This window comes from Flavobacterium sp. LHD-80 (genome assembly GCF_030929605.1).
In the GTDB taxonomy this organism is placed as follows: Bacteria; Bacteroidota; Bacteroidia; order Flavobacteriales; family Flavobacteriaceae; genus Flavobacterium.
Genome location: NZ_JAVFVS010000004.1, coordinates 57,672 through 115,342, shown reverse-complemented (window position 1 = coordinate 115,342; position 57,671 = coordinate 57,672). Strand labels below are relative to the sequence as shown.

Here is a 57,671-nt window from a genome sequence, read left to right as displayed (position 1 = left end):
CGGGAATCAAATTAGAAGATACGCAATCTGGTTTTAGATTATATCCGCTGCAACTACTTCCAAAACAATTTTACACCAATAAATTTGAGTTCGAAATTGAAGTGATTGTGCGTGCGGCATGGAAAGGAATTGTAGTTAAAAACATTCCGATTCAGGTTTTGTACAATCCTGCAGAACGTGTTTCTCACTTTCGTCCGTTTCGTGATTTTACCCGAATCAGTATTTTAAATACGGTTTTGGTGACTAATGCTTTGCTTTACATAAAGCCGAGAGATTTTTTTAGAAGAGCAAAAAAAAAAGGTTTTAAAAAGTTCTTTCTCGAAGACATTTTAGAAAGCAAGGATTCTAATTTTAAAAAAGCTGCAGCAATTGCTTTGGGGATTTTTATTGGATTTTCGCCTTTTTGGGGTTTTCAAACCATTTTGCTTTTTACTTTTGCCGCTATTTTCAGGCTCAACAAAGTCATTGCTTATTTGACTTCAAATGTTAGTTTTCCGCCATTTATTCCGTTTATTATTTATGCGTCGCTTCAAGTTGGAAGCATTTTTGTATCGAGCGATGCACCTCTAGTTTTAGATAGTTCAATCACGCTCGACGATATTCAAAAAAATGCTACGCAATATATTGTAGGAAGTCTTATTTTAGCAACCGTTTCGGCGCTATCAGTTGGCCTTATAAGTTATTTGCTTTTAACGACTTTTAGCAAGAAACAAATTGAATAAGTTTTTGCCACAGATTAAAAGGATTAAAATGATTTTAACATCCAGTTTGTCAGGCTGAGCGAAGTCGAAGCCAACGTCCAATTGGAACGCCCTTCGACTTCGCTCAGGGTAACAAACTAAAGCTAATCTTTTAATCTGTGGCAAAAAAAATTTAAATCATAACCATGCATCACTATTTTTACGCCATTCATTTATTTGTTAACCGAAGAAAATCGTTATCGGTTTTTTTGGCGTTTTTAGTGCTTTTCGTTTTTGGATTTTTTGCTTCTCAAATTAAATTTGAAGAAGATATAACCAAATTAATTCCCGCCAATGACAAAGCCGATGTCACGGCAAAAGTCTTAAAACAATTAAATTTTGCCGATAAAATAACCGTGATATTCAAACTCGAAAAAAACGGTTCTACGGAAGATTTAAAAGAAATGGCGACTGCATTTTCAGACAGCGTTTCTAAATCTTGTAAACCATATGTAACGGGAATTCAAGGAAAAATTGACGAAGAAAATATTCAGGAAACAATTGATTTTGTTTACAATAATCTGCCTCTTTTTCTCGAGAATAAAGATTATGAAGCCATTCAAAATAAACTTCAAAAAGACAGCATTACAGCGACGGTTCAAGGAAATTACAAATCGATTATTTCGCCTTCGGGATTTATCACTAGAGATTTTATTCAACGAGATCCGTTTGGGATTTCGTTTATTGCTTTAAAAAAATTACAGCAATTAAATGTTGGCGACGATTTTACGCTTGAAAATGGTTTTGTAATGACCAAAGACAAAACGAAATTATTGCTTTTCATAACCTCAAATCTTCCGTCAAGCGAAACCGAAAAAAATACGTTTTTTGCCGAAAAACTAAAATCAATTCAGGAAAATTTAAATCAGAAGTTTAAAAGCAAAACTTCGATCAGTTATTTTGGATCGGCTTTAATTGCCGTTGCCAATGCGAATCAAATCAAAAGCGATATTGTTTTAACAACATCAATCGCGATGTTTACCTTGATGCTGATTTTGATTTTATTCTACCGAAAAATACTAATTCCGCTTATTATTTTTCTTCCAACGGTTTTTGGAGCCTTGTTTGCCGTTGCGTTTTTATATTTCGTGAAAGAACAGATTTCAGCAATTTCACTCGGAATCGGATCTATTTTACTCGGCATTACAATCGATTATTCCATTCATATTCTCACACATTACAAGCACAACAGCGATATAAAAACATTGTATAAGGATATTACAATGCCGGTAATTATGAGTAGTTCGACAACGGCGGTTGCTTTTTTATGTCTGCTTTTTGTAAAATCGGATGCGCTGAATGATCTTGGAATTTTCGCAGCCGTGATTGTGATGGCAACTGGAATTTTCTCGCTTTTAATTGTACCGCATTTATACAAACCAAAAGAAAATCCAGCTGAACACAAGAAAAATGTCATTGATAAAATGGCGCATTTTTCTTTTCACAACAATAAAATCTTAATTGGTTTTTGCGTTATTATCACCATTATTTGCTGTTTTACTTATAACGATGTTGGTTTCAATAACGATTTGTCACAATTGAATTTTGTTCCAAAGGAAATTAAAGCGGCCGAAAAACAACTGGAAGAAAGTACAAGTTTGACTTCAAAAACAATTTATGTTGCCTCATACGGAAAAAGTATGGACGAAGTTTTGCAAAACAACAGCCAGCTTTTCTCTGATTTATCAAAAGAAAAACAACAAAACAAAATATTAAATTTCAGTTCTGTTGGTGGTATAATGCTTTCGCAAAAAGAGCAACAACAGAAAATTGAAAAATGGAATTCGTTTTGGGATGCCAATAAAAAAGCACTTTTAAAATCGGCGTTAATTTCTGAAGGTTCGAAACTCGACTTTAAACCTACAACTTATGTGAACTTTTTTGATCATTTAGATTTTGGTTTCAAACCAATTTCTGCCAATGAATATTTAAAAATTCAGGCTTTACAATTAAAAGAATTTGTGACCGAAAAAAATGGTTTTTACACGATTTCTACCTTAGTAAAAGTTTCGCCAGAACAAAGAGATGCTTTTGTAAAATCGGCTTCAGCCAAAAATAATTTAATTGCAATCGATCGTCAACAAATGAATGAAACGTTTTTCAACACCTTGAAAACCGATTTCAATTCGCTTGTCAATTATTCTTTTGTAGCCGTAATTCTCATTTTATTTTTCTTCTTCCGAAGAATCGAATTGGTAATCGTAAGCTGTATTCCAATTGCTTTAACGGGAATTGTCACGGCAGGAATTATGGGCATTTTTGGTATTCAGATGAATATTTTCAGTATGATTGTCTGCACGCTAATTTTTGGTCACGGTGTCGATTTCAGTATTTTCATGACCAGCGCTTTGCAGAAAGAATATACCAACGGAAAAAATGAAATTGCCGTCTACAGAACCTCAATTATTTTGGCGGTAATCACGACGATTTTAGGAATTGGCGCCATGATTTTTGCCAAACATCCAGCGCTGACTTCTATTTCTTCAGTTTCATTAATTGGAGTTTTTGCGGCGCTGATTATCACGTTTATTTTCTACCCAATTCTTTTCAAATTATTTATTTCGAATCGATCAAAAAATGGAAATCCGCCATTTGTTTTACGCACTTTTGTTCATGGCGTTATTTCGTTTTTCTATTATGGAATGGGTGGAATTATCATGTCGATTTTCAGTTTTACTTTAATGCCGATTTTGCCTTTAAGTGCTAAAACAAAGATGAAAGGTTTTCGATATGTGGTTTCAAAATTCATGAAATCAGTATTGTATTCAAACCCATTTATACATAAAAAAGTCGTCAATAATTTTAATGAAACTTTCGAAAAACCAGCTGTAATTATTGCCAATCATTCTTCATTTCTAGACATTTTAGCAATGGGAATGTTGAGTCCAAAAATTATTTTTCTGGTAAGCGACTGGGTTTACAACTCCCCTATTTTTGGCGGTGTTGTAAGGAAGGCTGGTTTTTATCCAGTATCTGAAGGCTTGGAAGGTGGCGTTGAACATTTACGCAAAAAAGTAAATGAAGGTTATTCATTGATGGTTTTTCCAGAAGGAACACGATCAGAAAATAACGTTATAAAACGATTCCATAAAGGTGCTTTTTTCCTGGCCGAAGAATTTAATTTAGATATTATTCCGATTGTGATTCACGGCGCTTCAGAGTTAATTCCGAAAGGCGATTTTGTAATTCACAATGGAAACCTAACTGTTACTATTTTAGAAAGAATTTCGCCTGAAAATCATTCTTTCGGAAAAAATTATGCCGAAAGAACCAAACAAATCAGTACATTTTTTAAAGCAGAATATCGCAAAATTCGTCAGGAATTAGAAGCTCCAGATTATTTTAAAAAGATGTTACAGCATAGTTTCGATTACAAAGAAATTGAAATTGTAAACAGTGTAAAAAAAGATCTAAAAAAGCATCTTGGAACTTATTTTATTCTTGGAAAACAACTTTCGGCTAAAGCCAAAATAGTGCATTTAGCAAATGATTACGGACAATTGGATGTCTTATTGGCATTGCAAGAACCACAGCGAAAAATTCATTCGTATATTTCTGATGAAGAAAAACGCGATGTTGCCAAAAACAATTATATCGTTAATAAGAGAAAAATAGCTTATCTCGAAAATTTAGAAACACTTTCTGAAAATCATTACGATACGCTTTTAATTTCAGATGAAAATTCAGAAAATGAAATTCAGAAAGTAATACTTTTCACTTCGTGTGTAATTTTAATGGATTGTCCACGTTTAAAAAACACTATGATTAACTTTGGTTTTGAGACGGTTTTTGAGGAAAACGATTTGATTGTATTAAAGAAAAACTAAAATGAAAGAACATTACGACGTTGTAATTGTTGGCAGTGGTTTGGGCGGACTGGTTTCGTCTATTATTCTGGCTAAAGAAGGCTACAGCGTTTGTGTGCTCGAAAAAAACAATCAATACGGTGGGAATCTTCAAACTTTTGTTCGTGATAAAACCATTTTTGATACCGGAATTCATTATATCGGAGGTTTAGGCGACGGCCAAAATCTGCATCAATATTTTAAATATTTGGGAATTATCGACAAACTGAATCTGAAGAAATTAGACGAAAATGCTTTCGATATTATTTCTTTTGAAGGTGATAAAACCGAATATCCGCATGCGCAGGGTTATGAAAATTTTGTCCAGCAATTAAAAAAATATTTCCCCGAAGAAGAAAAAAACATCTCCAATTATTGCGAAAAACTTAAGGCGATTTGTGATTCTTTTCCGCTTTATAATTTAGAATCAGAAGGAAAATATGATTCTGAAATTCTGACTTTAAATGCAAAAGAAACGATTGATTCTTTTACAGAAAATGAAAAACTGAAAGCGGTTTTGGCAGGTTCTAATTTTTTGTACGCCGGCATTCCAGATAAATCGCCTTTTTATGTTCATGCCTTAATTGTAAATTCATACATTCAAAGTTCGTGGCGCTGTATTAATGGCGGAAGCCAAATTACAAAACAGCTTTTGAAACAGCTTAAAAAATACGGCGGGGAATTTTATAAACATAAAGAAGTTACACGTTTTGAAGTCGAAAATCACAAAGTGAATTCGGTTAAAATGAAAGACGGAACACAGGTTTCTGGAACGTTTTTTATTTCGAATATTGAACCCAAAACGACTTTGAAAATGGCGGGTGAAGCAAATTTCAGAAAACCGTTTTTCAACCGAATTCAAAGTCTTGAAGGCGTACTTTCCGCTTTCAGTTTACACTTGGTTTTCAAGCCAGAAACTTTCAAATACATCAACCATAATTATTATCATTTCAAAAATAGCAGTGAAGTTTGGTCAGCGCATGAATACGACGAAAATTCGTGGCCAAAAATGTATATGGCTTCCATGAACGCTTCACAAGAAGATGAAATTTGGGCCGATGGAATGACGTTTATTACGTACATGAAATTCGACGATGTTTTGCCTTGGACGAACACTTTTAATACAACCGTCGAAAAAAACGATCGAGGTGAAAGTTATGAAGAATTCAAAGCCAGAAAAACGGCTAAATTTTTAGATGAAATCGAAATAAAATTTCCTGGAATTAGAGATTGCATAAAATCGATTCATACTTCAAGTCCGCTTTCCTATCGTGATTATATTGGCGGTGACAACGGAAATATGTACGGTTATGTTAAAGATTCTAATAATCCGTTAAAAACTTTAATTCCTTCAAAAACCAAGTTAGAAAATTTATATCTTACAGGTCAAAGTATTAATATGCATGGCGTTCTCGGAGTAACAATTGGCGCGGTTGTCACTTGCTCAGAAATTGTTGGAAAAGAATATTTGATCAATAAAATTAATCAGACTGTTGACTAAAGCACGATTAATTTGAAGTACATAAGTTTGGTTGGCAGACTTTAATTCTGTGAAATTGAAATGCGTAATTTAACCACAAATTACACAAATTTTCGCAAATTAATTTGTGTGAATCTGCGTAATTTGCGGTTAAAAACTTTTTTAAAAACTGCAATAAAAATATAGTAAATAACCTGCTTTTAAGCTGTTTTTGAGACCTATTAATTGAATTATGAAAAACCGAATTACATATCTTTTCTTCCTCGGTTTTTTGGGAATTCTTATTTCTTGCGGTACATCAAAATCAAAAAATCATCAGCCAGATATTTCCACTTATAATTCAACAAAACCTGTTGTCACCAAAATTTCAGACAGCATTTTTATTTCAGGAAACAATTCGCTTTTAAAAAACAAACAGGGACTTTGGGAATTATATGTTGAAGGCGATCCTTTAGAAATTGGCCTCAACACCGGCGCCTTATCTGATTCGCTTTTACAAAGACAGCAAAACATTTTCTTCTCCAAAATAAAAGATTTAGTTCCGTCGAAATTTGAACAAAAAATATTGCGTCAATTTTTAAAATGGTACAACCGAAAATTATATGCCAATGTTCCTGACGAATATCAAACGGAAATTTTCGGCATTTCACAATACACTTCACATGACTTTGACAATATTGCACCGCAATATCAACGTGGTTTATATCTGCACGCAGCGCATGACATTGGGCACGCCTTGCAGGATTTGGCTTTGGTTGGCTGTTCGTCATTTGCGGCTTGGGGTGAAAAATCTGAAGACGGAAATTTAATTCTCGGGCGCAATTTTGATTTTTATGTTAATGATGCTTTCGCAGAAAATAAAATTATTGCGTTTATAAAACCAGAACAAGGAAACAATTTTATGATGGTTTCCTGGCCCGGAATGATTGGTGCTGTTTCCGGAATGAATCAGCAAGGTTTGACGGTTACCATTAATGCGGCAAAATCAGAAATCCCGATGAGTGCCAAAACACCAATTTCTATTTTGACCCGTGAAATTTTACAGCATGCTTCAACGATTGACGAAGCGATTGTCATTGCAAAAAAGCGATCCGTCTTTGTTTCTGAATCGATTATGGTAGGAAGTGCGCAAGATAATAAAGCCGTCCTAATTGAAGTTTCTCCAAAAAAAATAGACGTTTATGAAGTTCCAAACAGCAATCAATTAATTTGTTCGAATCATTTTCAGAGTGAAGCTTTCAAAAATGAAAAGCGAAATCAGGCACAAATTGCAGAAAGTCATTCTCAATATCGCTTTGAAAGAATGCAGGAGCTTTTGTCTGAAAACAAAAAAATAAATCCTGAAATTGCTTCAGAAATTCTTAGAGATAAAAATGGTTTAAATGATATTCCGCTTGGTTTGGGCAACGAAAAAGCACTGAATCAGTTATTGGCACATCACGGAATTATTTTTAAACCGAAAGAAAAACTAGTTTGGGTTTCGGCAAATCCATTTCAGTTGGGCGAATTTGTGTGTTATAATCTGGATTCTATTTTTAATGGAAGAAAAACGAATACCACAATTTCATTTGAACAAGAAAATTTAAATATTGCCAAAGATCCTTTTATAAAAACCGAAGCTTTCCAAAACTATAAAAAGTTTAAATCCGAAAATCATCAAATGGATTTATATCTAAAAAATAAAGAAACCATTTCGCCCGAATTTATTCAGCAGTATCAATTGCTAAACCCAGATTATTGGGTTGTATATTACAAAGCAGGGTTGTACTTTTATCAAAAAAAACAATTCCGCGCTGCTCAAATTAATTTTGAAAAAGCATTGACCAAAGAAATTACTACAGCTCCTGAAAAAGCAAAAATTGAAAAATATTTAAAAAAACTCAAAAGAAAATTACAATGATTCCAGCAATAGAAAAAAATTCTTTAGACGAAATTAAAGTTTTTCAAGAACAAAAATTAACCGAGCTTTTAGCGTATATCGCCGAGAATTCACCTTTTTATAAAAGACTTTTTGCAGGACAAAATATTGATATTTCGAAAGTAAAAACGCTGGAAGATTTACAATTTTTACCCGTTACAACCAAAGAAGATTTACAGCAATACAACGACGATTTTTTGTGTGTTCCGCAACATAAAATCATTGATTACGCCTCGACATCAGGAACTTTAGGCGATCCGGTAACTTTCGGTTTAACCGATTCTGATTTAGATCGATTGGCTTATAATGAAGCAATTTCTTTTGCTTGCGCCGGAATCACAGAAGGCGACGTTGTACAATTAATGACCACAATTGATAGAAAATTTATGGCCGGATTGGCTTATTTTCTTGGTTTAAGAAAACTGAAAGTCGGCGTAATCCGTGTTGGTGCCGGAATTCCGGAAATGCAATGGGATTCGATTTTAAAATACAATCCGAGTTATTTAATTACGGTTCCTTCTTTCCTTTTGAAATTAATTGAATATGCCGAAATTCACGGAATCGATTATAATAATTCAAGCATAAAAGGTGCAATTTGTATTGGAGAATCTTTGAGAGAACAGGATTTTTCAATGAATATTCTATCCAAAAAAATCACAGACAAGTGGAATATTAAGTTGTTTTCGACTTATGCTTCCACGGAAATGAGCACCGCTTTTACAGAATGTGAACATGGAAAAGGCGGACATCATCATCCGGAATTGATTATTGTTGAAGTTCTCGACGAAAATAATATTCCCGTAAAAAATGGTGAAACCGGCGAGCTGACTTTTACTACTTTAGGAATTGAAGCCATGCCTTTATTGCGTTTTAAAACCGGAGATATTGTCCAGCTTCACAATGAACCTTGTACCTGCGGGCGAAATACTTTGCGCGTTGGCCCGGTTGTCGGCCGTAAAAAACAAATGATAAAATACAAAGGAACAACGCTTTATCCGCCAGCGATGAATGATGTTTTGAGCAGTTTTGATAATATCGAAAATCATTTAATCGAAATTTCTACAAATGATTTAGGCACCGATGAAATCCTGATAAAAATTGCCGTAAAAAATCAAACTCCAGAATTTCTTCAAGAAATAAAAGACCATTTTAGAGCCAAATTGAGAGTAACTCCAAAAATAGAATTCGCCTCAAAAGAAACTTTAAACCCTTTAGTTTTTAATCCAATGAGCCGAAAACCAATTCGGTTTTTTGATTATAGGTCTTAATATTAGGCACAAAGTAACAAAGGGACAAAGGTTCAAAGTCTGTTAATCAGCACTATAAAAAAACCTTCGTCCCTTTGTTACTTTATGCCTTTGTCCCTCGAATTGTGTCAATTCGATTAAAATGTTGTAATTTTGCAAAAAATTATGAAGATGGTCAAGATTGGCAACATAGAATTACCCGAATTTCCTTTACTGCTTGCTCCAATGGAAGATGTGAGCGATCCGCCGTTTCGCAGATTATGCAAAACGCACGGCGCTGACATGATGTATTCTGAATTCATTTCATCAGAAGGATTAATTCGTGATGCAATCAAAAGCAGAATGAAGTTGGATATTTTTGATTATGAACGTCCGGTAGGAATCCAGATTTTTGGTGGAGATGAAGAAGCAATGGAAATGTCATCTAAAATTGTTTCAACTGTAAAACCAGATTTAGTGGATATCAATTTTGGATGTCCGGTAAAAAAAGTAGTTTGCCGTGGTGCAGGTGCAGGAGTTTTAAAAGATGTTGATTTGATGGTTCGCTTAACCAAAGCGGTTATCAAAGGAACTGATTTGCCTGTTACCGTAAAAACACGTTTAGGCTGGGACGACAACTCTATAAATATTGATGAAGTTGCTGAAAGGCTTCAGGATATTGGTGTTCAAGCTTTAACAATTCACGCGAGAACTCGTGCGCAAATGTACAAAGGCCATTCTGACTGGTCGCATATTGCGCGTGTAAAAAACAACCCAAGAATTACAATGCCAATTTTCGGAAATGGCGACATTGACAGTCCAGAAAAAGCATTAAAATATAAAAACGAATACGGAATTGACGGTATCATGATTGGCCGCGCCGCAATTGGTTATCCGTGGATTTTCAACGAAATCAAGCATTATTTCAAAACGGGTGAACACTTGCCTGCTCCAACGGTTATTGATCGTGTTGAAGCTGCTAGAAATCATTTGCAGTGGTCGATGGACTGGAAAGGCGAGCGTTTAGGAATTGTAGAAATGCGTCGTCATTATACGAACTATTTCAAAGGAATTCATTCGTTCAAAGAATTCAAACAAAAATTAGTTACAACCGATGCTCCTGAAGATTTATTCGCCATTATGAAAGAAATTGAACAGGTTTATGCAGGATATGAATTTGCTTAAAAAATATAAAAAAAGGCCTTCAAAATTTGAAGGCCTTTTTGTTTAATTTATTTTCGTCTAAAATTATTCTAAAACATTTCTTCTAGAGTTTTTTTTAGCTTGGTCAATGACTGATTTTAATTCCGAAAAAAACAATTCAGCTTCTTTTTTATTTCGAATTGATTTGGTCAAATTATCACTATAATTTGATTCGGTAACATGTCTGTCATCAACAATTCTTTTCTCAGAAGCAGAAGCTAAAGCAATTTCCTGAATTTTATTAATCTTATTTTGAATCGAATCTTTCATAAAGCAAATTTAAACATTATTGATTTAAATTAAACATATAGTATCTATAAAGATCATTAGTTTTTCTTTGAAAATCAAAAGATTCTGGTTTTGGTTTGAAAAATGCCGATCCATTATTATCTAATTCAATTGTGCCATTTCGAAGTAATCTCACGTACCAATCTACTCCGATAATTACTAAAAAATCTTTTAAATCTTTGTAATTATATCTAAACATACGATGATATAAATTAGCTCGTAAATCATCTGAGCCATCGATGCCAATTGAAGTATGTGGGTTATTTTTTAAAAAAGTTATCGAAAACAAAATAATTGTCGAGAAAACTTTATTACTGTCTTTATGTTTAAGATTAATTGAATCATCTATTTTTCCAGTTGCATCAAATGGCCCAAAAGCTAAATTATAGACATCGGATAATAAAGAATGTACTATGTTTGTGAACTTAACTTTAAGTTGAATTATTTTATTATTCTTTAGTTGGGATTCAAAAATATATTGATCGAAATTAGAGCTTACATGTATAGCCTCAAAAGTGTTTTCTAAATTAATCTTAATCATAAAAGCATTTAATTTTAGAAAACAAATTTAAGATAAATTTCCTACAAATAAAAAGACCTTCAAAATTTGAAGGCCCTTATTTTTGTAACAATATTTTTATTTTACAGATTCTAAAATTTTAGCAGCAATTTCATCTTGCCCTTTTTCAGTGGTAATATAGTTTCTATCTTTTTCATTTGATAAAAATCCCATTTCCAAAAGCATCGTTGGACAATCTGAATTTTTTAAAATAAAAAAAGGCGCTTCACTTACGGTTCTCTTTGTTAGATTTCCTGTCGTGGCAATATTGCTGATTACCGTTTCAGCAATTTCTTTCGACTGATCATAAAATGTTTTTTTTGACGAGATATAAGCTTCTACTCCATTTGCATTACTATTTGAATTAGCAGAAATATGCAATGAAATTACCAAATCTGGTTTCAAATTATTAATGGCCAAAACTCTTTCTTTTAAAGCCATATTAACATCACCTTCACGAAGTAAAACAATTTCAACATTCGCATTTTTGTTTTGTTCTTTGATTCTTTTTGCGACTGCTTCAGTAATCAATTTTTCTTCAAATTCACTGACTTTAGCACCTACATCTTCACCACCATGACCAGCATCTATTACAACCACTTTTTTATCTAAAGTTGTAAATGCAAGAAATCCAAATACTAGACTGCATAAAATTCCTAAAAGTTTAATCTTGTTTTTCATAGGTATTTATTTTTGGTTACATAAATCTAACGAATATTTTTAGGAAATATTGTACGAATTAAACTTGAACGCGTTTCCACTTTCCTCGTTTTAAAAAACATTCAAAGTGATTGCATTTTTATTTAATTTTCATCTTTAAACAATTCTTCCGGTAGTATTTCAAAAATCTTACAGATTTTTTTAATATAATTTGCCCAAGACTGACTTTCTCCATTTTCTATACGGGCATAAGCTGATTGCGAAATTGCTAATAAATCTGCCATCTGCTCTTGTGTAAATCCTCTTTGCTTACGCAATCTTTTTAGTTTATTTCCAACAATTAAATTCATTCCTTAATAGTTATTGAGGTTATAAATTTAATAAAAAATTTACCGTTTTGTAAGATTTAAATTTGTTTATGCAAAAACAGGGTAAGAAAAATCTTTAAATTTTACTAAATGCTTATATCTTCGTCACATTATTAACACATAAAATTTTATTATGAAAAAATTAATTATTACCTCTTTTCTCATGTGCATATTAGGAGTTACATATGCAAATGATTGTTCAAAAATAGTAAGTGATGCATGTTGGGAAATAGCCTCATCAGCAGTTAATGATGATGAAGCAAACGGTGGTGGATGTTTTACTGATTACCAATGGCATACATTCTATTGTGATTATTATAATCAGTGTATATCACATTAATTAAAAACTACGCTCCTTTAATTGGAGCGTATAAACTTAAAAAAATGAAAAATAAAATATTCCTTTTATTTCTTTTTGCTTTCGCTAATATTCATTCTCAAACTATTACAGACTCGATATCATGTGTAACCTATAAAATGGGATTGATTCCAAATGAAGCTATTGATAATAAAATCCTTACTCTAGAAGAGAAAAAAAAACTTGATGATTATAAAGCCGCTCGAGAATTAATTGAATGCAAACTATACTTCAACAAAAATAAAAGTATTTACTCATTAGTAGAAAAACTAGATGTTGGCGATCCTTTTATTTATAAACTAGTCGCAATAAGAGCAAAGGGCATTTTCTACAAAGATATTGGTGCAAAGGAAAAAATAGAACAACGGGATTATGGAGGACTTATTAATGTTATTCATCCTTACGATGAATACAAATGGGAAATAACCAATGAAACTAAAATGATTAATGGTTACAAATGCTATAAGGCTATCTGTACCTATCAAGAGTTTAGTACAAAAAGAAACAAAATGTTAACCTTCACTCCCGAAGTCTGGTTTGCTCCAGAACTTTCATTTCCTTTTGGTCCTGTAGGGCTAGATGGTGTACCTGGATTAGTTTTAGAAGCAAGTCTTAACTCTAGAACTTATTTTTATGCAACAAAGATAGAATTCAACATCAAAAACCCAGAAATAAAAATAGAAAAGCCAAGTAAAGGAAAATACATTACTATGGAAGAATCGTTAAAATAATTTGACACTTCAAAATAAACTAGTGCGTTTACTCTATCATTTCGTTTTTTGTTTAATACCTTTTTTTTGTTTTTCTCAAACAAGAACTATAAGTGGTATCATCACTTCAGATGATAGCAACGTTTTGGAAAATGCAAATGTGATTGCATTTCCAAAATCAAAAAAGAACGGGACAAAATTCGTAATTACGGATAATAAAGGACGATTTAAATTAGAACTTGAAATAGACGAAGATTATCAAATAACAATTTCTCACATAGGATTTAATGAACAAATTGTCCTAATTGAATCAAATTCAAAATTAGACTATTATCAATTTAAGTTAGTACGTAAAGAAGAGAATTTAAAAGAAATCATAATACAGCATAATCCGATAATCATAAAAAAAGACACGATAACCTATTCTATTAAGAGCTTCACAAATGGACGCGAAAGAAAAATGAAAGAATTACTGGAAAAATTACCCGGTGTTGAAGTAGACAAAAATGGCGAGGTAACTGTGCAAGGAAAAAAAGTAACACAAATGCTGGTAGAAGGTAAACCTTTTTTTGGTGGTGGGTCAAAACTAGCCGTAGAAAATATTCCTGCAGATGCTCTTGATAAAATTGAAGTTATTGATCATTTTAATCAAGTGGGATTGCTTAAACAAGTTTCGGACAGTGATGAACTAGCCATGAATGTAAAATTAAAAGAAGACAAAAAGAAGTTTGTTTTTGGTGATGTTGAAGCTGGTGCAGAAGCAGGTAATGACGATAATAAATTTTATTTAGGACATACTGCTTTATTTTATTACAGCCCTAAAACAAATATAAGTTTTATTGGAGATTTAAATAATGTAGGGAAACGAGTATTTACTTATCAGGATTTGAGCAGATTTCAAGGCGGTTCAAGCAGTTTTATCGAAAAGAGAAAATCATTAACTAATTTGTTCTCTTTTACACGAGCTAATAATGATGTGATTTTAAATAATTCTCAGTTTGCAGCTTTTAACTTTAGTAATACTTTTTCTTCAAAAGTAAGTTTTTCTTGCTTTGGTATTTTTTCCAAAATTTTAACAAAATCAAAAATAGAAACCTATAATGAATACTTAGAAAATAGCAATGTTACTTTTGAAAATAAGACCCAAAAAGGAAATAATGAATCTATTTTAGGAATCTACAATTTAAAATTAGATTATGCACCTAACAAAAAAAACAATTGGTTTTATAATTTACAATTTCAGTTGAGTACTAATGATTTAGTAGAAACAATAAATTCTATTACAAATGCAAATTCAACTTTATTTGAAACTATTCAGAATGCTGATAATAGTTCTATTAAACAATATTTGGAATGGCATAAAAAATATAATACATCGCATACTACAACATTAGCTATAAATCAACAATACGAATATGCAACTCCTAATAGTAATTGGATAACAGACCAGCCATTTTTTGAAGGTAGTATTCCAATTGAAAAAGACAGTATTTATTCCATCAAACAACTCAAAAGAGTCCAGAACAACAATATTGATGTTTTATTTAAACATTATTGGATTTTAAATGATTTCAATCATATATATTCCTCGATCGGAAACAATTTCGAAACTTCTCATTTTCTAACCGATGAGATGCAAAATCTTACCAATGGAACCAGCAAGGATTTTTCGCAGAATAGTTTTGGAAATGATGTAAAATATAAAATGAATGATAGCTATTTAGGCATAGAATATAAAAACAAAATAGGAAAACTTAAAAATAGAATAGGTCTTTTTTTACATCACTATCAATTAAATACTAACCAATTCTCTGGTGAATCTCAATATTCACAAACGAAACTTTTACCACAATTAAATAGTGATTATCAATTTAATAATTCAGAATCATTATCTCTCACATATAAATTAGCTAATAATTTTCCTACTGTAAACCAGCTTGCTGAACAATATACTTTACAATCTTACAACTTGATTTACAGGGGTAATGCTAATTTAAGATATGAGCAATATCATTTTGCAACTTTGAGGTACAGCAAAATGGACAACTACCGAAAATTCACATTGGATGCTGGATTAAATTTTAATCAAAAAATAAAAACCATTCGTAACGAAGTTGTAATAGATGGCATAAATCAATACAACACTCCTATTCTAACTAATAATCCAGAAACTAATTATAGTTTCAACGGTTCTTTTGGAAAGGACATCTATCGCTTAAATATTAAATTAATATCCAATATAAGTTGGTTTAATTATTTACAAACACTAAACGAAATTACCACTTCAAATAATAGAAACAATCAAAAAGTTGGAATCTGGTTTAAAACTGCCTATAAAAAATGGCCTGATTTCAAAGTTGGATATACAAAAGGATTTGGTCAATTTTCAGGATTGACAAATTCTAGTTTTAATACAACAACTATAAATTCAGATTTAGCAATTCAAGTATTTCCAAGCTGGAATTTCCGTTTAAGTTATGAAGCACAAGAAAATATTTATAGTAGTCAACAAAGCAATTTTTACAATGTTACAAACACTGCCATAAACTATCAAAAGAAAAATAATCCTTTTTTTTTCGAACTATCGATCAATAATTTTTTTAATAACAAAACAAAAAATGAATACTCCTTTTTAGATTATGTAATCAGTGAAAGAAATACATACATTATGCCTAGAGTAATTCTTTTCACAATAAATTATAAACTATAATCTCCTAATTGTTTTTAAAAACATATGAAAAATTTATATCTATTATCTTTTGGATTCATTATGTTCTTTGTTAGTTGTAAAAATGAAATAGAACCGAAACCTTCCTTCTATTATTGGAAAACTATTTTCAATTTAAATAATGAAGAGAAGAATATACTAAAAGAAAATAGCATCAACAAAATCTACATACGATATTTTGATGTTGCTTTAAAAGACAATATTCCTTTACCTCTTTTACCTATAATTTTTAAAGAACAACCAGAAAATTTAGAAATTGTTCCCGTCATTTTTATAAAAAATGAAGTTATGCTTAATCAATCTTTAAATACATCTGACTTAGCAGATAAAATTAAAAATCTGATTGATCAAATAAACAAAAAGAACAATTTACATATAAAAGAAATTCAATTTGACTGTGATTGGTCAAAGCAAAGCAGAGATAATTATTTTGCTTTTCTGTCACTTTTTAAAACGAAATTTAACTGTAGTTTATCTGCAACAATACGCTTACATCAAATAAAATATTTAAAATTGGCAGGGATACCAAATGTTGACAGAGGTGTTTTAATGTACTATAATATGAGCACTCTTGATTCTAATGACAATTTAATTTATGATAGAAATATTGCAAAAGAGTACTTAAAAAATTTAAAAGATTACCCTTTGAAATTAGATTTAGCTCTTCCTGTTTATTCTTGGATTATTCATCGAAGAAATAATAAAGTACTTGCTTTATATAGCAAAACAGATATCGAACAATTCTATTTAGGAAACAATTTCAAAACTATTAGAAACAATCAAGTCATCGTTAAGAACAATTTGCTTAAAGATGGTATATTTTATAAAAAAGGAGACATTATACAAATTGATGTTGTTCAAAAGAAAGATTTATATGAAATGATTAAAGATCTAGGTCCAAAATTAAAAAACACTCCAAATGAATTAATATTTTACGATTTAGATCCTATAAATTTAAAACCCTTATCAGATGAAAAAAGATTCTTTCAAAAAATATGCAATTCTTTTTAGTTTTATCATCATTATCATCGCGGTATTTTTTCTACATCATTCATCAAATACTAAAGTTCCCTTTTTAAATGATAAAATTTCCGAAAAATCATTATCTCCCTTTCTATTCAGACAAGAAGTTAAATATTATGATATTAATTTTAACACTAGTTATAACACTCGACATAACAAAATTATTTTAACTGAATGGAATAAACATCTGGAAGACAAGATTAAAGTAGATACACTTGAATATTTTTTATTTAATGAAAATGCTGAAAAAAAGATACAAGAAATTTATAATTTAAATCAACATAAAAAGAAAAGCCATTTAAAATTCGACGAAACTTCTAACTTTTTTGAATTCATCTATTTTGCAAAAAAAATAGAAAAAAGCAGTGTTTCTTCAAAATATTCCTGGAATTATAATAATGTGGATTTTCCGTTAGTGAATAATGACGTTATAAATCAATTACTTTTAAAATACGAAACTTTAGAAGATCAATTTCTTAGAAACCGATATTGGTTTCAAATTATCAAGGCATATTTTTATAGTCAGCAAAAAGAAAATCTGCTTTCATTTTTTGAAAAAACTAAAAATTCTGAACCAAAAAATGCGCTTTATTATAGAGCATTATCATATTGTGCTGGCATATATAAACAACAAAATAATCAAGCAAAAGCAAATTATATATATAGCGTTATCTATGAGAATAACATAGATAGCAGAGCTGAAATAGCAAATAATTTTTATATTAAAGATAATAAGTCTTTTTACGAATCATTGTTATTTACAAAAAATAATAATGAAAAAATTGCATTATGGTCTTTGTATGGTTTTAGAGCAGATAAAAAAATTGCAATTGAAGAAATTTATAAATTAAATCCAAAAAGCCCCCATCTAGATTATCTTTTACCAAAATTGATAAACGAGGAAGAAACAAGACTTAATAGCCTCGTTATTACTCCAATTTTACTAAACATTAATACAACTAAAGCCAATGTTGATATGGATCTTGTTTCATTAGTGAACCAAATTAGTATTGAAGAAAAAATAGCAAATCCAGATTTGTGGAAAATAGCATCTGCATATTTATCAATATTTTATGATGCTTCTATTGCCAATTCTAAACTTGAGGTTTTGAAAAATACTGGTCATAATGACGAAATACGAGCTCTAAAATTACTTTGTAAAATTGCCAAGTTAAGGAAACAAGCCTCTTCATATAAAATTATTTATCCCGAATTAGATTGGCTATACAAAACAAAAACAGAAAGTGAATTATATAACTTAAAAGACATTCAAGATTATTGTCTTATACATATGAATTATATCAACAACATCGGTCAAAAGACTAAATAACTAGTAACTTTTGACCGATGTTATTAATTATACCTGAACACGTTTCCACTTTCCTCTTTTATAGAAAAAGATTCCGGCTAAAGTAATTGCGGTTTCAGCAACTGGAATGGCAATAAAAACTCCTGTTGGTCCCATGTTGAAATGTTTTGCTAATACAAATGCTAACGGAATTTGGAACAACCAAAAACCAAAGAAATTAATTCCCGTTGGAGTCCAAGTGTCTCCTGCTCCGTTGAAAGTATTGATCAAAACCATTCCAATTCCGTAGAAAATAAATCCAATGCTCATGATCTGCAATGCTTCAATCGCAATGGTTTTGACCTGATTATCATTAGTGAAAAACGAAATAATATATTGTCCAAAAACCAAAGTGACAATCATAATCGAAGCCATAAAAATCACATTGTATCGTGCAGTTGTATAAACTGATTTTTCGGCACGTTCTATTTGTTTCGCACCTAAATTTTGTCCGACCAAAGTTGCAGCAGCATTACTCAATCCCCAAGCTGGAAGAATAAAAAACATCATAATTCTAAGGGCAGTTTGATAACCTGCAGAACCATGATCTCCGCCTGTTGTCGCCACTAATTGCGCTAAGAAAATCCAACTACAAGAGGCAATTACAAACTGTAAAATTCCTGGAGCCGCGATTTTTACTAAAGCTTTTATTTGTGGGAAATCAGGCGCGAAATATGGAATCTTAATTTTTAAAATTCCGTTTCCAAAAAACAAATGATAAACCTGATATAAAACACCAATACTTCTTCCAAAAGTTGTTGCCAGAGCGGCACCAATCAATCCGAAAGCAGGAATTGGGCCAAAACCGTTAATTAAAATTGGACATAAAATGATATTGCAGATATTGGCAATCCAAAGGCTTTTCATTGCAATTGCGGCGTTTCCTGCTCCACGGAAAATTCCGTTTATCAGAAATAAAAGCATAATGCATAAGCTCGATCCAATCATAATTTGAGTGAATCTAAAACCATGTTCAGCGGCTTCGACAGATGCGCCCATCAAAAGCAGAATATCTTTGGCATAAATAATTCCCAAAACACTCATTACAGCATTTACGGCGATTGCAACAATTATGGCCTGCATTCCGGCTTTTGCTGCTGCGATTGGATCTTTTTCTCCAATTCTTCTTGCCACAACCGCAGTTGCCGCCATACTCATTCCTATTGCGAGCGAGTAGATAATCGTTAGAACTGATTCAGTTAATCCAACGGTTTGAATTGCGAAACTGCTGTGTTCTAAATGTCCGACGAAATATAAATCGACTAAAGCAAAAACCGATTCCATCATCATTTCCAAAACCATCGGAATGGCTAGGAGAATTACGGCTTTTTTTATACTTCCAGAAGTATAATCAAATGATTCATCACCTTTTAAGGCTTGTTTTAAAGTAGTGAAAATTTTAGAAAAGAAGTTTTTCTGTATTGTAGTTTCTGTCATGATAAGTTAGGATAAATGAAAAAATGGGTTCAGATGCAATAATCTGAACGCGAAAAAAAACGTAAGTATCCTAATTATTCTAAAAAATAAAATAGGATTAGGCAGAAACAATCATATGCGCTAATTTTTTGAGACGATAAATATAGGGAATATTTTTTAGCCAGAAATATTAATCCAACAGCTTTTTACTCACTCGGCTACAAGCAATTAGAGAAGCCAAAAAGCCAAGAGAAATAATGGTTCCTAAAACAATTAATATGTTTTCAATTGTAAAAACAACCGGAAAAGCCAGTGTTGGGGTAATCATTATTAGCGAGTATTTCTGTTGTAAAAGTACGAGAATAACACCTAATACAAGTCCGATTATACCTCCAAAAACACTCAACAAAGTTCCTTGAAGCAAGAATATTTTTCTCAGATGGCTAATTTCTGTTCCAAGATTAAAAAGGGTTTTTAAGTTTCCTTTCTTCTCTAAAATCATCATAATTAAAGCGCCAATCAAATTAAAAAGTGCTACAATAATCACCAACGTAAAAATCAAGTAAACAGCGATATTTTCGGTGTTCAGCATTCTGTATAAAGATTCATTCAGCTGTGCTCTATTTTTAAGCGTAACTTTATTTTTGAAAATACTTTCAAGTTGTGCTCTTATCGCATTTTCATTTGCTTCGTCTTTCAAATTAAATTCGAGTCCCGAAATCTGATTTGGCTTGTACATTAATAATTCCTGCACTAGACCTAAATCAGCAAAAACATATTTTGAATCCAAATCTTCACTTATGGAATAAATTCCCACCGGAAGAACATCTGTTTTTGTAAAAGCATCATCCGGATTTTCAATTCCTCCTTTTCCTGGTTTTGGAGCAAATATCTGCAACGGGTTTTCGAAATCAAGAACACCTAAAGAAAAATCGCGTGAAATGCCGTAGCCAATTACAACCTGATACGTATCTGGTTTTAGCCATTGTCCGGTGAAAAGCTTTTTTCTGATATCGTTGACTACTGGATAATTGCTATCAACTCCTTTTAAATAGGTAACTTTTTGTTTGTCTTTAAATAAGAACAAAACGCGTTCTTCTATTATTTTGGTGTACGAAACAACACCATCAATTTTCTTAACCTGATTTTCCTGATCCGGAGTAATTAAAAATGATTTTCCGTAAGTACTTGTCATTTTTAAATCAGGATCTATTTCATTTGTAAACGAAAGACTAAAAACCTTTAATCCGCTAAAAACAGATAAAACCACAAACAAAGCCATTGTACCAACGATGATTCCCATGCTGGCAATACGGTTAATAATATTAATAGCATTGTTTTTACTTTTGCTAAAAATATAACGTTTGGCTATGTAAAGGGGGAAATTCAATTTATGATTTTCTTCTTTTTTCTAAAAGATCACGGTTTTCAATTGGGTTTTCTTTGCCCGCTAAAGCATTGTCGATTTTTTCGATATAATCTAATGAGTCATCGATAAAAAACACCAAGTTTGGTACACGGCGTAACTGTAAACGCACGCGCTGCGATAAATCGTGTTTAATTAAAGTTGTATTTGATTTTATTCCTTCTAAAGTTTCTTGGGCTTTTTCCTGAGGAAAAATGCTTAAATATACTGTTGCTACTGATAAATCTGTAGTAACACTAACTTTGGATACTGAAATTACTAAATTGGTAATTCCGTTTTTTCGCACTTCACCTTGCAAGATATCAACCAAATCTTTTTGGATGACACCGCCTATTTTTTTCTGTCTATTTGTTTCCATAATGCAAAAATACTATTTTTAAATTCAATAGGTTAATTTCAAATCAAGATATAGGTTGATTTTTCAAATTGAAGCTGCTTTCACTCTCTTTTTAAACTTATTTCTTCATTTATTTCAAAAGTTTAAAAAACACATAACACACTTATTATCAAAGGATAAACCTGATAAAAATCATGTTTTTATTAAATCTCTTTTTCGAACTTTGATGTAAACATTACAACTTATTATCATGAAAAAGAGAGAACCAATAAGTCACATTATGACAAAAACCGTAGTGACTGCAAATGAAAAAGATGATTTAAAAACGGTAGTTGAAAAATTAAAGAAAAATACAATTCGACATATTCCCATTGTTAAGGGAAAGGAAGTAGTTGGTATTATCAGCCGAACCGACATTAACCGACTTACTTTTGGAGCTTTGTTCGACGGACAAGAAGGCGCAGACGAAGCTATTCTTGATATGTTGTCCATTTCTCAAATAATGACTTCAAAACCTAGAACAGTTCCGTCAGACATGATTATTAGAGATTTGGCAGAAATCTTTGCTAAAGAAGATTTTCATGCTTTACCTGTAGTTGATCATGACGAGCTTAAAGGAATCGTGACAACAACCGATGTTATAAAATATTTATTAGAACAATACGATTAATCAAACTTAAACAAATAAAAAAAGGGAGCCACTGAGCTCGCTTTTTTATTATCTGTTTTGCAGCCATCCTTCCGGATTGTTGTTTGATGTATTTTGAAGAATCAAAAATTTGATTATCGTTTTTCCTGTATCACCGCTGGTTCTTACTTTTCCAATACTTTGCTTGATATTAACCTTTTCTCCTTTGGTCACAAATACCTGACTTAAGTTTTGATATACAGTAAAATAATCTCCATGCTGAATCATAACCGCTCTGTTTATTGGAGATAAAACAATTACACTTGAAACCTCGCCTTCAAATACCGCGCGCGCTGTTGCACCTTGTTCTGTTGTGATTTCAACACCAGAATTATGAACCGTAATCGAAGGATGTAAAGGGTGTGGCTGATCTCCATAACCTAATGAAATAAATCCTTTTTCAACTGGCCAAGGCAATTTTCCTCTGTTTGCTTTAAAGTCTGCTGCCAAGATTTTTCCTTCTGGCGTTAAGGCAATTTTTGATGAAGAAACTGCTGCTGTTGATGCTGTAGATCCTGGATTATCTTTTGCTCTTTCTAAAGCTGCTTTTCTATTAGCTTCAGCAATTGCTTCACGAATCAAACGATCAATTTGCCTGTCAATTCTTTTTGCTTCTGCTTGTTTGCTTCTTGTATCGGCAATAATTTTGTTTTTATCTTTTTTAAGCGAGTTAACTAATTTTTGCTGTTCTTTCTTTTCAACTTCTAAACTCTGTTTTTCTTTTTGATTTTCAGCAATAATTTTTTTCTTAACTTTTCTCTGACCATCCAATTTTGCATTAAAATCAACTAACTGAGCCGTTTTAGACTGAATTTCTAAACCTTGATTTTTTCTAAAATTGGTATATTGTTTTAAATATTGTGCTCTTTTATAAGCCTGTAAAAAGCTTTCTGAAGATAAAATAAACATGGCACGGCTTTGCTCAGAACGGCTTTTGTATGATTTAAGAATCATTTTTGCATAATCCGCTTTTAAAACTGCCAGTTCTTTTTTCAGTTTATTAACCTGAACTTGGTTAATATACATATCATTGCTTAAAAGTCTTTCTTGTTTTGCTGTTGTATTAATCAGCTTTTCTTTCAGCTTAATTTTATTCGCCTGAATCATGAATACATTTACAGCTGATTTTTCCTGTTTCTTTACCGACTGCAACATTTTTTCATTGTCTCTAATTTCTTGTTGAATTTGCGCTTTACGCTGTTCAAGTTTTTCTTGCTGCGAATCCTGTGCCCACATAAAAGTTGTGGCACAAATAAAAATTAGGCTTAGGAGAAATTTTGGCATGTTTCTGTTTTCTTTTTGCAAATTTACTTAATTAAAACTTTTTTATATCCACTTGGAACACTATAAGGAAAAGAAAGTTCTTCATTAAATGAAATATTAGTATAATTTAAATTAATGTTGGTTTTTCCTTTTGGCTGCACTGCATTAATTTCAATATTCGTTGGGAGCGTTCCCTGATTATATGTTTTAATATCAGAATACATAATCTCTAACATTATGTTTTCTGAGGCTTGTGAAATTTCTTCTTTCTGAATTAAATATTTTTCAGAATCAAGATAAAATACCTTTTTCAGTTTGCTGTCTTTTTCATCTTCTAATCTAAAAAGATTTTCGACAATAGTTTGCGTATATTTTCCTTTTCTTAAATCGTCAAGCGCTTCTCCTACTAATAAATTCTGAACTTTGCTGTAATCCAGTTCTGTTCCCAGCCATTTGCTCAAACTTGTAAAATCACCTTCATAATAAGTGCCTTTTACTTTTTCATAATAGCTCACTGTAGTTGGCGTTATCAAAGCTTTTGCCATTGTAATTCCTAAGAAACGAACGCTTATTAGAATCTGCTTGTCTTTTTCAATTTTAATATCAGCACTAACATTCTGGCTTTGCTTTTCATCTTCATACTTTGCACTGGCTTTGATGTTTAAAGTCGAAAAATCTAACTTATTGTTATAATGTTTTTCAATTGCTTTTTTATCTTCCTTTGGTGCTTCTTCTGTCTTGACATTATTGTTTTGTACAGCTACGGCTTTTGATTTACATGAAATAACTAAAACCGACAGCAATACGATTGCCATGTATCTTTTCATCTTTTCTTACTTCTTTTGTTTTAATAACTCACTAGCCTTCAAAAAGTATTCCTCTTTTTTCTTGGCATCTCCTAATCCATTGTAAGCCTCTCCTAATTGAATATTAAAATTTGATTCCAGCTTTTTATCATCAACAACATAATCAAGCCCCATTTCTAAAACGGTTTTTGCATTCTTAAATTGTTTTAACTGATTATTTCCAACTCCCGCATAATAGTAAAACTGTGGCTGACTTGGATAAACTTCAATCATCGTCATTGCTCTTTTAGTCATTGGCTCAAATTGTTTTGCCTGAGTATATGCTTCAAGCAAAAGCAAATTGGTTTCACGATCTGTATCTGAATGTGCTTTTAAATCTTTTTCATAATATTTAATTGCATTTTCATATTGACCTTTGCTGTGATAAAATTTTCCGATTTCTTTGGCAACGTCTACATTTGGATCATTATCAAAATAAGAAATTGCTTTTTCCAAATCTGGAGCATATTGCGGATTTTTATTGGTATAAATCAAAAATTCATTCAAAGTTCTGTGCTTAATTTTTGAATCAATTTTTGAACTTGCCAAAATAATATTCATTGACTTAATCGCTTTATCTGCCTGGTTTGCATCTAAATAGGTTTTAAACAAACTTACTTGAGCCCATTCAGAATTTGGAACTTCTTTAGCCAATTTTGTCGCAACTTCTAAAGCCTTGTCATTATCATCTGATTTTGAATATAAAATGATCAGATTCAGATAATTCGATTCTTCCTTTGGATTCTTTTTAATCTGATCAATCAAATTGGAAATTTCGGCATTTTGATATTTCCCTTGAGAAAGAATCTGCATTTTATAACGATCACGATCTTCCGATTTTCCGAATTTATCGTTCATTTCGTTGATTGCAACAAGCGCCTTATCAAATTGATTTGTCATCATATAAAGCGATATCAAATCATCTTTATATTCTTCGTCAAAAACAATAATTTTTTGAATCGTTTCGATTGCCAACGGATAATTCTTGGTTTCATAACTTACGTCATAAATTCCAAGCCAATACCATTTGTTTTTAGGATTTAATTGCGTGGCTTTTTCAAAGGCGGTATTTGCACTTTGATAGTCTCTTAAAGACATATAATTTTTTCCTAATTCAAAATAAGCGACAGCATCATTAGGTTTTAGTTTTATACATTTTTCTAATGATACTATAGCTTTATCATAATTTTCAATTCCTTTTTGTTTCAAAGATTCATAAAAAGCATCTTGATATTCATCGGGCGCCATAGCAATATCTTCTGGTTCTGTCTGTGCCAAAACCGAGTATGAATTGCCAAGCAAAACGAAAAATAAAATGACCAAAACGCTTTTTTTCATTCTTTTTATAATTTCATTTTTAAACCAAAAAGAAAATGCTGAACCTCTTTTTTATTCTAAAACAGAATAATCTCCAATGCTTATGCTTGTAAACTTTCCGTCATAACTAACATGATTTCCAATCATCGCATTGTCTAAGTTAGCGTTTTTTATTTGAGAATAAGTTTGTACTAAGCTATTTTTAATAGAACTGTCTGTAATTCGGCATCCTTTTCCAACAGAAACATTTGGACCAACTGTTGTGTTTTTCAGTACAACATTTTCACCAATATAACATGGAGGAATAATTGTTGAATTTTCTAAAGTCACATTATAATCTACTAAATGCTCTCCGTCATTATGTAAAAAGCCAAGCATTCTTGAATTCGTTTCAACTGTAACATCTTTGTTACCGCAATCCATCCATTCGTCAACGCTGCCGGTTTTGAAAACTTTACCGTTTGCCATCATCGCTTTGATTCCGTCATTGATTTGATATTCCCCTCCGTTTTGGATGTTATTATCTAAAACGCCTTGAAGTTCTTTTTTCAAATCTCCAACTTCTTTGAAATAGTAAATTCCGATAACCGCTAAATCACTTACAAACTCTTTTGGTTTTTCAACCAATTCTATAATTTCATTATTCTGGTTTAGTTTTACAACTCCAAAAGCTTCTGGTTGATCCACTTGTTTTACCCAAATTACAGCATCAGCAGCAGGATCTAATTCAAAATCTGCTCTAATTAAAGTATCTGCGTAAGCAATAACAGCTGGACCAGATAAAGATTCTTTGGCACACATAATGGCGTGACCTGTTCCTAAAGGCAAATCCTGACGGTAAATAGAAGCTTTTGCACCAAGACCTTTAGCCAAATCCTGTAAACTTGTTACAACATCTTCACCAAAAAAAGCTTCATCGCCTAAAATAAAAGCAACTTCTTCGATTGGTTCTTTTAATATTTTAGCAATATCTTCAACTAAACGGTGAACAATAGATTTTCCTGCAACAGGGATTAATGGTTTTGGAACTGTTAAAGTATGTGGTCTAAGCCTTGATCCACGGCCTGCCATTGGAACGATTATTTTCATTTTTATATTTATTTTTTAGCGAAGATGTTTTAAATCTTCTGAGGTTGGTTCTAATTTTAACGCAAAGTTCGCAAAGGTTTTTTATGACATTTGCTATTTAATTGTTTTTGTTTTAAGATCGCAAAGTACGGAACTGATTACCGCAAACTGCGACTAAAAACTATTTAACACCTGTACTTCCAAAACCGCCGGCTCCTCTTGAAGTTTCTGAAAGTTCTTCAACTTCAATCCACTCGGCTCTTTCGTGTTTGGCAATAATTAATTGTGCGATTCTTTCTCCGTTTTCAACAACGAATTCTTCATTTGATAAATTTACCAAAATCACACCTATCTCACCTCTGTAGTCGGCATCTACCGTTCCTGGAGAATTTAAAACCGTTACGCCTTTTTTTGCTGCCAGTCCGCTTCTTGGTCTAACCTGCGCTTCGTAGCCAATTGGCAATTCAATAAAAAGTCCTGTTTTTACAATGGTTCTTTCTAAAGGTTTTAGTGTAATTGATTCTGTTAAATTAGCACGCAAATCCATTCCTGCCGAAGCAATAGTTTCGTAGTTTGGCAAGTCGTGCTGTGATTTATTTATGATTTGTATTTTCATTTGTATTTTAAAATTTAAACGGCCTTATTTTTTCTTTAGTATTCCTTTAATGGTATCTTTTTCATAATGATAAACCATGTACATAAAAATTAAAAGAAGCGGAATTCCAACATAATATTTCTCTCTGAATCCGTAAAATGAAATTATCGAAAATACTATTGAAACGCCCAAATAAGCACCAATCTTGTTCATATCATAAGGAATTGGATAATACTTATTTCCTAAAATATAGGAGATAAGCATCATGCTTCCGTAGGCAGAAATAGTGGCAATTGCCGATCCATAATAACTGTATTTTGGAATTAAAAAATAATTTAAAACCAAAGTTACAATAGCACCTACAATAGAAATATAAGCTCCAATTTTTGTTTTATCAGTCAATTTATACCAAACTGATAAATTGTTGTAAATACCTAAAAAGAAGTTTGCCAAAATAATAAGCGGCACAACTTTCATTGCTTCCCAATAGGATTTATTATCTAACAATAAATATTTTAAAACATCTGCAAAAACGATAACGCCTAATAAAATCAATGATCCTAAAATCACAAAATATTTAGTGATTACGGCATACGTCTGAGGTGCATTTTCATTTTTAGCATGACTGAAAAAGAAAGGCTCGATTCCTAATCTGAAAGCAGTTGCAAAAAGAACCATGAATAACCCTAATTTGTAACAAGCAGAATAGGCTCCAACTTCAGATTTTGCTAAATTTTCAGGAAGTAAGTATCCTAGCAAAATTTTATCAAAGTGCTCATTTACGGCAAATGCTAATCCAGCAACCAAAATTGGAAGGCCGTATTTCATCATTCTTCTCCAAAGTTCTGGATCGAATTTTCTTCCAAGCGAAAGGTAATTTGGCGAAAGCACAATAAAAGTGGCTAAACTTGCCAGAAGATTTGCAATGAAAATATAAGCAATCTGGAAATTCTCCACGTATAAATTATCCCAAACTGAGTTAGGATTTGAAGCCGCAAGTTTTGGCAAATACATCAAAAAGAAAATGTTCAGTAATAAATTGATTATTACATTTCCAATCTTGATTGCTGCATAAACCATTGGTCTTTGGTTTGCTCTTAGTTTTGAAAAGGGCACTAAAACCAAAGCATCCAGAACTAAAATCCAAACCGAATAAGTAACATATTGAGCATCAACTTCGGCCCAAGTTGCAAGTGTATTTCTAAAAATTAAAGCGGCGAACAAAAACCCAATTGAGGACCAAAAAATCGAAATTGTAGAAGTTGCGATTACATTTTTCTTGTCTTCTTCGGCGCTGTAGAATCTAAAAAAAGCAGTCTCCATTCCGTAAGAAAGAACAACATTAAAGAAAACCATCCAAGACAAAACAATCGAAACTTCGCCATATTCTGCAGTTGGTAAAATACCTGTATATAATCTGACCAATAAAAAACTAAGCATCCTTGGTAAAACCGTTGCTAGTCCGTAAATCGCAGTTTGTTTGAATAGATTTTTATATAATCCCAAAATAATTTTATAATAAAGTTCGTAAAACAAAAATAACCAATTCTTTGGTTTATTAATGATTTTGCCTGTTCAATAAAAGCAGTTCAGCGTTTTTTTATTGAGTAAGTTTGTTTTCGTCCAGAACTTTCACAAAATGAAATCCTTTTGGACCATAACCTTGATTGTAGTAAAAACGATGCGCACCAAAATTTCCAGTAAAAGCATCTAAAACGATACTGCTACATCCTAAATCTAGTGCTTTTTGATCAATATAATCGGTCAATAATTTTCCAATTCCTTTAGATCTGTGTTCTGGATTAACAACAAAATTATCAATCTCAAGATATTTCCCCGTCCAAAGTTTTGTTGCTGACCAACAGCCGGTAATTCCTAAACAAACATCATTGTCAAAAACTCCAATTTGGATGTAATTGTGAGGCACCATTTCTAAAAGGAATGATTTATATTTTTCTATTGAAATTTTAGGATAAAGAAATCGCATGGTATCAATTTGCTCCAGCATTTCATCAATTGTAGTAAGTTCTCGTATTTGAAATTCCATTGTAATAAAAGATAAACTTCAAAATTACTCAATTTTTCTTACGCCTAATAAATAATTGCAAAACAAGACATATGTGAAATCTATAAAATTGAAAAAAAATTATATAAATTTTTACAAGTGCTTCTGTATTAACTTTGTATCAAAGGGAATGAGAAAAGCTAAAATACAACCCTTAAAAAAAGCAAAGCATTGGGACGGATAAAGCTAGTTTGTTCCCACAAAAGACAAAGCACAAGGGATTGATTCTGCTGAAATGTAACCCTCAAAAAAACAGAGCATTGGGATTAATAAAGCTAGTTTGTTCCCATAAAAGACAAAGCAAAACAGAGGTGATAAATCTGTACAATAATTTTATAAAATGGTATTGATTCTCAATTTTTGGGTAAATTGAGAATCACCATTTTATAACAGACAAAAAAATTCAATTTCTATATAAAAATAAAAGAGTTAAAGCCGATATTTGGGGGTATCGGCTTCCTTTTTGCACAAAAAAAGAGCCAGCAAATATTTGCTGGCTCTTTTTTTATTTTTAGATGTCTTATTATCCGTTCAACGCTTCTGCTCCACCAACGATCTCTAAGATTTCGTTTGTAATTGCAGCTTGACGTGCTTTGTTATAAGTCAATTTCAATTGGTTTCTTAATTCAGTTGCGTTGTCAGTTGCTTTGTGCATAGCTGTCATACGCGCTCCGTGTTCTGAAGCAAATGAATCGCGAATACCTTTGTATAATTGCGTTTTTAACGATTTTGGAATCAAAGTCAATACAATTTCTTCTTTTGAAGGCTCGTAAATATAATCTCCTGTAGAAGTTGCTGCATCAGATTTAATTGGAGCTAACGGTAAAAACTGCTCTGTTTGAACAATTTGTGTCGCAGCATTTTTAAATTGATTGTAGATTAATTCGATTCTATCATATTCTCCAGATAAGAATTTTTGAGTCAAATTATCTGCAATTCCAGCAACATTTTCAAAAGTTAAATGATCAAAAATTGCATTATGATGCCCGTGAATTTTATGCGTTTTAACTAAAGCATCGCCTCCTTTTTTACCAATGGCAAAAACATCAACTTGCTTTCCTGCATAAAAATTAGTACGGTTTTTAATCTCCTTAATTACATTTGAATTGAATGCACCACATAAACCTCTGTTAGAAGTTATCGCTACAAGCAATACTTTTTTTACTTCACGTTGAGTTGTGTAATCTCCTCCAACTTCACCATCAAGTGTAGCAGAAAGATTTTGCAATAACTCAGTTAATTTCTCGGCATAAGGTCGCATCGCAGTGATTGCATCTTGTGCTTTCTTAAGCTTTGCAGCAGAAACCATTTTCATAGCCGATGTAATCTGCATCGTCGATGAAACGGAAGTAATTCTATTACGGATTTCCTTTAAATTTGCCATTTGTTTTTTTTAAGTATTAAGACTTAAGTATCAAGTACTAAGTATCAGGAAAACCTTAATACTTAATACCTTATACTTAATACTTTTTTAGTTATATTTTGCTGAAACTTCTTTTGCTGCTTTTTCGATAACATCTGTAATGTTGTCATCAAATTTACCAGCTTTCAACGCGTTAAGCGTATCTTTATGTTTACTGTTTAAGTAAGATAAGAAATCAGCTTCGAATTCTTTTACTTTATTTACAGGAACGTTTCTTAATAAGTTTTTAGAACCAGCGTAAATAATTGCAACTTGGTTTTCAACAGGATAAGGATCATTTAAACCTTGTTTCAAGATTTCAACGTTTCTTTTTCCTTTTTCAATTACGTTTAATGTAACTGAATCCAAGTCAGAACCAAATTTAGCGAAAGCTTCTAATTCACGGAATTGAGCTTGGTCTAATTTTAAAGTTCCAGAAACTTTCTTCATAGATTTAATTTGAGCATTACCTCCAACACGAGATACAGAGATACCTACGTTGATTGCAGGACGAACCCCAGAGTTGAACAAATCTCCATCAAGGAAAATCTGACCATCTGTAATCGAAATTACGTTTGTTGGGATATATGCAGAAACGTCACCAGCTTGAGTTTCGATAATTGGCAATGCAGTTAATGACCCACCACCTTTTACGATAGACTTGATAGAATCTGGTAAATCGTTCATGTTTTTAGCGATACCATCATCAGCGATTACTTTACAAGCACGCTCTAATAAACGAGAGTGTAAGTAGAAAACGTCTCCAGGGTAAGCCTCACGTCCCGGTGGTCTTCTTAATAAAAGAGAAACCTCACGGTAAGCAACAGCTTGTTTAGATAAATCATCATAAACGATAAGAGCTGGACGACCAGAATCTCTAAAGTATTCTCCAATTGCAGCACCAGCGAATGGAGCGTAAACTTGCATTGGAGCTGGATCAGAAGCATTAGCAGCAACGATAACTGTATAAGCCATTGCTCCTTTTTCTTCTAACATTTTAGCGATTCCTGCTACAGTTGAAGCTTTTTGTCCAATTGCAACATATATACAGAATACAGGTTTTCCTGCATCATAAAATTCTTTTTGGTTCAAGATTGTATCGATACAAACAGTTGATTTACCTGTTTGACGGTCACCGATTACAAGCTCACGCTGTCCACGTCCAACTGGGATCATAGCATCAACTGCTTTTACTCCTGTTTGTAATGGCTCAGTTACTGGCTGACGGAAAATAACTCCTGGCGCTTTTCTTTCTAAAGGCATTTCGTATAAATCTCCACCGATTGGTCCTTTTCCATCAATTGGAAAACCAAGCGTGTTAACTACACGTCCTACCATTTGCTCACCTACTTTAAGAGAAGCAATACGTTGAGTTCTTTTTGCAGTAGATCCTTCTTTAATTCCTGTAGATGGTCCTAAAAGTACCACACCAACATTATCCTCTTCAAGATTCAATACGATACCTTCCATACCGTTATCAAATTCTACTAACTCACCATATTGAACATTAGATAGCCCGTAAACACGAGCAATACCATCTCCAACTTGAAGTACTGTTCCTACTTCCTCTAGCGTAGCACCAGATTCAAAACCTTCTACTTGCTTTCTTAATATTGCTGAAATTTCAGCAGGTTTGATTTCCGCCATCTTAATTTATAATTTAGACACTTTTATGTGTAATAAAACTAATTACTTAACTCTCTTTTTAATACTTGTAATCTGTTTGCAACAGAGGCATTGTATTGATTATCGCCTATTCTCAAAATAAATCCACCAATGATTGAAGGATCTACTATATTTTCAATTGTAATTTTTTTATCTGATAAAGTTGCAACTTTTGCCAAAACTTTAGCTTCTAAAGCAGCATCCATAGGAATTGCAGTCGTTACTTTTGCTACTTCAACACCATTGTTTTCATCAAATAATTTGTTGTATTCTTTTGCAATTGCATCTAGAATTTCAAACCTTTTGTTTTCAAATAATAAATGGAATAAACCTTTAGTTACACCATTTACATCTGCAAAAACTTCTAAAAGAGCACTTTCTTTAACTTCAACAGTTGTTGTTGGGTTTTGAATGAATGTACTCAATTCTGTATTAGTTTCAATTGCCTGAGCAATTGTTTTCATATCGTTATTGACAGCTTCGGCAACACCTTTAGAGTTTGCTAAGTCCAGAATTGCTTTTGCATAACGAATTGCTGCTCTTGTACTTGCCATATCTTAGTTTAACTTTACGTCACCTAACATTTTCTCAACTAATTTAGTTTGAGATTCTTTGTTAGATAATTCTTCTTTCAATAATTTTTCAGCGATGCTTAATGACAAACTTGAAACTTGAGATTTCAATTCAGCCATTGCAGCATTTTTTTCACTTTCGATAGCAGCTTTAGCTTGCTCGATCATTTTTTGACCAGCTTCTTGTGCTTCGTTTTTAGAATCAGCTATCATTTTCTCTTTCATTTCACGAGCTTCTTTTAACATCGCGTCACGTTCTGCACGAGCTTCATTCAAAATTCTTTGATTGTCAGCTTGTAAGTTTTCCATTTCTCTCTTTGCATTTTCAGCAGAAAGCAATGCATTTTTAATACCTTCTTCTCTTGCAGTAATAGATTCCATAATTGGTTTCCATGCAAATTTCACTAAAAGTAAAATTAATACTAACAAGATTAAAGCTTGCCAGAAGAATAAACCGAATGAAAAATCGTTAATTAACTTATCCATTTTATAACTATATTAAATATTTAATTTCTTTTTTAAAGTAACAACACCTTTAACCAACCGTTAAAGATGTTGTTAGTTCTTTCTTTATTATTTTCCTAAGATTAAAGCAGCAAATGCTAAACCTTCTAATAAAGCCGCGATAATAATCATCGCAGTTTGAATTTTACCAGCAGCTTCTGGCTGACGAGCAATAGCGTCCATAGCAGATCCACCGATTTTACCTAAACCTAAACCTGCACCGATTACTACTAAACCAGCACCTACTAAAGTTGGAATTGTTCCCATAACTATTTATATATATAAAATTAAACTTCTAAATTAAATAATTGCTGTTTCATCTTCATGGTGGTGAGCGTGGTCATGATCCTGAACCGCCATACCAATAAATAATGATGACAACATTGTAAAAATAAATGCTTGTAAAAATGCAACTAAAACTTCAATAACAGAGATAAACAATGTCAATCCTAAAGAGATTGGCAAATCTGCCGCTAAATTTTTTCCAACGAAAATCATTCCGATCAAACTCATGATTACTACGTGACCTGCGGTAATGTTTGCGTACAAACGAATTAATAATGCGAATGGTTTTGTTAATGTTCCTAAAACCTCAATTGGTGCTAAAATAATTTTCATTGGAACTGGTACTCCTGGCATCCAGAAGATGTGTCCCCAATAATCTTTGTTTGCACTGAATTGTGTGATGATAAAAGTAAAGGCTGCTAAACAAACTGTAATAGCTATGTTTCCTGTTACGTTAATTCCTAGAGGAGTCATTCCTAATAAGTTTAAAACCCAAACAAAGAAAAATACAGTTAATAGGTATCCCATATATTTACGGTATTTTTTCTCTCCAATATTTGGAACCGCAATTTCGTCTCTAATGAAAATTACAAGAGGCTCTAAAACTCTTCCAAATCCAGTTGGGATTGGTCCTTTTTTATATGATTTTGCTAAACCAGTAAACATGAAGAATAATAGTATTGCAACAAAAAGCATTGAAACAACATTTTTTGTAATAGAAAAATCTAACGGCTTTTCGTTTTCCGGATGACCGTGTTCGTTAAAAGTAACTGTTCCGGCTGCATCTGTTTTGTAAATTTTACCGTGAACTAATTTGTAGAAGTTTCCATCAACTTCTGCAACTGTTTCACCGAAATGAAATTTTGAAGAAGAGAAAACTTTTAAACCTCCGTCAATAAGTATAACTGGTAATGGAAAACCAAAGTGTTTGTTTTCTTTTTCATCTTGAAAGAAAACAAAATCGTGAGAATCTTGTAAGTGGTGATCAATGAAAGCATCTACTTTTGCTTTTGGGTCAAGAGCAACTGCGTGCTCTCCTTCAGCTGGAGCATCGTGTGAAATTACTTTCTCTTCGTGAGCCGTTTCAGTTTGTACATGCGTTGAATCATTCTCTGAGTTTGCAAAACCCATAATTGGTAGAGAAGCTACAAAAGCTGCTAGAATAAAGCTGAGTGGTTTGTTTGAAATCACCATATCGTGGAAAATCTTATTTTTTTACGTTTCTAAAATTTGGTGCAAAGGTACATTTTTTATTAATATTCAAAAGGATATGAAAAATTATTTTTGAACCTTGTTTTACATATTCGCGATTTTAACGCTTTTCATTTAATAATCGGACAGTTAAAAGCGTCTCAAATAACAAAAACAAAATAAATGTTATAAAAAAACTGACTTTTTCAATATTGACTGTTTCGGTTTTGATTTTTAAAATTGGCTGCAAAATTAAATATCCCAATAACATTTGAGTAAAAGTGCCAAATAAGAAAACCATTCCAACGATTTCAAAATTCTTCGTTTTTACCTTTAATAATATAAGGTATAAAAAAGCTGCTAATCCGAAAAAAATCAAATAGAGCAATTCTATGCTGTAATGAAATTTTTGAAAATTAATTTCCAATAAATAGAAAGCTGCTTTGTGCACAATACAGGCAACAACAGCAAAACAAAATAAATGAAAAATAGGTTTGTAATTTTTTAATGACATTTCAAGTAATTTTTTGCAAAGATGCAACTTTTATCTAAAGCTGCTATAAATGACAAAATTACTTTGTTTTATTAATATCATTAACTTGGCGGATAACATTATATAAAGCAAGGCCTACACCGGCCATTACAAAAATAGTATTGTAATACACTTTTGGGCTAGGATGATTTTCATCAAGCCATGTTCCGAAATAAGAAAACAAGAAAATAATTACTCCCATTTGAAAAGGAATATTAATAAGTGCAAGCCATTTGTTTCTCCTATTATTATTCGGCTCCTTTTCCATCTTCTAATAGTATTACAGGATTAGAATTTAGCATTGTACAAGTTGCAGTAAAATCTGCTCCTGGTTCTATAGATAATTTCCCAACGGCAATTTCTCCATGAATGCGTGCTGTTCCTTTTATATTAAGGACTTCTAAAACTTTTAATTTTCCTTGAAATTCGCCTTCAATATCAGCATTATGACAAATAATTTCTCCTTTCACAATTCCTGATGCACCAATAACGAGTTTTCCCTGCGAAGTAAAATTCCCAATCAATTCCCCATCGAGTCTAAAATCAGCTTTTGAAACAATATCACCAACAATAGAAGTTCCTTCTACAATTCTGTTGGTTTTTCCTAAATTCTCTGTACTGCTTTTTTTGACTTTTTCAAACATGGTTTATGGGGTTTTTGGGGCTAAATACGTTTCAAGATTTTTTTTGATTTGCACTACCTTATAATTATCACTTGAAATAATTATAGGCATATTCGAGATTTTATATTTTTTATCATCTCTCAAAACTCCTGAAACATCTTTGGCATATGCCTCTGATTTTAAACCATGAATAACTACAAAACTTTCTGTTTTATTGTATTTGTCAAATGAAGTTGTTAACCTTTCAAAATTTTCAACCAGCATATATACTCTAATTGCCTCTTCAATTTTTTTAACCGTTTTAAGATCGTTATTCGAAACCGGATATAAAATTTTCCAGTTTTTGCCATCAACTGCCGTAAAATCAAGTTTTTCTAAAGTTGGAATTTGTTTTTCCAAAATCTCACGCGCCTCTTTTCCTTCTTCGCTATTTGGGTAATTATCGGCAACGTTTTCCAATCCTTTTTTATATGCTGCCAAACCTTCTACTTTACCTAAAGTGCTTGCTTTAAGCAATTCGAATTTCGAAACAATATCTTCACCTGCATATTGATTAATCAAATTGTCAATGTTGTTTAAAACTTCATCAAAATGTTCTTCCTCATACAGTTTGTACCATTTTTTATATTCCTTATCTGCCGAAGCTAGATCATCAGAATTCGCATTATTTAAAATCTGAGCATATCGCGAACCCGAATATTTAGTTGTTATTTCAGATTTTATTCTTTCTGCCTTAGCCGGATCTGTAATTTGATAAATTTTATACAAATTATACATCGATGGCAAAACCAATTTCTCTTCAGGATTATTCTGTAATAATTGCTCTAATTTATCGCTCGCTAATTTGTATTCTTTAAACTTTTCTTTATAAATAAGTCCTAATTGATAATACGCAAAGTTTCGCTCTTTGCCAATACTATCCATAACTGCTGGACTTGTAGGAATCTTTTTTTCATAAAATGCAGTTGTATATTTTTCTGGTACAGCTTGTTGCAGTGCATTTATAGAATCTTGATTGATGTTTAAAGAATCGCTTAATCTTTTATTGACAATTGTTTTTGATGAAGATAATCTCCAGTTTCCAGCTACAGCACGATTTCCCCACATTTTTCTGAATTGCAGTTTTCCGTAAGCAACTGTTGTTGGATTATAAAAGTAAAAAGTGCTTGAAACATCATTTGCTCCCGGCGGATTAAACGCTCCCGCTGTTAAATCTGGTTTTCCAGTCGCTTGAGGATTTACAGCTGTTGCAACATCACCTGTATTTGTGTTGCGCTGTACGTTTGCAAGTTTTTCTTTCTCTTTTTCTTCAGCTAAACGTTTTGCATCGTCGTTCTTTTTAAGTTCTGCGATATAAATTTCAAAGTATGTTTTTCGTTCTTCGGCTGGTAAATTATATACCTTAATAATACTGTCGTTGCGTTTTGCAATTCCTTCGTATTTAATTACGTTATCTAAATTTTTTCTATTTTTTTCGATAAACGCAAACTCTCTCGTTTTTGGATTTAGTTTTACTAAAGTACTGTCATAATATTTTGCAGCCATTGTATAATCTGTATTTCTAAAATACATATTTCCAATATTTCTATACGTTGCCGCAACTAGATAAGGGTCTTTAGATTTTCTTGATAACGAACGATTGTAAAATTCCAACGCATCTTTCTGCTCATTATTTTTATCAAAAAAGACACCCATTTCATAAAACAGAATATCATAGTAAGGTCTATTTTCACGATCCTCAACTAATTTATTATAGGTATCAATAAACATATTTTGATCGTCGTGTTCATAATCAAACATCTGCGCTTTTTTCGCATATGCTTGCATCATGTATTTACGATCGGCTTTTCGGTTCATGTCGATTACGCCATTATAAAAGTAAACGGCACTGTCTCTTTTTCCTGATTCTTGATATAATTGTCCTAAAATAAAACGATATCTGGCTTTGTCTTCGTTAATTCTGGTGAATTTTTCGGCAATTTTCAATTTAGTTACCGCACTGTCTTTTTGCTCTGTATTTAAAAAAGCTTCCGCCAATAATGCATTTGCATCTGAAAAAGTCTGTTTGTCTAAATCTGTTTTCTTCAACAGCAGATTGATATTTTTAATGACAATCGCATCATTTCCTAAACGCATATTTGTTTTTTCGCGCCAGATTTTTGCCGTATAAATATTACTGCTGTTTGGATATTTGTAAAGAATATAATTGAAAGCCTCAATTGCTGGAATAAAACGCTGATCATAATATCTGGCTTTTCCTAGCATTAAATAAGCTTCATCAATCTGATAATTTCTCTCTCTTCCTCCAATATTCATGGAGTGTTTCTGAATGGCTTTTGTTGCTTTTGTTTCTGCTAATTCAAAATCTGGATTTTTTGTTTTTTCTCCCTCTGAAAAATTTTCGTCAAACTGCATTTTTTCAATTGGCAGAATTTTCCAAAAATTATCCTGATTATTGGCCTGAATTGATTTTAGTCCTTTTTCAAGACCAATGCCGCCGTTATACAAAATGTTATATTTTGTACTTAAGGCATGTGAATTTCTGTTCACAAAAGTATTTTTCTTGGTAGAACAGGCTATCAAAAAGAATAAAAAAGCAAGAAAAAAACAGTATTTTAGAGTATTCTTTTTCAATAGAACTAATTTTTAAAGCATAAACTTATAAAAAGCACTTTTAGTATAATGACTTGTAAAAATACGCTTCTTTTTGAAATATAGAAACTTAAACAGCAAAAAACGATTCCAGTTCTTGTAAGGTTTCTTCTGAGGTTTGAATATCTTTTACAATTTCGCCTTTATTAAGCGCCACAATTCGATTACAAACTTCTACAGTGTGCTGTAAATCGTGACTTGAGACTAAAACAGTAACATTCGGATCATCAGCTAATTCTTTAATAATTTTTTTCAAACGACTTACAGTTGTAGGATCTAAATTTGCAAAAGGCTCGTCTAAAATTACCACTTCTGGATTGCCAATAAGTGTTGCAATAATGCCAACTTTTTTCTGATTTCCTTTTGATAAATCGCGAAGGTATTTTTTATTCTTTAAGATTTCGCCATTAAAAAATTCTTCATGTTTTGACAGCAATGCATCAATATCCGCTTTATTCTGATGACGTAAATCACCAATAAAATAAAAATATTCTTCGGGAGTTAAATACCCAATAAGAAAACTTTCATCTAAAAAAGAACCTGTAAAAGATTTCCAATTTTCACTTGTATTTACTTGAATATCATTACTTTTTATATTTCCTGTTGAAGGCTGAATAAGATCTAAAAGCAAACTGAAAAAAGTTGTTTTTCCCGCGCCGTTATTCCCAACCAATCCAAAACTCTGACCCTTCGGAATTTCAAGGTTGTTAATGTTTAAAACTGTTGTATTGTTATATTTTTTTGAAAGTTGATTTACTTGTATCATTTTTTTTACGTTTAATTGTTGATTTGGTTAATCGTTAATTTGGTTTCGATTAGATAAAAAATTTATCTAATTTTCAAATTGACTCATTTTCTAATTTTCTAATTAACTCTTTTGTTTATAAGCGCTTATAGTACTGTATTTTTCGGCTTTGTATCTTTTTTCGATTATTGAAAAGACTTTGTTTCTAAATACAAATCCTAAAATTCCTGCTCCTGCAACTAGTGTCAAACCAAGCGTTTTATCATCAAGATAAAGACCAATTCCATAAAGTCCCAAAGGCAATAATAATTTTGGCAAAGTCAATAACATTGCATTTAAATTGAATGCTTTTTTATCTCCAAAAGCGCCCCCTGCGTTGCTCAAATCTATTGGCGTTTTTGTAAATGCGCCACCCAAAAGAACCAGGTGAGAATTTACTCCAATATTATAAATGGCACCAACCACAATTGTTAAATAAACCTGCCATCCGTAAAAAAGATAAAACGAAGCCAAAATTGTCGATATAAAAGTCGCAATTACAATAAGCCACCATTTTGAAGTTATATAACCGCGATACGGAATATTTTGTGTCATCATTAATTGATAATACGAGCTGTCCCAACTTGGCACAAACTGGCCAAAAACAAATAAGAATCCGCCTGAAACAAATATTCCCGCAAAAATATACATGATTGGTGGTTGATGTGTATTTCCAAAAAAGATCAATCCGTAAAACAAGAAAAGAAAACTCATGAAAATTGTAGTTTTTGATCTTTTATTTCTTTTGATGAGTTTGATATCGTTTTTAAGAAATGTTCCCAAAGTTCCAAATTGATTCAACCAAGTAAGATTTTCTGTTGACGCAATATCCTCTTTTATAGAAAGTCCAGCGTCGAGATATAAATTGTTTTTGAAAAATCTAAATGTAAAAACATATAAGCCCGCCAATACAAAAACAGGAATTAATGACAATCCCGGAATTTTATAAAGTCCCTGAAAAAATGGCGCAGTAAAAACGGTAATATCAAATAACTTATAATATTGCGCCGCTCCCAAGGCAATGGCAAAAGCCAAAAAGACAACAAATAATTTATCAATATTGTTTAAAATAATATTTAAAAAATTATTGATGTAGACTAAAGAAATCATCGCAAGATTCCAGAAAAGAATACTCACAACATCATATCCTTCAATAAGTAAGACAACCGAAAAAGGAATAAAAAATAAGGCGTGAACCCAATTAAAAAATGATAAAACAGTTTTTCCTAATGAAAAATGAACAATCGTTGGTTTTTTAATAGGCAATACCAGCAATGGTTTTATGTTTAAAACCGGAATTGACTGCACCATCAAACGTACTATTAAATCAAATATGAAATAATAAATCAAAAACCTATTGACTGTCTGCAACGGTTCCAGATTCATTTTTTTAAGAACGTAGAATGCCCCTACGCCCATTCCGACAAAAATTAATGAAAAATAAATCATTAAGAATCCTAATAAAATTTTCATCGCCAGATTTTTACCAAACGACGCTGATCTTATAAAGGCTTTCCATTCAAGAAAAATAAACTTTTTAATCATGATTATTTGTTTTGGTTTTTCAGTAAGAGACCAAATGTAGGAAAACGTTACAAAAAAAGTTAAAAAAAATATTTTAGTAAGTGTCAATTACTTAGTGTTTGCTACTTTTGCAAAAAAAATTAATCATGCCTTCATTTTTAAAACTTATAATTAAAGAGGTAAAACGCGAAACTGCCGAGGCTGTTTCTGTACTTTTTAATGTTCCTGAAGAACTAAAAGCTGACTATAAATTTATAGCTGGACAATACATAAATTTAAAACTAACACTTGATAATCAAGAAATAAGACGTGCTTACTCTATTTGCTCTGCGCCAGAAAGTGGTGAATTGCGAATTGCTGTTAAAGCAGTGAAAAATGGTCTTTTTTCTCAATTTGCCAATACAAAGCTAAAAGCTGGAGATGTTCTTGAAGTAGGTCATCCGGAAGGAAAATTTACTTTTGAACCAGAGACTGACAGACAAAAAAATTATGTGGCATTTGTTGCGGGAAGTGGTATTACGCCAGTTCTTTCGATTATTAAATCGGTTTTAAAAAGTGAGCCAAAAAGTTCGTTTGTATTGGTTTACGGAAATAAAACTCCAGAAGGAACTATTTTTCACCAAGAATTACACGATTTACAATTACAGTATGTAGGACGTTTTTTCATTCACTATGTATTTAGTCAAGCAAAAGCTGAAAATGCTTTATTTGGAAGAATTGATAAATCGGCAGTGAATTTTGTTTTGAACAACAAACATAAAGAACTGCAATTTGACAAGTTTTTCTTGTGTGGTCCAGAAGAAATGATCAACACGGTTTCGGGTATTTTAAAAGAGAAAAATGTAAAAGAATCAGCAATTAAATTTGAGCTTTTTACATCTTCGTCTGAAGAACATGTAATTCAGGGTTCTCAAGAAGGCCATACAAAAATTACGGTTTTAGTTGACGATGAAGAAGTTACTTTCGAAATGTCTAAAAAACAAACCATTCTTGATGCCGCTTTAAAACAAGGCGTTGACGCTCCTTATTCTTGTCAAGGCGGTATTTGCAGCAGTTGTTTAGGACGTGTTACAGCAGGTTCTGCTGAAATGACAAAAAATTCAATTTTAACTGATGGTGAAATTGCAGAAGGCTTGATTTTGACTTGCCAAGCACATCCAACTTCAGATACTATTTATGTAGATTACGACGACGTATAGTCTGTTAAATTCCGATATTTCAAATTCCAAATCCCAATTTTACGATTGGAATTTGGAATTTTTTTTATGCTGTTTTTTCTTTTGACAAAGTTTAAAATTAGAGATTCGTTTTGAAAGCGATTTTAAACAATACATAAAAAAGGCTATACGTATTTAAATATTTTTTATAAAATGTCCTGAAAATTTACTATATTAGTAGTGCACTTGAACCTAATAAATCGTTCTTTAACTGAAAGATAGGTTTTGTAAAACTATATTTTATTGTCAACACGTTTTTAAAAAATTCTATATCATGGCAATGCATCACTACCTCCGTCTAACTTTTATATTACTTTTTGTAATATCCTCTTTTATTGTGGTTTACTTCGTAATTAAAAAAAGAAGAAACAGAAAAGTTCCTAAACTTCTTTCAAAAGAAAATTATCCTTCACAGCCTGGGGAAATGAAAGAAATATCAATTGCGAATGGTAGCTTTTTTAATATTTGGCCCTATGTAAGTGAATTAAAAGCAGCCAAAATTTTATCGAATAAAATTAAAGAATCAGAATTGATTCATAAAGTTTACCGAAATTCAACTAATGATTTTGAACACGTTTTACTTGTTACTGAAAAAGAAAATCATTTCGTTGAAATTGTGGTTGACAGAAACAAAAAGAAAGCAATGGGATATCTTTTGCTTAATTTATAGGAGAGTCAAAATCTCAAAATAAAAAAATTCCAAATTCCAATTGTAACACTGGAATTTGGAATTTTTTTTATTGGAATTTCTACTATAATTGAGACTGAATCGTATTAAGTATTTTCTTTGCAGAAATTGTTCTCATCGCATCTTGATAACCTTCAACAGTTTTATTTCCATAAACTGATGTTGGCAGTTTTGGATATTTATTTCGGTCAGAAGTTAATGCATAATCCAAACTCTGATTAAATGGCAGAAATCCAGCGTATGGATGTGTGGCGCCCCAAAGCGTAACGACTTTTACGCCCAACATTGCCGCAATATGCGCATTTCCAGAATCCATAGAAAGCATTAGATCCAGATTGCTGATTAATTTTAATTCCTGCTGAAATTTAATTTTTCCTGCTACACTTATTACATTTTTAAAAGGCTCAGAAAGTGAATCTAAAATTTCTATTTCCTTTTTACCACCTCCAAAAAGCAAAATCGTCTGATCTTTATTTTCAGCCAATTTTGCAATTACTTCTTGCATTAAATCCAACGGATAAACCTTAGAATCATACTGAGCAAAAGGCGCAATCCCAATTAATTTTTGATAATTCTCACCAACTAAATTGGTGATTTCGGCACTTAAAACTGCTTTTTTAGGAAACTCCGGATTAGATAAATCCACCGGAAAACCAAGTTCTGAAAACACTTTTGCATGCCTCTCAAACATAGTTGGCAATTGTTTGAAAATTTTGTTTTCGGCACGAGTTAATTCTTTTTTTCCTTCTCGGCCCTTATCAACAGTTGCTCTTTTTTTTCCGCTTAAAGCGAAAAGCAAACTCACAACTTTAGATCTCAAAACATTATGAAGATCTGCAAAGGCATCAATTTCAAGCTGTTTCAAATCTTTAAACAATCGCAAAAGTCCAGGAAAACCTTTATGTCTTTCTTTTTCATCAAAAGCAAAAAAATCAAGATTCGGAATTCCTTCAAAAAAAGGTTTAAAAAACGGACGCGAAACAACAGTCAGTTTTACTGTTGGATATTGTTTTACAAAAGCGCGTAAAACAGGAACCGTCATGGCGACATCTCCCATTGCGGATAGTCTCATGACGGCTATGTGTTTAATTTTGGTAGACAAGTCGGCCAAATTATTTTTTATTTTGATATAAAACCGGGTTCAATTCATCATCGTTGTACATTTTCATTTGTTTGTACACTTTCATGAATTTATCGCCATTTTCAATATCTGTCAATAGTTCTTCAATTGCTGTAGATAAATCTGTTCTTTGCTCTAAAAGTACATTTAGTTTTTCCTGACATTTATCTCTATGTTCTTGCGAAGCCTCAGCACGTGTAGCTTCTTCGTGCATATGATAAATTTTCAAAGCCAAAATAGACAATCTGTCAAATGCCCAAGCTGGACTTTCAGAATTGATTTTTGCTCCGTCTTTTGCTTTTATATGACTGTATTTCTGCAAAAAGTAACTGTCTATGTATTCCACCATATCAGTTCTTTCCTGATTTGAAGCATCAATTTTTCTTTTTAAAGTCAACGCCGCAACTGGGTCAATTTGCGGATCACGAATGATATCTTCAAAATGCCATTGAACTGTGTCAATCCAGTTTTTTAAATATAATAAGTGCTCAAATTTATCCTTTGGAAAAGGATTATTAATCGGTTGATCAACACTATCAAATTGATGATAATCTTTGATGCTTTGTTCGAAAACAGAATATGCTAATTTTGAAAACATGTCTTTAATTATTAGAGACACAAAGATACTTTTTATACTTTTATAGTGTGAAAAAAACTATTATTTTTTCATTTTGTGCTAGAAACAATCAATTATTTTAAAAATTACATATGAAAATTCATTATATATCTGAGAATAACAGTGTACTGAATCATTTTTTAGGCCAAATACGAAATGTAAATGTTCAAAACGACAGCATGCGTTTTAGAAGAAATATTGAACGAATTGGCGAAATTATGGCGTATGAATTGAGCAAAACATTGCCATATAAAAATGTCGATATTCAAACACCTCTTGGCATTAAAAAAACAACTCAAATTGCCACTGATTTAGTTTTATGTCCAATTTTAAGAGCTGGATTACCGCTTCATAATGGCTTTTTAAATTATTTTGATCATGCTGAAAATAGCTTCGTTTCGGCCTGCAGATTTCATCCAAATAATGATGATGAATTTGAAATTTTAGTTGAATATCAAGCGATTTCAAACCTCAATGATAAAACGGTATTGCTTCTTGATCCAATGCTGGCTACCGGACAATCGATAGTTGCTGTCCATGAAAAATTAATGCAGAATGCCATTCCGGCAGAGTTTCATATAGTTGTTGTTATTGCGGCTCCAGAAGGTGTTGCTTTTTTAGAAAAAAATCTTCCTGACAACTGTCATTTATGGGTTGCTGCTCTTGACGAAAAACTTAACGAGAAAAACTACATTGTTCCAGGACTCGGCGATGCCGGCGATCTTGCTTACGGAAGCAAATTATAACTGAGAGAAAAACGTAAATAAACTGCAGCAAATAAGCACGTAAAACACAATTTCGTTGTTTAATTTTTGCTGCATATATTCCACATGACTCGATGCCATAATTGTTAAAGGCGTAATGCTAAACAACAGCAAATCATTGCTTTTATTTGGCGAAAGAATAAAAACAAAAGCAGCTATAAAAAAACAAGCTACTATTTTTTTGTATGAAGTATGTACGATCTGTGGTCTATTTGATAAAGTCGTTAACATTGAAAACACAAAAAACAAGGCAACGGCTACATATATTGAAAGCGCTCCGTTTTCGTAATTATTTTTAAAATAATCGATTCTTAAATCGATTACAGCTCTTTTTTCGAAGAAAGCAATGGCATCAAAATGAAATACCAGCGATACTAATAAAAAGATTAATCCAACTGCTAAAAATGCTACAAATGGCAAAACCCAGTTTCTATAATCGCGTGAAACGTGAAAAATAATGGATATAAAAACTAAAATAATAAAGAGAATACACCAAAATTGAAATAAAGAAGCTATTAAAATCCAAAAAGAAGCATCAAATATTTTTTCTTTTGAAGATTTCAAAGACTGTAATGAAATCAGCCTGCGAAGCGCCAGCAACAGGAAAAAATTGGCATAAATAACATTCGAATCGTTAAATATCGTCGGGAAAAATAAGATAAACAGCAAGTAGAAAAAAATCGTGTATCCGTTGTCTTTGCTGAGTCCGTTCTTTTTTGCAATAAAATTAATCAGGAAAAAAGAAGCAAAAATAAAACACAGCAAACTTACTTTTTGGAATCCCAAAAAATAATTAGTAATCCAGGAAGGATCCTGAATTTGAAACAGAAAAAAGAAAACCAGTATTAAAATTACAACCAAAGAATAATTTAATGGCGTAGATTTTTTAAAAACACTTGTTATCATAAGGATATTTTATACTTTTGTGACTGTAAATATAATACTTGTTTAAAAGGAAAAACCAACAAGTTGAAAAAGATTCTTTTTTGAATCTTGATCCAATGCGTTAAAAACAATAATAACATATAATTTTATAAATTATGACAGCTTTTTTCGAAGGAATTCAATACTTATTCGTTAACATTTTGTTTGCTCCTCTTGACTTTTTACGTCGTTTGGAATTAATTACATGGTTTGGTGCAAACACTATTAACTGGATTTTCATGATCATTTGTTCATGTGCAATCGTTTATTGGATTAAACAATTACGCATTTTTGATGATGCCGGAACAGAAAACCAAGATACAACGGCTCATTCTTTTTTAAAATAAAAAGTATCTAACCCTCCGAAAAGGGTTAGAGAATTCATTTATATTAGATCGAATCCGATATCTTTTCTAAAATACATCTTATCAAAGCTTAGTTTATCTATGTTTTGGTAAGATTTTTTTATGGCCTGCTGGAAATCGTCTCCATATGATGTTACAGTCAAAACACGTCCTCCATTACTAACGACATTTTCGTTATCTAATTTTGTTCCCGCGTGAAAAACTATAGAATCTGTAATATTTTCTAAACCTGTAATAACTTTTCCTTTTTCAAAATCTTCAGGATAGCCACCAGAAACAACCATAATTGTGGTCGCACTTCTCGGGTCAACTTCTAAAGTAAATTCGTCTAATTTTTGATTCGCAACCGAAAGGAATAATTCAACCAAATCAGATTTTAATCTTGGAACCACAACTTCAGTTTCTGGATCTCCCATTCTCACGTTGTATTCAATAACAATCGGTTCATTTTTCACATTGATTAAACCAATAAAAACAAAACCTTTATACTCGATTCCGTCTTTCTGGAAACCTTCGATTGTTGGTTTTACGATACGAGTTTCGATTTTTTCCATCAAAACAGCATCAACATAAGGAACTGGAGAAACGGCTCCCATTCCGCCTGTATTTAAGCCTGTATCGCCTTCGCCAATTCTTTTGTAATCTTTTGCCGTTGGAAGAATTTTATAGCTTTTTCCATCAGTTAAAACAAAACAGCTTAATTCGATTCCGTCCAAAAATTCTTCGATAACAACTTTTGCGCTCGCTGCTCCAAATTTTGAATGAACCAACATATTTCTTAATTCTGTTTTGGCTTCTTCAAGATCCTGAATAATCAAAACTCCTTTTCCTGCTGCCAATCCGTCTGCTTTTAAAACGTAAGGAGGCTGTAAAGTTTCAAGAAACGCACATCCATTTTCAACTGTTTCGGCAGTAAAACTGTCATAAGCAGCGGTCGGAATGTTGTGTTTCATCAAGAATTCTTTTGCAAATTCTTTACTTCCTTCTAATTGTGCGCCTAATTTTGATGGTCCAATTACTGGAATATGTTTTAAACTTTCGTCGTTTTTAAAATAATCATAAATACCTTTTACCAACGGATCTTCTGGTCCTACGACTACTAAACTTATATTTTCTTTCAGCACTAATGCTTTTACGGCTTCAAAATCAGTTGGAGCTATTGCAACATTTTCAGCAATTGCCGCTGTTCCTGCATTTCCTGGTGCAACAAAAAGTTTTTCGCAAAGTGGACTCTGAGTCATTTTCCAAGCAAAAGCATGCTCTCTTCCGCCCGATCCCAATAATAAAATTGTCATGGTGTTGTTGTATTTAGTTGTGGTGCAAAAATACTTGCTTTTGCACGTAAAAAATAATTAAATCTTCAAAAAATTGTTGGTTCTGCCCTGTTAGTAATTCCTAAACATTATTTTTGATGAAAATTATCCTGAAAAATGATTCGTCTTTTTGATATTTCTCTTCAATTAAATGGTTTTCCGATTGAGAAAGCCAAAGCCGAGTTGGATCAAATTGTTCATTTTTCTGAAAAAGATTATATTTCTTTTCTCGAAAATAAAAAGAAAGAAATTGTTGATTTTCATCTTAAAAACAATTCTTTTTATTCAGAATTAGCTGGAAATGCAACTGCTGAAAACTGGTCTGATTTACCGATTTTAAACAAACAAAATCTTCAAAAACCGCTTGAAGAAAGACTTTCAAAAGGCTATTCTAAAAAAAATATTTACCTCAACAAAACTTCCGGATCAAGCGGAACTCCTTTTGTTTTTGCCAAAGATAAATATTCGCATGCACTAACTTGGGCATCAAATATTATGCGGTTTGGATGGTTTGGAATTGATTTTAATCATTCGTATCAAGCGCGTTTTTATGGAATTCCTATGGATTTTGTTGGATATCAAAAAGAACGTTTTAAAGACTTTTTAACGCATCGTTTTCGTTTTCCTGTTTTTGATTTATCAGATGATGTTTTGGAAAGGTTTCTGAAGAAATTCAAAACTAAAAAATTCGATTACATAAACGGATACACAAGTTCGATTGTCCTTTTTGCTAAATTTTTGGAACAAAAAAATATCATTTTAAAAGAAATTTGTCCGACTTTAAAAGCTTGTTTTGTTACTTCGGAAATGCTTTTTGAAACAGATAAAAAACTCTTAGAAAAACAATTCGGAATTCCGATTATCAGTGAATACGGCGCATCTGAATTGGATTTGATTGCTTTTGAAAATCCGCAAGGAGAATGGCAGGTAAATGCAGAAACACTTTTTGTAGAAATTTTAGATGAAAACAATAATCCTGTTCCACATGGAACAGAAGGAAAAATTGTAATTACTTCTTTATTCAACAAAGCAAATCCTTTTATCAGATATGAAATTGGTGACATTGGAATTTTAGGTGAAAAAAGCACTCCTCAAAAACCAATTCTAAAAAAATTAATTGGAAGAACCAATGACGTTGCAATTCTTCCAAGCGGAAAAAAATCGCCAGGTTTAACTTTCTATTACGTAACCAAAAGCATCATTGAAGATGACGGAAACGTAAAAGAATTTATCATTAAGCAAACGCAATTAGATGCTTTTGAAATTGAATATCTTGCTGATACAGCATTAGTTTCAGAACAAATTCAAAAAATACAAGAAGCCATCGATTTGTATTTAGAACCCAATTTAAACTTCACTTTTACTCGAAAAACAGTTTTAGAAAGAACCAATCGCGGAAAACTAAAACAGTTTAAATCATATTTATAAATATAAATAAAATCTTACATTTGTTTTTCTAATTAAAAACTTATGGAAGATCAATCTTTACTTTCTGAAGAAACAATTTCTAATAAAATATATTTTATTCGTGGTCAAAAAGTGATGCTTGACTATGATTTAGCTTCTCTTTATGAAGTTGAAACTAAAAGATTAAATGAACAGGTAAAAAGAAATTTATCGCGTTTTCCTATTGATTTCATGTTTCAACTTACTGAAAATGAATATAATTCTTTAAGGTCGCAAATTGCGACCTTAAAAAAAGGAAGAGGAGAACATCAAAAATATTTGCCTTTTGCTTTTACAGAACACGGCGTTTTAATGTTGTCAAGTGTTTTAAAAAGTGATAAAGCCATTCAAACCAATATTCAAATCATGCGTATTTTCACGAAAGTGAGGCAAATACTTTTAGACACAACCGAAATTAAGATTGATATTCTTCATATTCAAAAGAAGTTAGAAAATCACGATAAAAACATTGAATTAGTATTTTCTTATTTAGATGAATTGACTGAAAAGAAAGAAAATGAATCTGAAAGAGTAAAGATTGGCTATAAAAAATAACTCTTTAAGGTCACAGATTGTGACCTTAAAAATCGAAACGTATTATTAAAAAAAATTGGAGGTCACAAATTGTGACCTCCAATTCTAAGCGAAATTCTTCAAGGTCGCAAATTGCGACCTTGAAAAAACATTAAACTTTCTTTATATACTTTGGTTTGATTATCAATTGAGTAAACAAAAACCTCATCATCAACAAAACAGAAAAAACGAGATTGTATCCATGAAATTCTCTGTAAACACCAAAATTGTGTTTGATCAATTTGAATTTTGATGATGAAATAGAATCTTTCCTAATTCTGTAAAATGCTAAAGATTCTGGAATAGCTTCCGCCGTTTTTATTTGTTTTAAAATGGTAAGCCACAATCGCCAATCTTGTCTTTTTTGAGAAGATTCTAATTTGATTTTTCCAAAAAAATCAGCGTCGTAGATGGCAGTTAAATTTCCAACGTAATTGCAAAAAAACAGCTGATTGTAAGTTAATGGAACTGGAGTTTCAACTCTTCTTTTTAGATTATTTCCATCATCATCAATACAGTCATAAAAACTAAAAGTAAACGTCAGATTATTTGTTTTTAAAAACTGAATTTGCTTTTCTAATTTCTCAGGAAACCATAAATCATCAGCATCTAAATACGCAATATATTTTCCCGAAGCTTTTTCTAAAGCAATATTTCGAGCAAAACCATTTCCTGAATTTTTTTCTAATTTGAATAATTTGATTCGATTGTCATCTTGGGCGAATTCTTCAATTATAGCAACCGTTTGATCTGTCGATGCATCATCAACCAAAATCATTTCCCAATTGGAATAACTTTGATTTTGAACCGATTGCAAAGTTTCTCTAATGAACTTTTCAGTATTATATGTCGGAATTAAAATAGATACTAAATCGTTCATTAGATTTATGATGCTTTCAGAAATTCGAGATTTCTTATTTTATATAACTAGAAAAATCTTTGTGTTCTTCTTTAGCAAGTTCTTCAGGAGATAATGATTTGAAATACTCATAGGTAATTTTCATTCCTTCTGCTCTATTTACTTTTGCTTCCCAGCCAAGCAATTCTTTCGCTTTCGTAGTATCTGGCTGACGCTGTAAAGGATCGTTTATTGGCAACGGATGATAAACCACTTTCTGATTTGTTCCTGTCAATTTTATGATTTCTTCTGCAAAATCTTTAATCGTGATTTCGTCAGGATTTCCAATATTTACCGGATAAACATAATCAGAATGCAATAACCTGAAAATACCTTCAACCTGATCGTCTACGTAACAGAAAGAACGCGTCTGCATTCCGTCTCCAAAAATCGTTAAATCTTCTCCGCGCAAAGCTTGACCAATAAAAGCGGGAATTACACGTCCGTCATTCAGTCGCATTCTTGGGCCATAAGTATTAAAAATACGCACAATTCTGGTTTCTACACCATGAAACGTATGATATGCCATCGTGATCGATTCCTGAAAACGTTTAGCTTCGTCATAAACTCCTCTTGGACCAATTGTATTTACGTTTCCGTAATATTCTTCAGTCTGTGGATGAACCAACGGATCACCATAAACTTCAGAAGTTGAAGCAATCAAAATTCTTGCTTTTTTTACACGCGCCAATCCTAATAAATTATGAGTTCCTAACGATCCAACTTTTAAAGTCTGAATCGGAATTTTTAAATAATCAATCGGACTTGCTGGCGATGCAAAATGCAATATATAATCTAAATCACCCGGAATGTGAACAAACTTTGTGATATCATGATGGTAAAATTCGAAGTTTTCTAACTTAAATAAATGCTCAATATTTTTAAGATCTCCCGTAATCAGGTTATCCATTCCAATAACAAAATAGCCTTCTTTAATGAATCTGTCACATAAATGCGAACCTAAAAATCCTGCCGCTCCGGTAATAAGTATTCTTTTCATAATTGATTTTATTGAACATTTTCGAGTTTAATTTTGCAACAAAACTCGAGATAGACGCACAAATGTACTAAAATATCTGTCCTTTCAAATGGCACTGCAAACCATATCTTAAAAGAAGTTTTATGATTTCAGATAATTATTAAACTCATTTCTCTATTTTTACCCACAAATAAAACCACTATTTTGAAAGTTGTACATGTAATTGAAGCGCTCGGTGGCGGCGTTTATACCTATTTTAGAGATTTATCGACTTTCTTTGGAGATGACGAAATAAACAAAAGCATAGAAACCACTATTATCTATAGTGGCAATCGAAAAGAAATTGATTCTCAAAAAATAAAATCTGAGTTTTCAGATGGCGTTAAACTGATCCAGGTAAATATGGTTCGGGAACTTTCTCCTTTTCAAGATTTAAAGTCGGCGTACAACTTAGCCAAAGAACTGAAAAAAATCAATCCTGATATTATTCATCTCCATTCTTCAAAAGCTGGAGTTTTAGGTCGTGTGGCTTATTTTTTCTTATTCAAAAAAAAGAAACTCTTTTATACGCCTCACGGATATTCGTTTTTAAGAACTGATATTTCAAAAACTGCTAGAAATATTTATTGGCAGATTGAAAAGAATTTTCAGTGCTTTTTTGGCGGAACAATTGTTGCTTGTGGTGATACGGAGCAAGAAATTGCAAAAAAAATTGGTCCAGCAAAATTAGTGCGAAACGGAATTGATATTGAAAATGTTCAAGAACATTATGCCCCGCATCAAAACGAAAAATTGACTATTGGAATTATGGCCAGAATTACCGCGGCCAGAAATCCAGAAATGTTCAATCAAATCGCTTTAAAATTTCCGGATTTTAATTTTGTATGGATTGGTGACGGCGAATTAAGGCATTTAATTACGGCTCCAAACATTAGAATTACAGGCTGGATTTTAGACCGAAAAACGGTTTTAAGAGAATTGAACAATGTTGATATTTATATGCAAGTTTCGCTTTGGGAAGGTTTACCAATTGCTGTTCTTGAAGCAATGGCACTGCAAAAACCAATTATTGCGACGAATATTATTGGCAATAAAGATGCTGTTTTACACGGAAAAACAGGTTTTCTTTTTACTGATATTTCCGAATTAGATCAATTTTTCGAAACTTTAAAAGACGAAGAAACAAGATCGCAATTTGGTCAAAATGCTTTGGATAGATGCAGAGAATTATTCGATAAAAATCAGAATTTTAAACAGCTTCTGGCACTTTATCAAGAGTAAGTTTTTGTTGCAACCAATAACTGGCAAAAATTGACGACCATAATGCGCTGAAGGCAATTCCGTCAAAGCGGAGTAAAAAATCATCTACCAGATTTGAAGTGAAGAAAATTATAAAAAACGAAAGAATCATTCCGTTTTTTAAATCATAACCTAAATAACCAATCGTAAAAATATAAAGCAAAACGACGAAAGGCCCAAGAATTCCAAACTTCAGTAAAAAATCTAAAAATTGATTGTGCACCGGAAATTCATATTTCGCCAAAAACTTCTGATTTGTTGCTGCATAATATTTAAACAATTCAGGTTTTCCATCTGAAGCTCCAACTCCAAAAGGAAGATGTTGCACAGACAATTCCCAAGCCGATTTCCAGATTGAAACTCTTGTTACCAGCGAATTATAAACCTTAATTTCTGGATGATCAATTTCGTCTAATTTCCCAACTTTATCCATATAAGCAAAAGTTACCGACGAATATTTCTCTTTCATATAAGGGTTCTTCTGAACGAATAAAAAAAGAATTCCGCCCAATAAAACAACAATTACAAAGCCAGTTAAAACAATCTTTTTTAAATTGAATTTTGATCTTATTTCGTAGAAAAAAACAATCAAAAACCCAATTAAAGTGTTTATAAGCGCCATTCTAGTATTTACTAAAAGGACAAAGAAAAATGAAAACAAGAAAATAACAAAACTTGTAATTTTAAAGCCGATTTTCTTCTGATTTCTAAAGTTTTCAAAAACAAAATACAGCGCACAAACCGTTACAAAAGCCAAGTGCATATTTAATGCCGGTGCGTGAATACCAATACTGTCTGCAAATTGATAACCCATTTCCCATAAATCAATCCGATTTAAATATTTCGCTACAAAATCTGGATAAACAATAATAAACCTGATTACAAAAAAAAATATCAATACAGTTGTAGAAATTACATAAGTTTTAATGATTTTAAGAAAATTGACACGCTGATAATTTCCAATTATAAAAAGCGGAAAAATAACCAATGATGTACTTTTTTCAATTGCTTTTAATCCTTTTGAAAAAGAATCGTTGTTCCAAAAAAACAACAATTCTAATAAAATTGGCGAAGCAATACACGCCATTAAAAGAAACTGTTTTTTTGAAAATTTCAGTTTTTTGAAAAAAATCAAATTGAACGCCGCAAACATTATAATCAACAATGAACACGGTTTTCTGAAAATCATCGCAACCGCAATCACACATAAAAAACTGTGAAATATTTTATTGAAGTTCTTTTCGGAAATACTCATAATACAATGCAAAATAGATTAAAGGGAAAATCCCAATTTTATGTCGGGTCGCCGAGCCTAAATCGGGTTCAAAAACGCCTTGGAGAATAAAAAACGAGAACAAAATGAACATGATCAAAAGCTCGTAACGATACTTTTTTCTGTCTTTTAAACATTTAGAAAAACGAACCAACAAAATATAAAACAACAAAAGCTGCCAAATAACAAAAATGATAATTTGAGGCGAAAGAATATATTTTAAGCCATTTAATGGCAAATTAACAGTGAAAAAACCATAAAAAATCCCAACAATTTCTCCGTACCAAGTATCTGTTTTTACTGGCGAAGTAATCATCGAATTGGCATCACCAGAAACCAAACGAGTGCTATTTACCATTTCTCGACTGATTTCAGAAAAGTATTTTCCTTTTAAAATACCATAAGTCAAAGACAAAAAAACAGCAATCAGTAATCCGTAGAAAATAGTGCTTACCGTTTTGTTTTTAAAATTAATGAAACTTACCAAATACATTCCGCCACCGACAATCGGAATTAAAGCAAAATAAGGCCGATATAAAGCACCAAAAACAATTAAAAGCAATGCGGTAATCAAAATGGTTTTTTGGAACGAAAACCGTTCATTTCGGCAAAACAAAACAATTACAGCAATAAACAAATACGTTATAAATTCTTTTGAAGGCATTGAAATGAAAATCGCAATCATAAAAAAGCCGAGATAAACTAAAATATTCTTGATATTTAGTTTTTCAAAATTACTCGGAATTCCTATTTTGTATAAAATATAGATTAATACAGGATATTGGATTAAGGCAATTATGGGAAAAGGCAAATACCTGAAACCAATAATTTTATAGAACAAAATCGTCAATGGATAACTCCCGAAATAGCCGATTTCGTTGTATTTATCATAAATTATAATTGCCGAATCGTAGAAAAATTTGGGAGGCAAAACAAAAAAAGCCAGAAACGCCACAACTAAATTAGCTGCAGCAATCAGCAAAAATGCTGCGGTACTTTTTTTGATTAATAATTGCATATTTCTATTTGTGCTTTACTTTGAAGCTCTGCGTTTTTTATTCAGGCTTCTTTTTAATCGGTAACCGTTTAAAAAGAAAATCAATGTTTTAAAGGACAAAAATTTATAGAATTTCATCACTTTGTCTACTTTTATGTTTCGTCCTTTTTTAAGAAGATATTTCCAAGAAACTAAATCATGCCAAATCTGGTTTTGTGTTTCAGATGACAAAACATAAAAATCTTTAAGAATTACAACATAATTGCAAGCCCAATAATTTTCTAATGCTTTATTTAATATTTCAGATTCTGTTTTCGGCGAATTTATTCCATCTTTTACCATTTCATAAACATCTTCAATATGTTTTGCACTTGTAGTCGTTGTAATTGAACCTTGACGCGCCTGGCGGTACACATAAAATGATTTGGAATAAATACTGAAAGTCTTGATATAATGCATCAATTTTCCGCACCATTCAACATCTTCCGATTTTCTTCCGACAGGAAAAAACAATTGATTTTCGATTAAAATTGCTCTTTTAATTACTTTGTCCCAAGCCGAAGCAACGTACAAATCGTGATAAACCAGATTTAAAACCTCATCTTCAAATTTCCCGATTTTATTTTTTATAAATCGCTGATTGTATTTGCAGTGTACATCATTTTCGGCAAAAAATCGGCTTTCTTCATGAATGATAATGTCTGGATTTGTTTTGGAAATTAAATGATTCAAATCTTCCAAAATTTGTTTTCCTTGCCAATAATCATCACTATCAGTAAAAATTATATACTCGCCTTTTGCTGTTTTTAAACCTGTATTTCTGGCATCAGACAATCCGCCGTTTTCTTTGCTGATTAAGATTATCTGAGGAAACTTTTGCTTGTATTCCTCACAGATTTTAAGCGAAGAATCCGTTGATCCGTCATTGACTAAAATGAGTTCAAAGTCAGAAAAACTTTGGCACAAAATACTATCCAAACATTGCGATACATAATCCTCAACGTTGTAAACCGGAATAATAATGCTGAAAAGCAAAGTCTCTTTTTGAATGTTCATAGCACAAATTTTTAATGCAGAAACACTTTTATTTTATCTTTTCGATAAATGACAATTGCCGAAGCAAGATTCCAGAAAAAAGAACTTGCAACAAACGCAATTGCGCCACCTGTCATTCCGTAAATCGGAATTAAAAATCGGTTTAAAATGAAATTAATCACAACCGCAATCATTAAAATGACCTGAAAAGTATGCTGTCTTCCGGTCATATTCAAATAAACGGAAGCGGTACCAAATGCCGAGCAAATTCCTTGACCAATTATCAAAATTAAAAAAGCTTGCTGTGCCACAACATATTGATGTCCGAAAATTGACAAAATAGATTTTGAAAAATAACTGATTAGTACAATAACCGGCAATGTTATCCCGAAGATTAAACGAGCGCTGTTTCTTGAAACTTCAGTTAACTCTACAATTTTATGGCTCGCAAAAAACTCCGCAATTTTAGCTGAAACGGTAATATTTATACTCACAATTATGATCGAAATAATCGTCATAATCTTAACTCCAACCGAATAAAAAGCGACAGTTTCGTCGTTTCTGTATTTCTTTAGAAACATAATATCAAAACACATTAATAAAAACAAAGCCATTGCGCTGATGGCAATTGGATATGATTTTAAAAATATTTCTTTACGCGAAAAACTTTCGGTCGTTTTTAAGACAGCCATTTTTCGGAAATAAACAAAAACAAATAGCGAACTCAGCAACGCGAGAAAAACAAATCCCAACAAGAAAACATCAACCAAATATTCTTCTTTATGCCAATAAAACAAAATAATCGAGCCAATAATCAGCGGGATATATTTAATGATATTTCGGAACAATTCGGCTACATACAATTTATCCAATGCTCGGAAAACTTCGGTATTCAAAATCGATAATCCAGAGAAAAACAATGCTAAAGTTCCTTTTAAAAGAATTGAATATACGGC

55 protein-coding genes (2 of these 55 cut by a window edge) are annotated in these 57,671 nt (G+C 32.0%); 19 read left to right on the top strand and 36 right to left on the bottom strand.

The annotated features are described in order from the left end of the window. From RB619_RS05075 to dusB, 6 genes are all read left to right on the top strand, one after another. On the top strand, positions 1 to 722 hold the 3' portion of the coding sequence (locus RB619_RS05075) for a DUF2062 domain-containing protein (RefSeq protein ID WP_308094956.1). 457 nt of this gene lie to the left of the window's left edge; only the last 722 of its 1,179 coding nucleotides appear in the window; its start codon lies off the left edge, out of view; it ends in the stop codon at positions 720 to 722. Between the two features lie 164 nt (positions 723 to 886). Next, positions 887 to 4,567, top strand: coding sequence for a 1-acyl-sn-glycerol-3-phosphate acyltransferase (locus RB619_RS05070; RefSeq protein ID WP_308094954.1), 3,681 nt, complete (start codon positions 887 to 889; stop codon positions 4,565 to 4,567). A 1-nt stretch (position 4,568) separates the two neighbouring features. Next, on the top strand, positions 4,569 to 6,086 hold the full coding sequence (locus RB619_RS05065; RefSeq protein WP_308094952.1) for an NAD(P)/FAD-dependent oxidoreductase: 1,518 nt from the start codon (positions 4,569 to 4,571) through the stop codon (positions 6,084 to 6,086). Positions 6,087 to 6,297: 211 nt separating this feature from the next. After that, entirely contained in the window at positions 6,298 to 7,965 is a 1,668-nt protein-coding gene (locus RB619_RS05060) for a C45 family peptidase (RefSeq protein WP_308094950.1), read from the top strand. After that, positions 7,962 to 9,251: a phenylacetate--CoA ligase gene (locus tag RB619_RS05055; protein WP_308094948.1), complete on the top strand. Its 1,290-nt coding sequence runs from the start codon at positions 7,962 to 7,964 to the stop codon at positions 9,249 to 9,251. Before RB619_RS05060 ends, RB619_RS05055 begins: the two co-directional genes overlap by 4 nt. 150 nt (positions 9,252 to 9,401) lie before the next feature. Beyond that, complete coding sequence (gene dusB, locus RB619_RS05050; protein WP_115887827.1) at positions 9,402 to 10,394, top strand: tRNA dihydrouridine synthase DusB; 993 nt, start codon at positions 9,402 to 9,404, stop codon at positions 10,392 to 10,394. 63 nt (positions 10,395 to 10,457) lie between these two features. On the opposite strand, the gene RB619_RS05045 is transcribed toward dusB, so the two are convergent. From RB619_RS05045 to RB619_RS05030, 4 genes are all read right to left on the bottom strand, one after another. After that, a complete protein-coding gene (locus RB619_RS05045) occupies positions 10,458 to 10,682 on the bottom strand; it encodes a hypothetical protein (protein ID WP_308094944.1) in 225 nt (74 codons plus the stop codon). Positions 10,683 to 10,698: 16 nt separating this feature from the next. Continuing rightward, on the bottom strand, positions 10,699 to 11,241 hold the full coding sequence (locus tag RB619_RS05040) for a hypothetical protein (RefSeq protein WP_308094942.1): 543 nt from the start codon (positions 11,239 to 11,241) through the stop codon (positions 10,699 to 10,701). 96 nt (positions 11,242 to 11,337) lie between these two features. Beyond that, the gene (locus RB619_RS05035; protein ID WP_308094940.1) at positions 11,338 to 11,940 is read right to left on the bottom strand and encodes an N-acetylmuramoyl-L-alanine amidase; all 603 of its coding nucleotides are present in this window, start codon (positions 11,938 to 11,940) and stop codon (positions 11,338 to 11,340) included. Positions 11,941 to 12,062: 122 nt separating this feature from the next. Further along, on the bottom strand, positions 12,063 to 12,269 hold the full coding sequence (locus RB619_RS05030) for a helix-turn-helix transcriptional regulator (protein WP_308094939.1): 207 nt from the start codon (positions 12,267 to 12,269) through the stop codon (positions 12,063 to 12,065). 151 nt (positions 12,270 to 12,420) lie between these two features. Here RB619_RS05030 and RB619_RS05025 point away from each other — a divergent pair, with 151 nt between their 5' ends. From RB619_RS05025 to RB619_RS05005, 5 genes are read left to right on the top strand one after another with little or no spacing between them, the layout of a single operon-like run. Then, on the top strand, positions 12,421 to 12,627 hold the full coding sequence (locus RB619_RS05025; RefSeq protein ID WP_308094937.1) for a hypothetical protein: 207 nt from the start codon (positions 12,421 to 12,423) through the stop codon (positions 12,625 to 12,627). A gap of 44 nt (positions 12,628 to 12,671) precedes the next feature. Further along, on the top strand, positions 12,672 to 13,376 hold the full coding sequence (locus RB619_RS05020; RefSeq protein ID WP_308094935.1) for a GLPGLI family protein: 705 nt from the start codon (positions 12,672 to 12,674) through the stop codon (positions 13,374 to 13,376). 22 nt (positions 13,377 to 13,398) lie between these two features. Then, entirely contained in the window at positions 13,399 to 16,065 is a 2,667-nt protein-coding gene (locus RB619_RS05015) for a TonB-dependent receptor (RefSeq protein WP_308096164.1), read from the top strand. A 24-nt stretch (positions 16,066 to 16,089) separates the two neighbouring features. Next, positions 16,090 to 17,094, top strand: a complete 1,005-nt coding sequence (locus tag RB619_RS05010; protein ID WP_308094933.1) for a hypothetical protein — start codon at positions 16,090 to 16,092, stop codon at positions 17,092 to 17,094. Then, positions 17,054 to 18,436: a hypothetical protein gene (locus RB619_RS05005; protein ID WP_308094931.1), complete on the top strand. Its 1,383-nt coding sequence runs from the start codon at positions 17,054 to 17,056 to the stop codon at positions 18,434 to 18,436. Before RB619_RS05010 ends, RB619_RS05005 begins: the two co-directional genes overlap by 41 nt. Positions 18,437 to 18,463: 27 nt before the next feature. Here RB619_RS05005 and RB619_RS05000 read toward each other — a convergent pair whose 3' ends face one another. From RB619_RS05000 to rbfA, 3 genes are all read right to left on the bottom strand, one after another. Continuing rightward, on the bottom strand, positions 18,464 to 19,891 hold the full coding sequence (locus tag RB619_RS05000; RefSeq protein WP_308094928.1) for an MATE family efflux transporter: 1,428 nt from the start codon (positions 19,889 to 19,891) through the stop codon (positions 18,464 to 18,466). Positions 19,892 to 20,060: 169 nt separating this feature from the next. After that, complete coding sequence (locus RB619_RS04995; RefSeq protein ID WP_308094926.1) at positions 20,061 to 21,260, bottom strand: FtsX-like permease family protein; 1,200 nt, start codon at positions 21,258 to 21,260, stop codon at positions 20,061 to 20,063. Between the two features lies 1 nt (position 21,261). After that, entirely contained in the window at positions 21,262 to 21,654 is a 393-nt protein-coding gene (gene rbfA / locus RB619_RS04990) for a 30S ribosome-binding factor RbfA (protein WP_308094925.1), read from the bottom strand. A gap of 229 nt (positions 21,655 to 21,883) precedes the next feature. Between rbfA and RB619_RS04985 the strand changes: the two genes are divergently transcribed. Continuing rightward, positions 21,884 to 22,303, top strand: a complete 420-nt coding sequence (locus tag RB619_RS04985; protein ID WP_308094922.1) for a CBS domain-containing protein — start codon at positions 21,884 to 21,886, stop codon at positions 22,301 to 22,303. 48 nt (positions 22,304 to 22,351) lie between these two features. On the opposite strand, the gene RB619_RS04980 is transcribed toward RB619_RS04985, so the two are convergent. The 19 genes from RB619_RS04980 to RB619_RS04890 form a co-directional block, all read right to left on the bottom strand. After that, positions 22,352 to 23,605: a peptidoglycan DD-metalloendopeptidase family protein gene (locus tag RB619_RS04980; RefSeq protein ID WP_308094919.1), complete on the bottom strand. Its 1,254-nt coding sequence runs from the start codon at positions 23,603 to 23,605 to the stop codon at positions 22,352 to 22,354. A 23-nt stretch (positions 23,606 to 23,628) separates the two neighbouring features. Further along, entirely contained in the window at positions 23,629 to 24,411 is a 783-nt protein-coding gene (locus RB619_RS04975; protein ID WP_308094917.1) for a DUF4292 domain-containing protein, read from the bottom strand. Positions 24,412 to 24,417: 6 nt separating this feature from the next. Next, positions 24,418 to 25,767, bottom strand: a complete 1,350-nt coding sequence (locus RB619_RS04970; protein WP_308094915.1) for a tetratricopeptide repeat protein — start codon at positions 25,765 to 25,767, stop codon at positions 24,418 to 24,420. 51 nt (positions 25,768 to 25,818) lie between these two features. After that, on the bottom strand, positions 25,819 to 26,835 hold the full coding sequence (locus tag RB619_RS04965; protein ID WP_308094912.1) for a sugar phosphate nucleotidyltransferase: 1,017 nt from the start codon (positions 26,833 to 26,835) through the stop codon (positions 25,819 to 25,821). Positions 26,836 to 26,995: 160 nt separating this feature from the next. Further along, positions 26,996 to 27,430 carry a dUTP diphosphatase gene (gene dut, locus RB619_RS04960; protein ID WP_035646609.1) on the bottom strand — a complete coding sequence of 145 codons (435 nt, stop codon included), beginning with the start codon at positions 27,428 to 27,430 and terminating at the stop codon, positions 26,996 to 26,998. Positions 27,431 to 27,454: 24 nt separating this feature from the next. Beyond that, positions 27,455 to 28,915, bottom strand: coding sequence for an oligosaccharide flippase family protein (locus RB619_RS04955; protein ID WP_308094907.1), 1,461 nt, complete (start codon positions 28,913 to 28,915; stop codon positions 27,455 to 27,457). Between the two features lie 94 nt (positions 28,916 to 29,009). Next, complete coding sequence (locus RB619_RS04950) at positions 29,010 to 29,456, bottom strand: GNAT family N-acetyltransferase (protein ID WP_308094904.1); 447 nt, start codon at positions 29,454 to 29,456, stop codon at positions 29,010 to 29,012. A gap of 541 nt (positions 29,457 to 29,997) precedes the next feature. Next, the gene (atpG, locus tag RB619_RS04945; RefSeq protein WP_308094901.1) at positions 29,998 to 30,858 is read right to left on the bottom strand and encodes an ATP synthase F1 subunit gamma; all 861 of its coding nucleotides are present in this window, start codon (positions 30,856 to 30,858) and stop codon (positions 29,998 to 30,000) included. Between the two features lie 87 nt (positions 30,859 to 30,945). Then, a complete protein-coding gene (gene atpA / locus RB619_RS04940; RefSeq protein ID WP_308094899.1) occupies positions 30,946 to 32,523 on the bottom strand; it encodes a F0F1 ATP synthase subunit alpha in 1,578 nt (525 codons plus the stop codon). Positions 32,524 to 32,561: 38 nt separating this feature from the next. Then, entirely contained in the window at positions 32,562 to 33,095 is a 534-nt protein-coding gene (atpH, locus tag RB619_RS04935) for an ATP synthase F1 subunit delta (RefSeq protein WP_308094896.1), read from the bottom strand. Between the two features lie 3 nt (positions 33,096 to 33,098). After that, positions 33,099 to 33,599 carry a F0F1 ATP synthase subunit B gene (locus RB619_RS04930; protein ID WP_057115503.1) on the bottom strand — a complete coding sequence of 167 codons (501 nt, stop codon included), beginning with the start codon at positions 33,597 to 33,599 and terminating at the stop codon, positions 33,099 to 33,101. Positions 33,600 to 33,686: 87 nt separating this feature from the next. Continuing rightward, positions 33,687 to 33,884 carry an ATP synthase F0 subunit C gene (atpE, locus tag RB619_RS04925; protein ID WP_008465835.1) on the bottom strand — a complete coding sequence of 66 codons (198 nt, stop codon included), beginning with the start codon at positions 33,882 to 33,884 and terminating at the stop codon, positions 33,687 to 33,689. 33 nt (positions 33,885 to 33,917) lie between these two features. After that, entirely contained in the window at positions 33,918 to 35,096 is a 1,179-nt protein-coding gene (atpB, locus tag RB619_RS04920; RefSeq protein WP_308094892.1) for a F0F1 ATP synthase subunit A, read from the bottom strand. Positions 35,097 to 35,214: 118 nt separating this feature from the next. Then, entirely contained in the window at positions 35,215 to 35,607 is a 393-nt protein-coding gene (locus RB619_RS04915) for a hypothetical protein (protein ID WP_308094889.1), read from the bottom strand. Between the two features lie 58 nt (positions 35,608 to 35,665). After that, complete coding sequence (locus tag RB619_RS04910) at positions 35,666 to 35,893, bottom strand: AtpZ/AtpI family protein (protein ID WP_133523684.1); 228 nt, start codon at positions 35,891 to 35,893, stop codon at positions 35,666 to 35,668. Then, positions 35,874 to 36,269, bottom strand: coding sequence for a polymer-forming cytoskeletal protein (locus tag RB619_RS04905; RefSeq protein WP_308094885.1), 396 nt, complete (start codon positions 36,267 to 36,269; stop codon positions 35,874 to 35,876). Before RB619_RS04905 ends, RB619_RS04910 begins: the two co-directional genes overlap by 20 nt. A gap of 3 nt (positions 36,270 to 36,272) precedes the next feature. Continuing rightward, positions 36,273 to 38,882 carry a tetratricopeptide repeat protein gene (locus RB619_RS04900; RefSeq protein WP_308094883.1) on the bottom strand — a complete coding sequence of 870 codons (2,610 nt, stop codon included), beginning with the start codon at positions 38,880 to 38,882 and terminating at the stop codon, positions 36,273 to 36,275. Between the two features lie 88 nt (positions 38,883 to 38,970). Next, entirely contained in the window at positions 38,971 to 39,666 is a 696-nt protein-coding gene (locus RB619_RS04895) for an ABC transporter ATP-binding protein (protein ID WP_308094881.1), read from the bottom strand. A 102-nt stretch (positions 39,667 to 39,768) separates the two neighbouring features. Beyond that, positions 39,769 to 41,229, bottom strand: a complete 1,461-nt coding sequence (locus RB619_RS04890; protein ID WP_308094879.1) for a DUF5687 family protein — start codon at positions 41,227 to 41,229, stop codon at positions 39,769 to 39,771. Between the two features lie 125 nt (positions 41,230 to 41,354). Between RB619_RS04890 and RB619_RS04885 the strand changes: the two genes are divergently transcribed. Further along, complete coding sequence (locus tag RB619_RS04885; protein WP_308094877.1) at positions 41,355 to 42,407, top strand: 2Fe-2S iron-sulfur cluster-binding protein; 1,053 nt, start codon at positions 41,355 to 41,357, stop codon at positions 42,405 to 42,407. 292 nt (positions 42,408 to 42,699) lie between these two features. Continuing rightward, positions 42,700 to 43,095, top strand: a complete 396-nt coding sequence (locus RB619_RS04880; protein ID WP_308094874.1) for a hypothetical protein — start codon at positions 42,700 to 42,702, stop codon at positions 43,093 to 43,095. An 82-nt stretch (positions 43,096 to 43,177) separates the two neighbouring features. Here the strand turns inward: RB619_RS04880 and RB619_RS04875 are convergent, their stop codons facing one another. Beyond that, positions 43,178 to 44,185 (bottom strand): glycosyltransferase family 9 protein, encoded by a 1,008-nt coding sequence (locus RB619_RS04875; protein WP_308094872.1) that lies wholly within the window; start codon positions 44,183 to 44,185, stop codon positions 43,178 to 43,180. 40 nt (positions 44,186 to 44,225) lie between these two features. Continuing rightward, complete coding sequence (locus tag RB619_RS04870) at positions 44,226 to 44,831, bottom strand: DUF4254 domain-containing protein (protein WP_308094870.1); 606 nt, start codon at positions 44,829 to 44,831, stop codon at positions 44,226 to 44,228. A 110-nt stretch (positions 44,832 to 44,941) separates the two neighbouring features. Between RB619_RS04870 and upp the strand changes: the two genes are divergently transcribed. Further along, positions 44,942 to 45,595, top strand: coding sequence for a uracil phosphoribosyltransferase (gene upp, locus RB619_RS04865; RefSeq protein ID WP_308094868.1), 654 nt, complete (start codon positions 44,942 to 44,944; stop codon positions 45,593 to 45,595). Here the strand turns inward: upp and RB619_RS04860 are convergent. Then, a complete protein-coding gene (locus RB619_RS04860) occupies positions 45,590 to 46,519 on the bottom strand; it encodes a DUF6427 family protein (RefSeq protein ID WP_308094866.1) in 930 nt (309 codons plus the stop codon). The two genes, upp and RB619_RS04860, sit on opposite strands and share 6 nt — an antisense overlap. A gap of 134 nt (positions 46,520 to 46,653) precedes the next feature. On the opposite strand from RB619_RS04860, the gene RB619_RS04855 reads away from it, so the two are divergent. Beyond that, positions 46,654 to 46,884: a hypothetical protein gene (locus RB619_RS04855; RefSeq protein ID WP_031453858.1), complete on the top strand. Its 231-nt coding sequence runs from the start codon at positions 46,654 to 46,656 to the stop codon at positions 46,882 to 46,884. 38 nt (positions 46,885 to 46,922) lie between these two features. Here RB619_RS04855 and purD read toward each other — a convergent pair whose 3' ends face one another. Continuing rightward, positions 46,923 to 48,197 (bottom strand): phosphoribosylamine--glycine ligase, encoded by a 1,275-nt coding sequence (gene purD, locus RB619_RS04850; RefSeq protein ID WP_308094864.1) that lies wholly within the window; start codon positions 48,195 to 48,197, stop codon positions 46,923 to 46,925. A gap of 135 nt (positions 48,198 to 48,332) precedes the next feature. On the opposite strand from purD, the gene RB619_RS04845 reads away from it, so the two are divergent. Continuing rightward, positions 48,333 to 49,643, top strand: coding sequence for a phenylacetate--CoA ligase family protein (locus RB619_RS04845; protein WP_308094862.1), 1,311 nt, complete (start codon positions 48,333 to 48,335; stop codon positions 49,641 to 49,643). 42 nt (positions 49,644 to 49,685) lie between these two features. Continuing rightward, positions 49,686 to 50,216: an ORF6N domain-containing protein gene (locus RB619_RS04840; RefSeq protein WP_308094860.1), complete on the top strand. Its 531-nt coding sequence runs from the start codon at positions 49,686 to 49,688 to the stop codon at positions 50,214 to 50,216. Between the two features lie 130 nt (positions 50,217 to 50,346). Here RB619_RS04840 and RB619_RS04835 read toward each other — a convergent pair whose 3' ends face one another. Both RB619_RS04835 and RB619_RS04830 read right to left on the bottom strand, forming a co-directional pair. After that, positions 50,347 to 51,114, bottom strand: a complete 768-nt coding sequence (locus tag RB619_RS04835) for a glycosyltransferase family 2 protein (protein ID WP_308094858.1) — start codon at positions 51,112 to 51,114, stop codon at positions 50,347 to 50,349. A gap of 34 nt (positions 51,115 to 51,148) precedes the next feature. Next, positions 51,149 to 52,132, bottom strand: a complete 984-nt coding sequence (locus tag RB619_RS04830; protein WP_109191224.1) for a UDP-glucuronic acid decarboxylase family protein — start codon at positions 52,130 to 52,132, stop codon at positions 51,149 to 51,151. Positions 52,133 to 52,315: 183 nt separating this feature from the next. Between RB619_RS04830 and RB619_RS04825 the strand changes: the two genes are divergently transcribed. Beyond that, positions 52,316 to 53,392 (top strand): glycosyltransferase, encoded by a 1,077-nt coding sequence (locus tag RB619_RS04825; RefSeq protein WP_308094854.1) that lies wholly within the window; start codon positions 52,316 to 52,318, stop codon positions 53,390 to 53,392. On the opposite strand, the gene RB619_RS04820 is transcribed toward RB619_RS04825, so the two are convergent. The 4 genes from RB619_RS04820 to RB619_RS04805 form a co-directional block, all read right to left on the bottom strand. Continuing rightward, positions 53,361 to 54,497, bottom strand: a complete 1,137-nt coding sequence (locus tag RB619_RS04820) for an O-antigen ligase family protein (RefSeq protein WP_308094852.1) — start codon at positions 54,495 to 54,497, stop codon at positions 53,361 to 53,363. The genes RB619_RS04825 and RB619_RS04820 overlap by 32 nt on opposite strands. 139 nt (positions 54,498 to 54,636) lie before the next feature. After that, positions 54,637 to 55,701: a hypothetical protein gene (locus RB619_RS04815; RefSeq protein ID WP_308094850.1), complete on the bottom strand. Its 1,065-nt coding sequence runs from the start codon at positions 55,699 to 55,701 to the stop codon at positions 54,637 to 54,639. A 15-nt stretch (positions 55,702 to 55,716) separates the two neighbouring features. Beyond that, positions 55,717 to 56,736, bottom strand: a complete 1,020-nt coding sequence (locus tag RB619_RS04810; RefSeq protein WP_308094848.1) for a glycosyltransferase family A protein — start codon at positions 56,734 to 56,736, stop codon at positions 55,717 to 55,719. A gap of 11 nt (positions 56,737 to 56,747) precedes the next feature. Then, positions 56,748 to 57,671, bottom strand: partial view of an MATE family efflux transporter gene (locus RB619_RS04805; protein ID WP_308094844.1) — the 3' portion only. It continues 381 nt past the right edge of the window; 924 of the gene's 1,305 nt are visible here — the last part of the coding sequence; its start codon lies off the right edge, out of view; its stop codon occupies positions 56,748 to 56,750.

Coding starts and splice junctions, on each gene's coding strand:
- RB619_RS05070 (WP_308094954.1), top strand. CDS start 887: ATGCATCACTATTTTTACGCCATTCATTTATTTGTTAACCGAAGAAAA.
- RB619_RS05065 (WP_308094952.1), top strand. CDS start 4,569: ATGAAAGAACATTACGACGTTGTAATTGTTGGCAGTGGTTTGGGCGGA.
- RB619_RS05060 (WP_308094950.1), top strand. CDS start 6,298: ATGAAAAACCGAATTACATATCTTTTCTTCCTCGGTTTTTTGGGAATT.
- RB619_RS05055 (WP_308094948.1), top strand. CDS start 7,962: ATGATTCCAGCAATAGAAAAAAATTCTTTAGACGAAATTAAAGTTTTT.
- dusB (WP_115887827.1), top strand. CDS start 9,402: ATGGTCAAGATTGGCAACATAGAATTACCCGAATTTCCTTTACTGCTT.
- RB619_RS05045 (WP_308094944.1), bottom strand. CDS start 10,682: ATGAAAGATTCGATTCAAAATAAGATTAATAAAATTCAGGAAATTGCT.
- RB619_RS05040 (WP_308094942.1), bottom strand. CDS start 11,241: ATGATTAAGATTAATTTAGAAAACACTTTTGAGGCTATACATGTAAGC.
- RB619_RS05035 (WP_308094940.1), bottom strand. CDS start 11,940: ATGAAAAACAAGATTAAACTTTTAGGAATTTTATGCAGTCTAGTATTT.
- RB619_RS05030 (WP_308094939.1), bottom strand. CDS start 12,269: ATGAATTTAATTGTTGGAAATAAACTAAAAAGATTGCGTAAGCAAAGA.
- RB619_RS05025 (WP_308094937.1), top strand. CDS start 12,421: ATGAAAAAATTAATTATTACCTCTTTTCTCATGTGCATATTAGGAGTT.
- RB619_RS05020 (WP_308094935.1), top strand. CDS start 12,672: ATGAAAAATAAAATATTCCTTTTATTTCTTTTTGCTTTCGCTAATATT.
- RB619_RS05010 (WP_308094933.1), top strand. CDS start 16,090: ATGAAAAATTTATATCTATTATCTTTTGGATTCATTATGTTCTTTGTT.
- RB619_RS05005 (WP_308094931.1), top strand. CDS start 17,054: ATGAAAAAAGATTCTTTCAAAAAATATGCAATTCTTTTTAGTTTTATC.
- RB619_RS05000 (WP_308094928.1), bottom strand. CDS start 19,891: ATGACAGAAACTACAATACAGAAAAACTTCTTTTCTAAAATTTTCACT.
- rbfA (WP_308094925.1), bottom strand. CDS start 21,654: ATGGAAACAAATAGACAGAAAAAAATAGGCGGTGTCATCCAAAAAGAT.
- RB619_RS04985 (WP_308094922.1), top strand. CDS start 21,884: ATGAAAAAGAGAGAACCAATAAGTCACATTATGACAAAAACCGTAGTG.
- RB619_RS04980 (WP_308094919.1), bottom strand. CDS start 23,605: ATGCCAAAATTTCTCCTAAGCCTAATTTTTATTTGTGCCACAACTTTT.
- RB619_RS04975 (WP_308094917.1), bottom strand. CDS start 24,411: ATGAAAAGATACATGGCAATCGTATTGCTGTCGGTTTTAGTTATTTCA.
- RB619_RS04970 (WP_308094915.1), bottom strand. CDS start 25,767: ATGAAAAAAAGCGTTTTGGTCATTTTATTTTTCGTTTTGCTTGGCAAT.
- RB619_RS04965 (WP_308094912.1), bottom strand. CDS start 26,835: ATGAAAATAATCGTTCCAATGGCAGGCCGTGGATCAAGGCTTAGACCA.
- dut (WP_035646609.1), bottom strand. CDS start 27,430: ATGAAAATACAAATCATAAATAAATCACAGCACGACTTGCCAAACTAC.
- RB619_RS04950 (WP_308094904.1), bottom strand. CDS start 29,456: ATGGAATTTCAAATACGAGAACTTACTACAATTGATGAAATGCTGGAG.
- atpG (WP_308094901.1), bottom strand. CDS start 30,858: ATGGCAAATTTAAAGGAAATCCGTAATAGAATTACTTCCGTTTCATCG.
- atpA (WP_308094899.1), bottom strand. CDS start 32,523: ATGGCGGAAATCAAACCTGCTGAAATTTCAGCAATATTAAGAAAGCAA.
- atpH (WP_308094896.1), bottom strand. CDS start 33,095: ATGGCAAGTACAAGAGCAGCAATTCGTTATGCAAAAGCAATTCTGGAC.
- RB619_RS04930 (WP_057115503.1), bottom strand. CDS start 33,599: ATGGATAAGTTAATTAACGATTTTTCATTCGGTTTATTCTTCTGGCAA.
- atpE (WP_008465835.1), bottom strand. CDS start 33,884: ATGGGAACAATTCCAACTTTAGTAGGTGCTGGTTTAGTAGTAATCGGT.
- atpB (WP_308094892.1), bottom strand. CDS start 35,096: ATGGTGATTTCAAACAAACCACTCAGCTTTATTCTAGCAGCTTTTGTA.
- RB619_RS04915 (WP_308094889.1), bottom strand. CDS start 35,607: ATGTCATTAAAAAATTACAAACCTATTTTTCATTTATTTTGTTTTGCT.
- RB619_RS04910 (WP_133523684.1), bottom strand. CDS start 35,893: ATGGAAAAGGAGCCGAATAATAATAGGAGAAACAAATGGCTTGCACTT.
- RB619_RS04905 (WP_308094885.1), bottom strand. CDS start 36,269: ATGTTTGAAAAAGTCAAAAAAAGCAGTACAGAGAATTTAGGAAAAACC.
- RB619_RS04895 (WP_308094881.1), bottom strand. CDS start 39,666: ATGATACAAGTAAATCAACTTTCAAAAAAATATAACAATACAACAGTT.
- RB619_RS04890 (WP_308094879.1), bottom strand. CDS start 41,229: ATGATTAAAAAGTTTATTTTTCTTGAATGGAAAGCCTTTATAAGATCA.
- RB619_RS04885 (WP_308094877.1), top strand. CDS start 41,355: ATGCCTTCATTTTTAAAACTTATAATTAAAGAGGTAAAACGCGAAACT.
- RB619_RS04880 (WP_308094874.1), top strand. CDS start 42,700: ATGGCAATGCATCACTACCTCCGTCTAACTTTTATATTACTTTTTGTA.
- RB619_RS04875 (WP_308094872.1), bottom strand. CDS start 44,185: ATGAGACTATCCGCAATGGGAGATGTCGCCATGACGGTTCCTGTTTTA.
- RB619_RS04870 (WP_308094870.1), bottom strand. CDS start 44,831: ATGTTTTCAAAATTAGCATATTCTGTTTTCGAACAAAGCATCAAAGAT.
- upp (WP_308094868.1), top strand. CDS start 44,942: ATGAAAATTCATTATATATCTGAGAATAACAGTGTACTGAATCATTTT.
- RB619_RS04860 (WP_308094866.1), bottom strand. CDS start 46,519: ATGATAACAAGTGTTTTTAAAAAATCTACGCCATTAAATTATTCTTTG.
- RB619_RS04855 (WP_031453858.1), top strand. CDS start 46,654: ATGACAGCTTTTTTCGAAGGAATTCAATACTTATTCGTTAACATTTTG.
- purD (WP_308094864.1), bottom strand. CDS start 48,197: ATGACAATTTTATTATTGGGATCGGGCGGAAGAGAGCATGCTTTTGCT.
- RB619_RS04845 (WP_308094862.1), top strand. CDS start 48,333: ATGATTCGTCTTTTTGATATTTCTCTTCAATTAAATGGTTTTCCGATT.
- RB619_RS04840 (WP_308094860.1), top strand. CDS start 49,686: ATGGAAGATCAATCTTTACTTTCTGAAGAAACAATTTCTAATAAAATA.
- RB619_RS04835 (WP_308094858.1), bottom strand. CDS start 51,114: ATGAACGATTTAGTATCTATTTTAATTCCGACATATAATACTGAAAAG.
- RB619_RS04830 (WP_109191224.1), bottom strand. CDS start 52,132: ATGAAAAGAATACTTATTACCGGAGCGGCAGGATTTTTAGGTTCGCAT.
- RB619_RS04820 (WP_308094852.1), bottom strand. CDS start 54,497: ATGGCGTGTATTGCTTCGCCAATTTTATTAGAATTGTTGTTTTTTTGG.
- RB619_RS04815 (WP_308094850.1), bottom strand. CDS start 55,701: ATGCAATTATTAATCAAAAAAAGTACCGCAGCATTTTTGCTGATTGCT.
- RB619_RS04810 (WP_308094848.1), bottom strand. CDS start 56,736: ATGAACATTCAAAAAGAGACTTTGCTTTTCAGCATTATTATTCCGGTT.